The sequence below is a fragment of the Acinetobacter sp. LCT-H3 genome (assembly GCF_001866125.1).
Lineage (GTDB): Bacteria > Pseudomonadota > Gammaproteobacteria > Pseudomonadales > Moraxellaceae > Acinetobacter > Acinetobacter schindleri.
Genome location: NZ_MODX01000002.1, coordinates 1 through 57,671, shown reverse-complemented (window position 1 = coordinate 57,671; position 57,671 = coordinate 1). Strand labels below are relative to the sequence as shown.

At 43.9% G+C, this 57,671-nt stretch carries 53 protein-coding genes, 1 other RNA gene and 1 pseudogene (1 of these 55 running past the window's edge); 27 read left to right on the top strand and 28 right to left on the bottom strand.

Going from position 1 to position 57,671, the window contains the following annotated elements; all coding sequences use genetic code 11:
- The 9 genes from BK820_RS01765 to BK820_RS01720 all read right to left on the bottom strand — a co-directional run.
- A protein-coding gene (locus BK820_RS01765; RefSeq protein ID WP_071319924.1) for a cytochrome ubiquinol oxidase subunit I crosses the window boundary here: on the bottom strand, positions 1 to 398 show its beginning. It extends 1,042 nt beyond the left edge of the window; 398 of the gene's 1,440 nt are visible here — the first part of the coding sequence; it begins with the start codon at positions 396 to 398; its stop codon lies beyond the left edge, outside the window.
- 267 nt (positions 399 to 665) lie between these two features.
- Entirely contained in the window at positions 666 to 1,082 is a 417-nt protein-coding gene (locus BK820_RS01755; RefSeq protein ID WP_071319922.1) for a DUF2946 domain-containing protein, read from the bottom strand.
- Positions 1,083 to 1,576: 494 nt separating this feature from the next.
- Positions 1,577 to 2,227, bottom strand: coding sequence for a dethiobiotin synthase (bioD, locus tag BK820_RS01750; protein ID WP_071319921.1), 651 nt, complete (start codon positions 2,225 to 2,227; stop codon positions 1,577 to 1,579).
- Entirely contained in the window at positions 2,224 to 2,976 is a 753-nt protein-coding gene (gene bioC, locus BK820_RS01745; RefSeq protein WP_071319920.1) for a malonyl-ACP O-methyltransferase BioC, read from the bottom strand. Before bioC ends, bioD begins: the two co-directional genes overlap by 4 nt.
- Positions 2,973 to 4,142, bottom strand: coding sequence for an 8-amino-7-oxononanoate synthase (locus BK820_RS01740; RefSeq protein WP_071319919.1), 1,170 nt, complete (start codon positions 4,140 to 4,142; stop codon positions 2,973 to 2,975). The genes bioC and BK820_RS01740 overlap by 4 nt, the downstream gene beginning before the upstream one ends.
- Entirely contained in the window at positions 4,139 to 5,419 is a 1,281-nt protein-coding gene (gene bioA, locus BK820_RS01735) for an adenosylmethionine--8-amino-7-oxononanoate transaminase (protein WP_071319918.1), read from the bottom strand. Before bioA ends, BK820_RS01740 begins: the two co-directional genes overlap by 4 nt.
- An 87-nt stretch (positions 5,420 to 5,506) precedes the next feature.
- Complete coding sequence (locus BK820_RS01730; protein ID WP_071319917.1) at positions 5,507 to 6,229, bottom strand: alpha/beta hydrolase family protein; 723 nt, start codon at positions 6,227 to 6,229, stop codon at positions 5,507 to 5,509.
- Positions 6,230 to 6,315: 86 nt separating this feature from the next.
- Entirely contained in the window at positions 6,316 to 7,305 is a 990-nt protein-coding gene (gene bioB / locus BK820_RS01725) for a biotin synthase BioB (RefSeq protein ID WP_008305604.1), read from the bottom strand.
- A 505-nt stretch (positions 7,306 to 7,810) separates the two neighbouring features.
- On the bottom strand, positions 7,811 to 8,293 hold the full coding sequence (locus tag BK820_RS01720; RefSeq protein ID WP_071319916.1) for a VOC family protein: 483 nt from the start codon (positions 8,291 to 8,293) through the stop codon (positions 7,811 to 7,813).
- A 228-nt stretch (positions 8,294 to 8,521) separates the two neighbouring features.
- On the opposite strand from BK820_RS01720, the pseudogene BK820_RS15630 reads away from it, so the two are divergent.
- The 4 genes and pseudogenes from BK820_RS15630 to BK820_RS01705 all read left to right on the top strand — a co-directional run.
- A pseudogene (locus BK820_RS15630) lies at positions 8,522 to 8,678 on the top strand (spinster family MFS transporter); the annotation flags it as partial.
- A gap of 502 nt (positions 8,679 to 9,180) precedes the next feature.
- Complete coding sequence (gene hppD / locus BK820_RS01715) at positions 9,181 to 10,242, top strand: 4-hydroxyphenylpyruvate dioxygenase (protein WP_071319915.1); 1,062 nt, start codon at positions 9,181 to 9,183, stop codon at positions 10,240 to 10,242.
- 172 nt (positions 10,243 to 10,414) lie between these two features.
- Positions 10,415 to 11,815, top strand: coding sequence for an amino acid permease (locus tag BK820_RS01710; protein ID WP_071319914.1), 1,401 nt, complete (start codon positions 10,415 to 10,417; stop codon positions 11,813 to 11,815).
- Positions 11,816 to 11,844: 29 nt separating this feature from the next.
- Positions 11,845 to 13,071 (top strand): amino acid aminotransferase, encoded by a 1,227-nt coding sequence (locus BK820_RS01705; protein WP_071319913.1) that lies wholly within the window; start codon positions 11,845 to 11,847, stop codon positions 13,069 to 13,071.
- 234 nt (positions 13,072 to 13,305) lie between these two features.
- On the opposite strand, the gene BK820_RS01700 is transcribed toward BK820_RS01705, so the two are convergent.
- Positions 13,306 to 14,127, bottom strand: a complete 822-nt coding sequence (locus BK820_RS01700; protein ID WP_071319912.1) for an IclR family transcriptional regulator — start codon at positions 14,125 to 14,127, stop codon at positions 13,306 to 13,308.
- 188 nt (positions 14,128 to 14,315) lie between these two features.
- Between BK820_RS01700 and fahA the strand changes: the two genes are divergently transcribed.
- Genes fahA through BK820_RS01675 form a run of 5 tightly spaced genes read left to right on the top strand, consistent with a single transcriptional unit; the run spans position 14,316 to position 18,229 of the window.
- Positions 14,316 to 15,599, top strand: coding sequence for a fumarylacetoacetase (gene fahA, locus BK820_RS01695; RefSeq protein ID WP_071319911.1), 1,284 nt, complete (start codon positions 14,316 to 14,318; stop codon positions 15,597 to 15,599).
- A gap of 20 nt (positions 15,600 to 15,619) precedes the next feature.
- Positions 15,620 to 16,258, top strand: coding sequence for a maleylacetoacetate isomerase (gene maiA, locus BK820_RS01690; protein ID WP_071319992.1), 639 nt, complete (start codon positions 15,620 to 15,622; stop codon positions 16,256 to 16,258).
- A 20-nt stretch (positions 16,259 to 16,278) separates the two neighbouring features.
- Complete coding sequence (locus tag BK820_RS01685; RefSeq protein ID WP_004893350.1) at positions 16,279 to 16,854, top strand: VOC family protein; 576 nt, start codon at positions 16,279 to 16,281, stop codon at positions 16,852 to 16,854.
- Positions 16,855 to 16,877: 23 nt separating this feature from the next.
- A complete protein-coding gene (locus BK820_RS01680) occupies positions 16,878 to 17,579 on the top strand; it encodes a CoA transferase subunit A (RefSeq protein WP_071319910.1) in 702 nt (233 codons plus the stop codon).
- 2 nt (positions 17,580 to 17,581) lie between these two features.
- Complete coding sequence (locus BK820_RS01675; protein ID WP_071319909.1) at positions 17,582 to 18,229, top strand: CoA transferase subunit B; 648 nt, start codon at positions 17,582 to 17,584, stop codon at positions 18,227 to 18,229.
- 417 nt (positions 18,230 to 18,646) lie between these two features.
- Here BK820_RS01675 and ssrA read toward each other — a convergent pair.
- Positions 18,647 to 19,007: a transfer-messenger RNA gene (gene ssrA / locus BK820_RS01670) on the bottom strand.
- A 130-nt stretch (positions 19,008 to 19,137) separates the two neighbouring features.
- Between ssrA and glpK the strand changes: the two genes are divergently transcribed.
- Entirely contained in the window at positions 19,138 to 20,622 is a 1,485-nt protein-coding gene (gene glpK, locus BK820_RS01665; RefSeq protein ID WP_071319908.1) for a glycerol kinase GlpK, read from the top strand.
- A 50-nt stretch (positions 20,623 to 20,672) separates the two neighbouring features.
- On the opposite strand, the gene BK820_RS01660 is transcribed toward glpK, so the two are convergent.
- Positions 20,673 to 21,164 (bottom strand): thioesterase family protein, encoded by a 492-nt coding sequence (locus BK820_RS01660; RefSeq protein WP_071319907.1) that lies wholly within the window; start codon positions 21,162 to 21,164, stop codon positions 20,673 to 20,675.
- A gap of 107 nt (positions 21,165 to 21,271) precedes the next feature.
- Here BK820_RS01660 and hemB point away from each other — a divergent pair, with 107 nt between their 5' ends.
- A complete protein-coding gene (gene hemB, locus BK820_RS01655; RefSeq protein ID WP_071319906.1) occupies positions 21,272 to 22,285 on the top strand; it encodes a porphobilinogen synthase in 1,014 nt (337 codons plus the stop codon).
- Between the two features lie 76 nt (positions 22,286 to 22,361).
- A complete protein-coding gene (gene thiO, locus BK820_RS01650) occupies positions 22,362 to 23,483 on the top strand; it encodes a glycine oxidase ThiO (protein ID WP_071319905.1) in 1,122 nt (373 codons plus the stop codon).
- Here the strand turns inward: thiO and BK820_RS01645 are convergent.
- A complete protein-coding gene (locus BK820_RS01645; RefSeq protein ID WP_071319904.1) occupies positions 23,463 to 24,374 on the bottom strand; it encodes a TIGR01777 family oxidoreductase in 912 nt (303 codons plus the stop codon). The two genes, thiO and BK820_RS01645, sit on opposite strands and share 21 nt — an antisense overlap.
- A gap of 180 nt (positions 24,375 to 24,554) precedes the next feature.
- Entirely contained in the window at positions 24,555 to 25,010 is a 456-nt protein-coding gene (locus tag BK820_RS01640; RefSeq protein ID WP_071319991.1) for an ABZJ_00895 family protein, read from the bottom strand.
- Between the two features lie 519 nt (positions 25,011 to 25,529).
- Between BK820_RS01640 and BK820_RS01635 the strand changes: the two genes are divergently transcribed.
- The 3 genes from BK820_RS01635 to BK820_RS01625 are packed head-to-tail and all read left to right on the top strand — an operon-like array spanning position 25,530 to position 31,507.
- Entirely contained in the window at positions 25,530 to 26,780 is a 1,251-nt protein-coding gene (locus BK820_RS01635; protein WP_071319903.1) for an exonuclease SbcCD subunit D, read from the top strand.
- 9 nt (positions 26,781 to 26,789) lie between these two features.
- Positions 26,790 to 30,395 carry an SbcC/MukB-like Walker B domain-containing protein gene (locus BK820_RS01630; protein ID WP_071319902.1) on the top strand — a complete coding sequence of 1,202 codons (3,606 nt, stop codon included), beginning with the start codon at positions 26,790 to 26,792 and terminating at the stop codon, positions 30,393 to 30,395.
- Positions 30,396 to 30,400: 5 nt separating this feature from the next.
- Positions 30,401 to 31,507, top strand: a complete 1,107-nt coding sequence (locus BK820_RS01625) for an acyltransferase family protein (protein WP_071319901.1) — start codon at positions 30,401 to 30,403, stop codon at positions 31,505 to 31,507.
- Between the two features lie 47 nt (positions 31,508 to 31,554).
- On the opposite strand, the gene BK820_RS01620 is transcribed toward BK820_RS01625, so the two are convergent.
- The gene (locus tag BK820_RS01620; protein WP_071319900.1) at positions 31,555 to 32,241 is read right to left on the bottom strand and encodes a YggS family pyridoxal phosphate-dependent enzyme; all 687 of its coding nucleotides are present in this window, start codon (positions 32,239 to 32,241) and stop codon (positions 31,555 to 31,557) included.
- A 123-nt stretch (positions 32,242 to 32,364) separates the two neighbouring features.
- On the opposite strand from BK820_RS01620, the gene BK820_RS01615 reads away from it, so the two are divergent.
- Positions 32,365 to 33,402, top strand: a complete 1,038-nt coding sequence (locus BK820_RS01615; RefSeq protein WP_004811122.1) for a type IV pilus twitching motility protein PilT — start codon at positions 32,365 to 32,367, stop codon at positions 33,400 to 33,402.
- Positions 33,403 to 33,434: 32 nt separating this feature from the next.
- A complete protein-coding gene (locus BK820_RS01610; RefSeq protein ID WP_048881346.1) occupies positions 33,435 to 34,556 on the top strand; it encodes a PilT/PilU family type 4a pilus ATPase in 1,122 nt (373 codons plus the stop codon).
- A 76-nt stretch (positions 34,557 to 34,632) separates the two neighbouring features.
- Here BK820_RS01610 and fur read toward each other — a convergent pair whose 3' ends face one another.
- Positions 34,633 to 35,070: a ferric iron uptake transcriptional regulator gene (gene fur, locus BK820_RS01605; protein ID WP_004811125.1), complete on the bottom strand. Its 438-nt coding sequence runs from the start codon at positions 35,068 to 35,070 to the stop codon at positions 34,633 to 34,635.
- 112 nt (positions 35,071 to 35,182) lie between these two features.
- Here fur and BK820_RS01600 point away from each other — a divergent pair, with 112 nt between their 5' ends.
- Positions 35,183 to 35,581 (top strand): outer membrane protein assembly factor BamE, encoded by a 399-nt coding sequence (locus BK820_RS01600; RefSeq protein ID WP_004811126.1) that lies wholly within the window; start codon positions 35,183 to 35,185, stop codon positions 35,579 to 35,581.
- A 109-nt stretch (positions 35,582 to 35,690) separates the two neighbouring features.
- Here the strand turns inward: BK820_RS01600 and BK820_RS01595 are convergent, their stop codons facing one another.
- The 9 genes from BK820_RS01595 to BK820_RS01555 all read right to left on the bottom strand — a co-directional run bounded on the left by BK820_RS01595 (position 35,691) and on the right by BK820_RS01555 (position 44,991).
- Positions 35,691 to 36,017: an RnfH family protein gene (locus tag BK820_RS01595; RefSeq protein ID WP_004811128.1), complete on the bottom strand. Its 327-nt coding sequence runs from the start codon at positions 36,015 to 36,017 to the stop codon at positions 35,691 to 35,693.
- Entirely contained in the window at positions 36,017 to 37,096 is a 1,080-nt protein-coding gene (locus BK820_RS01590; RefSeq protein ID WP_071319899.1) for an SLC5/6 family protein, read from the bottom strand. Before BK820_RS01590 ends, BK820_RS01595 begins: the two co-directional genes overlap by 1 nt.
- A gap of 139 nt (positions 37,097 to 37,235) precedes the next feature.
- Positions 37,236 to 37,691, bottom strand: a complete 456-nt coding sequence (locus BK820_RS01585) for a bacteriohemerythrin (protein ID WP_004893331.1) — start codon at positions 37,689 to 37,691, stop codon at positions 37,236 to 37,238.
- A gap of 275 nt (positions 37,692 to 37,966) precedes the next feature.
- Complete coding sequence (locus tag BK820_RS01580) at positions 37,967 to 38,815, bottom strand: class II glutamine amidotransferase (RefSeq protein ID WP_071319898.1); 849 nt, start codon at positions 38,813 to 38,815, stop codon at positions 37,967 to 37,969.
- Between the two features lie 279 nt (positions 38,816 to 39,094).
- The gene (argB, locus tag BK820_RS01575) at positions 39,095 to 40,003 is read right to left on the bottom strand and encodes an acetylglutamate kinase (protein ID WP_004893327.1); all 909 of its coding nucleotides are present in this window, start codon (positions 40,001 to 40,003) and stop codon (positions 39,095 to 39,097) included.
- Between the two features lie 10 nt (positions 40,004 to 40,013).
- Entirely contained in the window at positions 40,014 to 41,432 is a 1,419-nt protein-coding gene (locus BK820_RS01570) for a phosphomannomutase/phosphoglucomutase (protein ID WP_071319897.1), read from the bottom strand.
- 232 nt (positions 41,433 to 41,664) lie between these two features.
- A complete protein-coding gene (dut, locus tag BK820_RS01565; RefSeq protein WP_008305534.1) occupies positions 41,665 to 42,117 on the bottom strand; it encodes a dUTP diphosphatase in 453 nt (150 codons plus the stop codon).
- Between the two features lie 46 nt (positions 42,118 to 42,163).
- The gene (locus BK820_RS01560) at positions 42,164 to 44,203 is read right to left on the bottom strand and encodes a UvrD-helicase domain-containing protein (protein ID WP_004893324.1); all 2,040 of its coding nucleotides are present in this window, start codon (positions 44,201 to 44,203) and stop codon (positions 42,164 to 42,166) included.
- Between the two features lie 134 nt (positions 44,204 to 44,337).
- Positions 44,338 to 44,991 (bottom strand): YiaD family glycine zipper/OmpA-like lipoprotein, encoded by a 654-nt coding sequence (locus BK820_RS01555; protein WP_071319896.1) that lies wholly within the window; start codon positions 44,989 to 44,991, stop codon positions 44,338 to 44,340.
- 250 nt (positions 44,992 to 45,241) lie between these two features.
- Here BK820_RS01555 and yihG point away from each other — a divergent pair, with 250 nt between their 5' ends.
- From yihG to BK820_RS01525, 6 genes are all read left to right on the top strand, one after another.
- A complete protein-coding gene (yihG, locus tag BK820_RS01550) occupies positions 45,242 to 46,165 on the top strand; it encodes a 1-acylglycerol-3-phosphate O-acyltransferase, YihG family (protein WP_071319895.1) in 924 nt (307 codons plus the stop codon).
- Between the two features lie 19 nt (positions 46,166 to 46,184).
- Positions 46,185 to 47,252, top strand: a complete 1,068-nt coding sequence (locus BK820_RS01545; RefSeq protein WP_071319894.1) for a hypothetical protein — start codon at positions 46,185 to 46,187, stop codon at positions 47,250 to 47,252.
- Between the two features lie 157 nt (positions 47,253 to 47,409).
- The gene (gene minC, locus BK820_RS01540; protein WP_071319893.1) at positions 47,410 to 48,129 is read left to right on the top strand and encodes a septum site-determining protein MinC; all 720 of its coding nucleotides are present in this window, start codon (positions 47,410 to 47,412) and stop codon (positions 48,127 to 48,129) included.
- 65 nt (positions 48,130 to 48,194) lie between these two features.
- The gene (gene minD / locus BK820_RS01535; protein ID WP_004811150.1) at positions 48,195 to 49,007 is read left to right on the top strand and encodes a septum site-determining protein MinD; all 813 of its coding nucleotides are present in this window, start codon (positions 48,195 to 48,197) and stop codon (positions 49,005 to 49,007) included.
- 2 nt (positions 49,008 to 49,009) lie between these two features.
- Positions 49,010 to 49,282, top strand: a complete 273-nt coding sequence (gene minE / locus BK820_RS01530; protein ID WP_071319892.1) for a cell division topological specificity factor MinE — start codon at positions 49,010 to 49,012, stop codon at positions 49,280 to 49,282.
- Positions 49,283 to 49,589: 307 nt separating this feature from the next.
- Positions 49,590 to 49,877, top strand: a complete 288-nt coding sequence (locus BK820_RS01525) for a PA4642 family protein (protein WP_004893317.1) — start codon at positions 49,590 to 49,592, stop codon at positions 49,875 to 49,877.
- A gap of 64 nt (positions 49,878 to 49,941) precedes the next feature.
- Here BK820_RS01525 and BK820_RS01520 read toward each other — a convergent pair whose 3' ends face one another.
- Positions 49,942 to 53,085, bottom strand: a complete 3,144-nt coding sequence (locus tag BK820_RS01520; protein WP_071319891.1) for a DNA translocase FtsK — start codon at positions 53,083 to 53,085, stop codon at positions 49,942 to 49,944.
- 261 nt (positions 53,086 to 53,346) lie between these two features.
- Between BK820_RS01520 and trxB the strand changes: the two genes are divergently transcribed.
- The 3 genes from trxB (at position 53,347) to BK820_RS01505 (ending at position 55,961) form a co-directional block, all read left to right on the top strand.
- Positions 53,347 to 54,309 carry a thioredoxin-disulfide reductase gene (trxB, locus tag BK820_RS01515; protein WP_004811157.1) on the top strand — a complete coding sequence of 321 codons (963 nt, stop codon included), beginning with the start codon at positions 53,347 to 53,349 and terminating at the stop codon, positions 54,307 to 54,309.
- Between the two features lie 83 nt (positions 54,310 to 54,392).
- A complete protein-coding gene (aat, locus tag BK820_RS01510; RefSeq protein ID WP_071319990.1) occupies positions 54,393 to 55,124 on the top strand; it encodes a leucyl/phenylalanyl-tRNA--protein transferase in 732 nt (243 codons plus the stop codon).
- A gap of 21 nt (positions 55,125 to 55,145) precedes the next feature.
- The gene (locus tag BK820_RS01505; RefSeq protein WP_071319890.1) at positions 55,146 to 55,961 is read left to right on the top strand and encodes an arginyltransferase; all 816 of its coding nucleotides are present in this window, start codon (positions 55,146 to 55,148) and stop codon (positions 55,959 to 55,961) included.
- A 33-nt stretch (positions 55,962 to 55,994) separates the two neighbouring features.
- Here the strand turns inward: BK820_RS01505 and rimI are convergent, their stop codons facing one another.
- Positions 55,995 to 56,453: a ribosomal protein S18-alanine N-acetyltransferase gene (gene rimI, locus BK820_RS01500; protein ID WP_071319889.1), complete on the bottom strand. Its 459-nt coding sequence runs from the start codon at positions 56,451 to 56,453 to the stop codon at positions 55,995 to 55,997.
- Between the two features lie 104 nt (positions 56,454 to 56,557).
- Positions 56,558 to 57,439 (bottom strand): metal-dependent hydrolase, encoded by an 882-nt coding sequence (locus BK820_RS01495; RefSeq protein ID WP_071319888.1) that lies wholly within the window; start codon positions 57,437 to 57,439, stop codon positions 56,558 to 56,560.
- Positions 57,440 to 57,671 lie beyond the last annotated feature (232 nt).

Genomic DNA, 57,671 nt, shown 5'->3' with positions numbered 1-57,671 from the left:
GTAGCAAAAAAATGGGTTTTCGGACCGACCCGATCCCAGCCAAAGAGCATGATACCGAGGAAACCGGCTTCCAGGAAAAAAGCTGTCAAGACTTCATAAGCCAGCAGTGGTCCAGTGACACTTCCAGCCACTCTGGAAAATTCACTCCAGTTGGTGCCGAACTGATAACTCATGACCACACCAGAGACCACCCCCATACCGAAGGCTAATGCAAAAATTTTGATCCAGAATTTAAACAGATCCCGGTAAACTGGATCTTGGGTTTTGAGCCAGCGCCATTCCAGAACGGCCAGAAAGCTGGCCAAACCGATGGAAATCGCAGGGAAAATAATATGAAAGGAGACAGTAAAGGCAAATTGGATACGTGCCAGTTCCAGCGCAGTTAAACCTAAATCCATGTCATCACCTTATTGTAGAAGTTGTTGGTGAAAGAAATTCAGCTTAAACAGCTGAAATGGCTTCATTATTTTGTAGTTTAGGCCGTATACGATTTTCATAATGTTGCAAATCTGTAGGACTTTAATATCTGCATCCTGCCCTTTTTCCAGGCTAAGCGGCTTCGCTCCGCCATGGGTCAGCCATGCGAAATTTGTGATGTTCATGTTATTTCACTCTTTAAAACGGTTTAGATAGCGGCAAGGTCATGCCTTACCGGACTTGGCGTATTAAAGCGTGACAGGAGGTGCCCTGCCTTGCGGTAGCAAATACAGCCGTTGCAGGGAAAAATAGACATGTCGGTAAGCCGATTTATAGAAACTCAGCTTGACCTGAATCCGGTCAATGACCTCATCAATACCAAAATTAAACGACAGAACAATGTCCCCATATACGGTACAGTACTGGCATTGATGGTTATGTTCATTATGGTCATGATGATGGCCAGATTCGGCCCCCAGATGGTCAATCAACGCATGATAGCTTGCGTGTACATGCTGATGCTGCTTCGGTGAGAGAAGACTATGTGTAATAGAGAGACAGACCGGGGCAATATGGTATTGCTCCGGTAATAGCGGCTGTAAATATACGGCAAACTGTAATAGCAGCGTTGCACATGCCAACAGTAATCCACTACGTTTCAGCAAAACATTCTCTCGAATTGACCGAAGTAAAGAAATATTGAGGCTGAGCTTAGATCAAAATCCAAGCATTATACTCAACTTTAATATTATAACCTTATAATATATATATTTATTATGAAAGCCTTATTTTCATTCTTAATTTTTATAAATTTTTGAATATAAGAAATTAATTTTCATGTTCCAGAGCTTATTCATTTCAGGAAAAGTACAACCGCATACTTTGAACAGGAATGCGCCGAGCCACAAAAATAATATCTAAATTGAGAATCTCATCTTGTTACAGTAGCAGGATCAGACAGAGAGCTACGCTTCAACTTAAAATATTTTCCGGCAGAAAAAAGTTTAGCTGAATGACCACCCTGTCTGGATCAGGCAGGCTTTTGTTGCAGTACGCTATAAATTTCACATTCTCGACAGCTCAAGTCAGGTCAACAGAAACTGTTCCGGATGAATTTTCTTTATTGCATAGCACCATACGACCAGGCTAAAACAGAGATTCAGATTTCCTGAAATACCGGAATATCCAGCCACTGTGCATTTGGAAAATCCTTTTGCAAACATTGCTGCAGATACTGAATAGTATCCTGTGCAATGACTTCATCCTGAGCATCATCGGCATGGTTAAATGCCAGCGCATACAGCTCAATCTTACGCTGTTTGAGCAGTTCCAGACTGAGCAGAGTGTGGTTGATACTGCCAAGACGACCTGAGGTTACCAGAATGACAGGAAGCTGCTGTGCGGCAATATAGTCTACGGTGAGCAGGTCTTCTGTCAGTGGTACCATCAGGCCACCTGCTCCTTCCAGCAGAACACGGTCAAACTGTCCGGCCAGTTGCTGTGTGGCCTGTTCAATTTTTTGAAAGTCTACTGGACGCTGGTCCAAACGTGCTGCCAGATGGGGTGATGCCGGATAGCTATAAATTTCCGGCATAGTCAGCTTTTGCTGATCTTCTGGCAGCAAGCCACAGCCCATGATCTTGCGATGCTGTTCGATATCTTCAGACAGATCAGTGTTGCCAGTCTGGATCAACTTCTGGGTAATAGTACGAATGCCCTGCGCATTCCAGATTTTGGCCAGAAAACCGGTGGCATAGGTCTTGCCAATACCGGTATCTATACCGCTGACAAAATAGATGTTTGCGTTCATGGGTGCTTCCGTGCAATGAGATAAATCGGGTGATAGGTCAAAGGATACTTCTGGCTATCTGATAGCTGGAATTGTTGATATTGCTCATAAAAAAGCTGTAAGGAAGATTTGCTCCAGCGGAAACCATCTGCCGTTGCTTGTACGCCGGTGGCCTTGATATGTTTCAGTACCTGGCGAGGATGTTCAAACTCCAGAATCAGGCGCTGTTCCTCCTGCATCAGGACCTCATAACCACAAGATTCCAGCAGTTCAACCATTTGTGGAAGTGAGCGATATTTCAGCCCCTGTCCAGTCAATACTTTAATTTCTTTTAAATTGTCCTGTGCATAGCTGGCAAAGCAGAACCAGCCAGACGGATTTAAAGCCTGATGAATTTTCACAAATAAAGCGTCCAGATGCTGCACCCATTGCAAGGCAGAACAGGACACCACCAGATCCAGCGATTGTGGAAGTGGCAAAGTTTCGATATTGCCAATTCCCCAGTAAATCCGGCCATCTTCCTCAAAATGCTGTTTAACTTCTGGATAAAGGTCATTTAAAAACAACTGGTCGAAACTGTAATGCTGCATCAGCTGGCGGGTAAACAGACCTGAACCACAGCCAATTTCCAGGATACGCTGTAAATTTACCGCAATATGCGCTTGCATATACTGGACCAGTTCCATTGCTACCCGACGCTGGGCAATAGCATGCTGTTCATAGCTGGACTGTGCCTGAGCAAAGCGCTGCGCGACCTGATCAGTTTTCATCGTGGTAACTCCTGCAGAGCATCCTGCAACTGTTGCAGCTGTACCAGACTGACCTGCTGATGTAAACAGATTCGCAATCTGGAAGTGTTTTTAGGTACAGTCGGTGGACGTACTGGCAGGACATAAAAACCCTTTTGCTGTAAATATTCTGCTGCAGCGACGGTTTTGGCTGCATCGCCAATAATTACCGGTACAATTTGAGAACTGGATGGACAAGCATAACCCAAGGCCTGAATGCCCTGATGACAGCGACTAGCCAGACTGGCAAGCTGTTGGCGCTCTTCCTGCATTTCTTGCATTTTCTGGAAAATAAAATGCGTCCAAGCCATACAGATTGGGGGCTGTGCAGTACTAAAAATTAGCGGACGCATGCTGTTGATCAGATATTCACGAACGAGCGGATGACAGACCAGATAGCCACCAACTGAAGCCAGTGCTTTGCCAAAAGTCCCGACCAGCAGGTCAATCTGGTCTATGACCTGATACTGCTCGGCACAACCCAGCCCGCGTTCACCACGCACACCAATAGCATGGGCTTCATCCACATACAGCACGACCTTATCAAATTGCTGTTTGAGTGCCACCAATGCACCGAGATCCGTTTCATCACCATCCATACTAAAAATGGATTCAGTGACGACAATGATGCGCTGAATATTTTCATCTGCCTGACACTTTACTAAAAGCTGTTGTAGATGTTCCAGATCATTATGCCGGTAGCGTACATAATTGGCATTGGATAAACGGATACCATCAATGATGCTGGCATGTACCAGCTTGTCGGCAATAATAATGGTCTTGCTATCCGCCAATGCTGGCAGAATCCCGATATTCATATGATAGCCGCTATTAAACAGCAGCACCGAACGACCAAAAGCCTGCGCCATGCTGGTCTCTAGCTGTTCATAGGCCGGGAAATTTCCAGTCAGCAGGCGCGAAGAACTGGCACTCATCTGTCGTTCAGCAAGTGGTATCAGGTCAAAAAATTCTTCCCGTAGCGGCAGATTAGCCGCCAGACCAAGATAGTCATTGGATGCCAGATTCAGCATCTCCATCCCATTCAGCTGAAGATAAGGCTGGCTGGAAATCCCCTGCTTAAACTGGCGGTACTGGCCCTGCTGTTTCAAATTATCCAGTTGCTGCTGAAAATGTTCCAGATGCTTCATACTGTTGTTCCCATTGCCTGAATCATCTCGCACATATGCACCAGTAAAGTTTTAAGTTGTTCAGCAGAAATCACAAATGGTGGCATCACATAGACCAACCGACCAAAGGGACGAATCCATACGCCACGGCGTACACATTCTGCCTGGAAGCTAGCCAGATCAACAGGTTGCTGTAACTCCACGACTCCAATCGCGCCAAGTACGCGGATATCCGCAACCTGCGGCAAGGCATTTAATGGCTGTAAATGGTCTTTTAATACTTGTTCAATCTGTTGCACTCTTGCCTGCCAGTCCTGTGACAATAAAAGCTGGGTGCTTTTGAGTGCTACTGCACAGGCCAGTGGATTCGCCATAAAGGTCGGGCCATGCATAAATACGCCTGCTTCACCACTGGAAATGGTTTCTGCGACATGCGCAGTCGTCATTGTGGCTGACAAGGTCATATAACCGCCAGTCAGCGCCTTGCCCAGACACATAATATCTGGGCTAATACCCGCATGTTCACAGGCAAACAGTTTGCCACTCCGGCCAAAACCAGTCGCGATTTCATCCAGAATTAAGAGGATATTGTAACGATCACACAGCTGACGTACCTGGCGCAGGTATTCCGGATGATACAGGCGCATGCCACCTGCTCCCTGCACAATCGGTTCAATGATCATGGCTGCAATCTGTTCATGCTTTTCTGCTAACAATTGTTCCAGTGGCTGGATATCATCAGCTTGCCATTCCCCATCAAAGCGGCTTTGTGGTGCCGGAACAAAATAACGGTTTGGCAGACTGGAACCAAAAATCTGGTGCATGCCAGTGACCGGATCACAGACTGACATGGCATTCCAGGTATCGCCATGATAGCCGGAGCGAGTAGTCACAAAATTGCTTTTCTGCACCTGACCACGGGCATGCCAGTATTGCACCGCCATTTTCAAAGCCACTTCCACAGCAACCGAACCGGAATCGGCATAGAAAATCCGATCCAGTGGCTCTGGAGTAATCTCAATCAGCAATTTAGCCAGATCAATCGCTGGCTGATGGGTCAGGCCACCAAACATCACATGTGACATGGATTGCAACTGGGTCTGCACCGCCTGATTCAGCTCTGGATGGTTATAACCATGAATCGTGCACCACCAGGACGACATCCCATCAATCAGCTGTGTGCCATCTTCTAGTTCAATTACAGCACCATGTGCCGCCCTCACCTTGTAACAAGGTAAAGGATGACTCATGGAAGTATAGGGATGCCAGATATGCTGCTGATCAAAAGAATCGTGCACGGAAAATAACCTAAACAATAGCGCTGTCCTGATCTTAACGGTTTAATTCTGAAATGAACATCTAGCGAACCTTCGAAGATTTTTTGATTAAGGAAGTTTTTGTAAAAATTGCAAGATTGGCTCAATGACCAAACTGGTATCGAACAGGATAGCATCGTGCGCAGCTGAAATTTTTACCAAGTTCAGATGATCTACATTGAAATGTGCAATATTTTGTATAACTTTGTAGGGAACTAACATATCGTTCTCAGAATTTATAAATAGCATCTTGCCAGGATAGCTTTTTAAGATATCTACCAAATTTAATTGTTCTAAAAGATAGAGATGAGTCTGCTGATAGGATAAATCAATATTTACCAATTGCTCTTGTAAATGTTTTGCCCGTTCTCGTGGTGCTACTGAACCCAAAGTGACCAGTGCACAGAAGCGTTTTAGAGCCTGTTGAGGTTGTAACATCACCACATGTTTAAATTGTTCATACTGCACTTTGGGCATAGCATGAGGCCAGTTTTCTTGTGCCACAAAGCAAGGGTTTGACATACAGGCAATGGCAGGCTTGGCGACTTGTATCTGCTGATAGATTGCATGAGCCAATAACAAGGCGAGTTGTCCACCAAGTGACCAGCCAATCAGTACATCTTTATCAGCTGCAGCCTGTACCTTTTCTGCCAGTACTGCTGCATTATTCGGGTCAAATATATCCCAGACTTCGATCTGATGCTGTGGTGTTAACTGCTGTTGTAGCTGCTGTACAAATTCGTTCAATACCTGAGTCCCCAGTCCCCAGCCGCTGATGAGCAGAATTTTCATCAATCCTGTTCCCTATTTTTGTCATCTATTCAATAAAAAAGGGACCCATCTCTTTCGAAATGATCCCTGATATACAGCTGCAAAATTTAAGCAGGCTGCATGGCATCCATAGCAAGCTCGCGGCCAGTTTTCTTCGGTGCTTCCGCTTTTAGCCCCAGTTTGGCAAACAGGGCTTTGTCCTTGCCTTCACCACTATTCGGTGCAGTCAGTAATTTATCACCTGAGAACAGTGAGTTAGCACCTGCCATGAATGCCAGGGCCTGATCAGAATCAGATAGAGATTCACGGCCTGCCGACAGACGGATATAGCTTTTTGGCATGATGATACGTGCTACGGCAATCGTCCGGATCCAGTCAATCACATCCAGTTTTTCTACATCGGCGAGCGGTGTTCCTTCGATTGGCACCAGCATATTAATTGGTACCGATTCCGGATGAATTGGCATCGTCGCCAGTTCAAATAATAATCCCACACGGTCCTGTTTACCTTCACCTAACCCGACAATCCCGCCACTACATACATTAATTCCAGCTGAACGGACATGGTCTAAAGTATTTAAGCGATCGTCAAAAGTTCGGGTGCTAATGACATTCGCGTAATATTCACGCGAAGTGTCGAGGTTATGATTGTAATAATCCAGTCCAGCATCTTTTAAACGTTCTGCCTGAGAGGCATTCAACATACCTAAGGTCATGCAGGTTTCCATACCCAGCTTTTTTACTTCCTGGATCAATTCCAGCACATAAGGCATATCGCGCTCATGCGGATTCCGCCATGCTGCGCCCATACAGAAACGGGTCGATCCTGATTCTTTCGCCTGCTTTGCTTCAGCAATGGCTTTTTGTACCTCTACTCTTTTTTCAATTTCCAGATCTGTATCGTAATGGGCAGACTGGGAACAGTATTTACAGTCTTCCGGACAACGACCGGTTTTAATAGAGAGTAAGGTGCTGACCTGTACGGTATTGGCATCAAAATGCTCACGATGAATTTGCTGTGCCTGAAATAGCAGATCCATCAGTGGTTGATCATAAAGTGCCTGAATCTCGTCACGCGTCCAGTCATTGCGAATCATAGTCTCAACATCAATGTTAAAAAGGAATGCAGAAATAATACGCGGTTTTTTAAAAAATGGTTTAGCCTTTTCTATCAAAATTTGAAGGAATGACGCTAATTTATAAGCTGAGCTTTTCAATCAATTACAATTTTATGCTGCAAGATTTTATGATTTAAGCTGCTTTAATCCTTATTATTTATATATAAAACTTATAAATAAAATTCTCAATTTCTGTCTTGATAAAGATTAATAATGAGTTTGTAACTTACTCACTACCAAGCTCCTAAAAGCCAGTAAAACCAAGCTCATAGTAGAAAATTTAGAGTCCTTGGCTCTAAAAATCCAAAGGCTTTTTTATAAAAGTATTGTTTAACTCAAGCTGACAATTCATTAAAGTTTAAATCTGAGTCGGTACAAATAAAAAGCGCGAGATTTTTAAAATTTAGCTCAATCTATGTCTATTCATAAAGTGACTCGCTTCATCGGAAACATCAGATATACAAGCTGTATCAGTCCACATGACTTAACCACGAATCGCTGCCTGAATTATTGCTACATCAATTTTCTTCATTTTAAGCATGGCATCAAATGCCCTTTTTGCTACTGCAGGATCTGAACTGTAAGATGCTTCAAGTAAAGCCATGGGGATAATCTGCCAGGAAACTCCCCATTTATCCTTACACCAGCCGCATTCACTTTCTTGCCCACTATTGTTCACAATCGCATTCCAGTATCGGTCCGTTTCTTCCTGATCTTGTGTGGCCACTTGAAAGGAAAAAGCTTCATTATGCTTAAATTCTGGCCCACCATTTAAACCAATACATGGAATACCCAATACCGTAAAATTGACTGTAATGACATCTCCCTTTTTTCCTGACGGATAATCTCCAGGGGCAAGGACTATTGCTCCTACTGAGGAATCTGGGAAGGTTTCTGCATAAAACCGTGCAGCCTCTTCAGCATCGTGATCGTACCAAAGGCAGATGGTATTTTTTGCAATATTCATGATCTCACCTCTGCGTAGATAAGAGATAACGCATTTGTGCATTCTATATTCGACCTAAGCTGGCAAAAGGCCAGTTTCTTTGTTGTGTTTTTATTCTTCGAATTGTAATAGCAGGTACTTCTTGATCTGCTGCAGATTTTATAAAGTGCTTTGCAGCTGTTCCAAGCCACTAAAATGTTTATAAAGTTGTCGATGTCCAAGTCGACCATATGCCTTGCTTTTTCATTTGCGCTGATTACAGACCGCTACTTTGAAAATACCTTAATCGGTCGGAAACCCCATTTCTATGACAATGCGGTGACCGGGGTAATTGGTGTTTTTCTACTGTATAAAGGCTGCCTATATCTATCGTGAAAGTATGAAACTGGAAAAACTGATAGATTAAATTCTTTCCAAACAGTAAGACCCTTAACCATTTAAAGGTTTTTTCTCTCTTTGTGGAAAATCAATTTAAAACCAAGTTCTGCATATTTCAATTTTTCAGGTTTTTCCTAAAAACCTGAGCTCAGCAAGCCTTGCAAAATAGCTCGTTTAAGACGACTTAGCCTTACAAAAAGCTACATTTACTGTGCATTAATTTCCTGGAATTATCCAAAAAATATTTTTATGAATAACATTAATTTATGTTATAAATTACCCCATTATTTTACTTTATTATTTATTACGTAATTAAATTACGTATTGAATAATATCTTATATCCAGTATGATGAGGTAAATTCCTTCTTTTTCTTGTATGCATCAGGAAGCGATGCAGTTCAGTAAGTAAAAGAAGTCAGGCAAACGGATTTGTCTACTCAATATAAAATGGCAGTGATACATCCGTGAGTCCTGAACAAGACAGTAAAAGATGAGCAATAGGATTGCTTTTAAATAATGAGGATGTTGTATGAATGAATTAGCCAATCCATTAGAACTGTGCGGATTCGAATTTATTGAATTTGTCTCTGAAGATGGCCAGCTGGATCCTGTTTTTCAAACCATCGGATTCACCAAAGTGGCGAAGCATAAATCGAAAAATGTTTACTTATGGCGCCAAGGCAATATTAATATCATTCTGAATTATCAGCCTGAATCATATGCAGCATATTTTTATAAAGAGCATGGCCCTTCTGCCTGTGCAATGGGATTCCGTACCAAAAATGCTGCGAAAGCCTTTCAAAAAGCAATTGAAATAGGTGCGGAGCCAATTTACAACAAAATCGGCCCAATGGAGCTGAACATTCCGGCGATTAAAGGCATTGGCGGTTCTCCAATCTTCCTGGTGGATTGTGACATTTACCAGAATGATTTTATTTTCTTTGATAACGTTCCATCCCGTCCACTGGGTACAGGTTTAAATGAAATCGATCATTTAACCCATAATGTGTATAAAGGCCGTATGCAGTACTGGTCAGATTTCTATGAAAAGATTTTCAATTTTCAGGAAATCCGCTATTTCGATATTAAAGGTGAATACACTGGCCTGACTTCTAAAGCCCTGACAGCGCCCGACGGTAAGATCCGTATTCCACTGAATGAAGATTCAGACAAAGGTAATGGTCAGATTGCTGAATTCTTAAATGAATTTAATGGTGAAGGCATTCAGCATATTGCCTTTATTTGTGATGATCTTCTGGAAACCTGGGACAAGCTTAAAGCCTTAGGTACCAAGTTTATGACACCGCCGCCAAGCACCTATTATGAAATGCTGGATGAGCGCTTGCCAAATCATGGTGAACCGGCAGATGAACTGCAAAAACGCGGCATCCTGCTAGATGGCAATACCAAAGACGGTAATAAACGCCTGCTGTTACAGATTTTCTCTGAAAATATGATTGGTCCGGTGTTCTTTGAGTTTATCCAGCGCAAAGATGACAATGGCTTCGGTGAAGGGAACTTTAAGGCCTTATTTGAATCCATTGAACGTGATCAGATCAAACGTGGCGTTCTGGACATCTCGAAAGCCTGATCTCTGTTTAAAATATACCGATGCCTATAGTGTCATATGCATCGGTATTACTGCCTCTGCTTCAACATATACGCTTATATAAAACTTAAGATTCTGCACCGATGACGGTATAAAAATAATAAAGCCCATCATCACTGTTCAGTACTTAATCTCACATGGATGATGAATAAAAATGCAGCATATTGAACAAGGAAACCTGAAAAAGGGTTTAAGTAACCGGCATATTCAACTTATTGCACTGGGTGGTTCCATTGGTACCGGCCTGTTTCTCGGCATCTCACAAACCATCAAGCTGGCCGGGCCTTCCGTTATTCTGGGTTATGCCATTGCAGGCTTGATTGCTTTTCTAATGATGCGCCAGTTGGGTGAAATGATTGTACATGAACCTGTCAGCGGTTCTTTTAGCCATTTCGCTTATAAATACTGGGGCAAGTTTGCCGGATTTATGTCTGGCTGGAATTATTGGGTACTGAATATTCTGGTGTGTATGGCCGAATTAAGTGCCGTCGGTCTTTATATCCATTACTGGTGGCCAGAAATTCCGACCTGGGTCTCTGCCCTCGGCTTCTTCATTTTCATCAATATCATTAATTTGCTTCACGTGAAATTATTCGGTGAAATGGAGTTCTGGCTGGCGATCATTAAAGTTGGTGCAATTATTGCCATGATTGCGTTCGGCAGTTACCTGCTTGCCAGTGGTAGCGGCCATAGCCAGTCCAGTCTGGAAAATTTATGGCAACTCGGCGGCTTCTTCCCGAATGGAATCATGGGCCTGATTATGGCGATGGCCATGATCATGTTTGCTTTTGGCGGCATTGAACTGGTCGGCATTGCAGCAGCAGAAACTGATAATCCGAAAAAGACTTTGCCTAAAGCAGTCAATCAAATTGTCTACCGTGTCCTGTTATTTTATATCCTGAGTCTGGTAGTGATTTTATCACTTTACCCTTGGAACATGATGGCGCAAGGCGGCAGTCCTTTCGTGCTGATTTTTGATTCTCTCGGCAGTCAGACAGTTGCCGGAGTTTTGAATTTCGTGGTGTTAACCGCGGCGGTTTCGGTATATAACAGTACTAATTACTGTACCAGCCGTATGCTGTTAGGTTTAGCCCAGCAAGGTAATGCGCCGAAGTTCTTAAGCAAGATTAATCAGCGTGGCATCCCTGTGAATGCGGTGATGGTTTCAGCGTTTTTCACCTTGATGTGCGTTTTATTAAATTATCTGGTGCCGGAAAAAGCCTTTAGCATGTTGATGATGCTGGTGGTTGCTGCCATCGTGATTAACTGGCTTGTTATTTCCTATACTCATTTGAAATTCAAGACCTCCATGAATCGTACGCAGACTAGAACCAATTTTCCAAGTGTGGCTTATCCATTCACCAACTATTTATGTATCGCATTTATGGGCGGTATTCTGCTGATTATGAGCAGCACCCCGGACATGCGCGTTGCTGTCATCATGATTCCGGTCTGGATTGGTATTCTCTCGGTTGCCTACTTCTTTAAGCGCAAACAGGAATCTCAGACTGCAATGTTAGACAACAGCAAAATTAGCTCTTTACCAGAAGCGTAATCGCTTATTGATTAGATTAGGATAGATTCATGTTTCAACATATTGATACTTATGCCGGCGATCCGATTCTCTCTTTAATGGAAGAATTCAACAAAGATCAGCGTAATAACAAAGTTAACTTAAGCATCGGCCTGTATTACAACGAAGATAATATCGTGCCGCAGCTAGACTCAGTGCAAAAAGCCTATACTTACCTGACCCCTGACTATAATAAAGTTCGTGTTTACTTGCCGATGGATGGTCTGAACAGCTTTAACCAGGCTGCACAGGAATTAATTTTTGGAACTTCCAGCCCTGCCCGCGAGCAAGGCCGTGTAGTCACGATTCAGACCTTGGGCGGCTCAGGTGCGCTAAAAGTCGGCGCTGACTTTTTGAAAAAATATTTTCCAGAATCTGAAATCTGGGTGAGCCAGCCGACTTGGGAAAACCATATTGCCATCTTTAATGGCGCTGGTATTCAGACCCATTTCTATCCTTATTATGACGCAGAGACCAACGCCGTTAATGTCCCGGCGATGCTGGATTGCTTAAAACAGCTGCCCGCTCAAAGTATTGTGTTATTACATCCATGTTGTCATAACCCGACCGGGGCCGACTTACAGCCGCATGAGTGGGATCAAGTCATTGAAGTTTTAAAAGCCCAATCTTTAATTCCTTTCCTGGATATGGCGTATCAAGGTTTTGGTCAAGGGTTGGAACAGGATGCTTATGCCATCCGTGCACTCGATCAGGCCGGTATGAATTTTATCGTCAGCCATTCATTTTCCAAAATCTTCTCTTTATACGGAGAACGTATTGGTAGCTTAAGTTTCGTCTGTGATGATTCCACCAGTGCGCAAAATGTTTTAGGGCAGTTAAAAGCTACAGTTCGCCGGATTTATTCAAGTCCAGCGGCCAATGGCGCTCTATTGGTCAGTCAGGTGTTAAATGATCCTGAACTGTTTAAGCAATGGCAAACTGAAGTTGAAGAAATGCGCCAGCGTATTTCACGCATGCGTGGCTTACTCAAAGCAAAATTATCCGAGGCGCTACCGGAGCTGGATTTTACTTACCTGACCCAGCAGCAAGGCATGTTTAGTTATACCGGCCTCACTGCTGATCAGGTGGATCTGTTAAAACAGCATCACGGGATTTATCTGGTTCGTAGTGGCCGGATGTGTACGGCGGGCCTGAACCTAAGCAATATTGATTATGTTGCCGAGTCGATGGCAGCTGTGATTAAAATGCAAAGTGAAGCTGAACCGTTGATTGCTTAGAAATAATTAAGTTGTTAGAAGCCTTCTAATTCTAATATTGGAAGGCTTTTTTATGGATCTTGCTTTATTCTTTTTTTAAATTAAAAGCGAGTGATCATCTTGGTTTTGTGTTGCAAAAATAAAATCATTTTTAATCCTATTTAGCGATCAAAATCTTGATAAAAAAAGATCCAGTACCTCAATCAGGTCTGGATCTATGAAATGATTATAAGTGATATGCAATCAGTGAAAGTGTTAGACAGCGACCTCTGGATTAAACAAGGCATCAATCTGTTGCTGAATCCCGAGCAGATAATCAATAGCCTGTTGCATCTGGTCTGCTGGCAACTGGTCTTCGGTGCCAATACAGGTAATAACATGATCAAGCTGTCGACTGAAGTTATATACTGGAATCGCCACCGCATGGATGCCTGCCATCATATCGCCGGTTACTGAAGCATAGCCCTGCTGTAGAATTTTCTCTTTAAGTTGCAAGAATTCTTCCCAGTTCGCAGGATATTGACCTGCTTTAGCACTACTTGCCCACTCTTTTTCCAGCAAAGGCTTGATGATGTGTTCTGGCTGAAGGCAGGCATGTAAACGGCCAGTTGCTGACTTTAGCAAAGGCATACGCGAGCCGACCCGGGTAATAATATTAAATACATGATTGGATTCAAGCGACTGAACCACGACAGCACCATCAGCAAACCATTTACTGACATGAATACTGCAATTTAAATGCTGCTGAATCTGCGCAATATATTTTTGGGTTAATACCAGCATATCGGTACGTTTTAAGGCATTGACGCCAAATGCGTGAGCACGCTCACCCAGGCCATAACGCCCGTCACTGAGCTGCTGGGCATAACCTTTACGTATCAGACTCACCACATAACGATGCACTTTTGCAGGATGCATGGACAGGACTTCTGACAGCTCTTTTAACATCATTGGTGCATTATGTTCAGTCAATGCATCGAGCACAGTTAATCCTACTTCTAGAGACTGCACCCCTCCCTGTAATTTTTCTTCCTCAACGTTCATCGTTTCATCCTGCATATACGCATTAATTTTCATGGTTCTATCAAGCCATTGTACTACTGAAATCAGAAATCTTGCTCAGCCAAATCTGATTCCAGATTCAGATCATAGCGGCATTTTAACAAATTTACATTATTCATAATCAAATTATTTATTGCGTAATTTAAAAATATAAGTATGATTCTGTATAGCACTTAAATTTTCCACGGAAAGGATCCATATTTATGACGACGCGTTTAAAGTCATTTGTCGACATCGCTCCTGATTCAGATTTCCCTTTAGAAAACCTGCCTTATGGTATTTTCAGTGATAAGCAGAATGCTCAACCACGTGCCGGAGTTGCACTTGGAGAATGGGTGGTTGACCTGGCAGCATTGGAAGCAAAGGGTTATTTAAAGCTGGAACAAGGCCAGCAATTTTTTAACCAGCCGACTCTGAATGCCTTTATTGAGTCGGGTAAAGCCAACTGGTCTAAAGTACGAGCAGAGTTACAAGCATTATTGTCAGCCGATCATGCCGAATTGCGTGACAATCAGGAACTCCGTGATCAGGTTTTCTTTAAACAGTCAGATGTCAAAATGCATCTGCCGGTGTATATCCCGGGTTATACCGATTTCTATTCATCTAAAGAGCATGCCACCAATGTTGGCTGTATGTTCCGTGATCCGAAAAATGCACTGTTAGCCAACTGGTCAGAACTTCCGGTTGGTTATAACGGTCGTGCCAGCTCCGTAATTGTTAGCGGTACAGAAATCGTGCGTCCATCCGGACAGATCAAATTACCGGATTCTGAACGTCCAGTCTTTTCTGCATGCCGCAAACTCGACTTCGAACTGGAAACCGGTTTTATTATTGGCAAGCCAAATCATCTAGGTAAGCCAATTGCAATTGAAAATGCCTGGGACCATATTTTTGGTATGGTGCTATTTAATGACTGGTCGGCGCGCGATTTGCAGCAATGGGAATATGTGCCCCTAGGTCCATTCAATGCCAAAACTTTCGCTTCTTCGATCTCGCCATGGGTCGTCACTTTGGAAGCACTTGAACCGTTTAAAACCAGTTCACCAGTTCAAGATCCCAAACCTCTGACTTATCTGCGTGAAGACAACAGTAGCAATAGCTATGACATCAATCTGTCTGTCGAGATCCAGCCTGAACATTCAGATCAAGCAGATGTGATCTGTAAGACCAATTTTAAATATATGTACTGGTCAATGGCACAGCAGCTAGCTCATCACACCATAGCAGGCTGTAATGTACAGGTTGGTGATCTGATGGGTTCAGGCACGATTTCCGGCTCTACGCCAGACTCTTATGGTTCATTACTGGAAATTACCTGGAATGCCACCAAGCCACTTACCTTGTCGAATGGTGAACAGCGCACTTTCATTCAGGACGGCGACACCGTAATCATGAAAGGCCATTGTGAAAAAGATGGCCTTCGTATCGGTTTCGGTGCTGTGAGCGGCAAAATTCTGCCAGCGCTTGATTTCGGTTTTAGTGAATAAGCTGGAGTGAAATCATGATCATTAAACTATATACCTATTTTCGCAGTTCAGCCGCTTACCGGGTTCGTATTGCGCTCCACCTGAAAGGACTCGAAGCAGAACATATTCCGGTTCATCTGGTGAACAATGGTGGCGAACAGCATAGTGAAACGTTTCGTCAGGTCAATCCGAGTGAGCTGGTCCCTGCCTTAATCGAAGATGATTTCACGCTGACTCAGTCGCTCAGCATGATTGAATATCTGGAAGAAAAATTTCCAGAAACTCCCCTGTTGCCCAAGAATTTGCAACAGCGTGCGCTGATTCGGGCCTTCAGTCTGAATATTACTTGTGACATTCATCCATTAAATAACCTGCGTGTACTTCAATATCTCAGTAAAACCCTGAATGCCAGCGATGAACAGAAAACCGAATGGTACAGACACTGGGTCATTACGGGCTTAAAAGCGCTTGAAGCTCAATTAACGCATTCAAATGGCCAATTCTGTTTTGGAAATCAGCCAAGCCTTGCAGATTGCTGTCTGATTCCACAAGTGTATAACGCCAAACGTTTCAACATCGATCTTTCTGATTTTCCGAAAATTGAATCGATTTATGAACATTGCAATTCACTAGATGCATTTCAAAAAGCTGCACCTGAAGCGCAGCCTGATGCAGCATAAGAATATATAAGGATATAAGTATGACCATTCAAATTGAAAAAATCCACCATGTCGCCTACCGCTGTAAAGATGCCAAAGAAACCGTAGAGTGGTACAAAAAAAATCTGAATATGGACTTTATTCTGGCTTTTGCCGAGGATCATGTGCCATCTACCAAGGCTTTCGACCCGTATATGCATCTGTTTCTGGACGCAGGTAATGGCAATGTCCTGGCCTTCTTTGAACTGCCAACCCAACCGGAAATGGGCCGTGATGAAAATACCCCGAAATGGGTACAGCACATTGCCTTAAAAGTGAAGGATCGTCAGGCATTAGTTCAGGCCAAAGAACATTTGGAAGCCAATGGCGTAGATGTACTGGGCATTACCAATCATGGCATTTTCCATTCGATTTACTTCTTCGATCCAAATGGTCATCGTCTGGAACTGGCTTATGATGATGAAAAAGCACACCAGAAAATTGCCATGATTACCGAAGCAATGAAGTATGACATGCTGGAACAATGGAGCAAAACCAAACGCGCACCTTCACATACACACTTCTTGCATGCGGATGAATTAGACCAGAGCGCTCGCGAAGCCAAGATGGATGCTTAAATTTTTAAAGGAAGGGATTTCTGATGAATAAAGTCGTTGCGAATGCTCAGGAAGCTTTAGCGGATATCGTGGCAGATCATCAAATACTGGCGGTCGGTGGATTTGGTTTATGCGGCATTCCTGAAGCACTCATAGAAGCCTTAAAAAATACCGGTGTCACTGGCCTCACCTGTATTTCTAATAATGCAGGGGTGGATGACTTTGGTTTGGGTAAATTGCTACAGACCAAGCAGATCAAAAAGATGATTTCTTCTTACGTCGGTGAGAACAAGGAATTTGAACGCCAATATCTAAATGGTGAACTGGAAGTAGAACTGACTCCTCAAGGTACACTGGCAGAAAAACTGCGTGCGGGCGGTGCTGGAATTCCTGCTTTCTACACTCAAACAGGTGTAGGTACTTTGGTTGCCGAAGGCAAAGAAGTCCGTGAGTTTGATGGCAAAAAGTTTATTCTGGAAAAGTCATTAACCGCAGATGTGGCATTGGTTAAAGCCTATAAAGCGGATAAGGCTGGCAATTTGGTCTTTCGTAAAACCGCCCGTAATTTCAATCCTGAATGTGCTATGGCCGGAAAAATCACTGTGGCTGAAGTTGAACAGGTTGTAGAAATTGGTGAACTTGATCCGGATGATATTCATCTACCTGGAATTTATGTCAATCGAATCATCGTCAATGCTTCACCGGAAAAGCGCATTGAGCAGATGACCTTAAAGGCAGGAGCATAATCATGGCTTGGACTCGAAATGAAATGGCTCAGCGTGCGGCACAGGAACTGGAAGATGGGATCTATGTCAATCTTGGTATCGGTTTACCAACATTGGTGGCCAACCATATTCCGGACGATATCAACGTCTGGCTCCAGTCTGAAAATGGCCTGTTAGGCATTGATGAATTTCCAACTGTAGAAACCGTTGATGCAGATCTAATTAATGCAGGTAAACAGACGGTGACTGTCCGTAAAGGTGCTGCCTTCTTTTCCAGTGCGGATTCCTTTGCCATGATTCGCGGTGGACATGTCAATATTGCGATTCTGGGGGCAATGGAAGTTTCCGAAAAGGGTGATCTGGCAAACTGGATGATTCCAGGCAAGAAAGTCAAAGGTATGGGCGGTGCCATGGATCTGGTAGCCGGTGTGCAGAAAGTCGTAGTCCTAATGGAACACACGGCTAAAGATGGTACCTCGAAAATCGTTCCTCAATGTACTTTGCCGCTAACAGGTAAAGGTGTGGTCAACCGGATTATCAGTGATCTCGGTGTTATGGATATTACTTCAAGAGGAATAGTCTTAATAGAACTGGCCCAAGATGTCACGTTTGAGCAGATTAAAGCTGCGACTGGGGTGAAGATGATTACGGATGCACTTGAAGCTGCCTGATCTGTTTCTACTGAATAATCAAAGCAGAGGAAGCTGCTTTGATTATCTTCTGAAATAGTGCTTTAGCATCGTAATCACACCGAAGATAAAGCATATTTTTCTATAATATTCATACTTTTGCCGTATAATTTTAAAAATCCCAATAAAATCTTATGAATGTAATTCACTTTATTGGATCAAATAAAATTATCTTTATTTCTATTCAAATAAGTTTGCAGAAAAACTATTTTTTTCGGTTTATTGTTTTTTATTAAGCTCAATAAAACTTATAAAATTTAAGATTCAGAATTACTTTCACACTAATTTATATTTAAAGTGATCACTAAAGATAATGATGATAATAAAATTTTAATTAGTAGAAAAAATACTTAATAAAAAAAGCCACTTATATAAGTGGCTTTTTTATAAGAAGAATTTTGGTGGAGGTGGCGGGAGTTGAACCCGCGTCCGCCAACATTACGCTCGAGAATACTACATGCTTAGATATCGTCTATTGGTTTAGCTCTTTGTGACCCGACGAACAGGGTACAAATCGCGATCCTTTAAGATTTAGTACGAAACCCCAAGGCTTGATTTCATACGGACTTGTGTGCGTTCGCTTCAGTCGGGACCCCTAACCACAAGTATTCAGGGATGCGGACAAGCTGCCCTTAGGCAGCTAGAGCGTAAGTTTCGTCGTTTGCGACTATTAAAATGCAAATTTTATTTACGAGAGAAAATGCGCTCTCGGCATGCATCTATGAGTTTCATCATCAGCGTCGAAGCCAAGAACACCCCCAAAGTACGGAGCAATCATAGCATAACTGGTAAAAAATACGATGCATTTTCTACACAAATACACTTTTGAATACGCCTGATTACATAATTGCGCTAATATTTAAAAATTCAAGTCAGTATTTAAAAAAATTATGAGCTATTTATTGGCCCTTGATCAGGGAACGACGTCTAGTCGTGCAATTATTTTTAATGAACATGGACAGGTTCAAGCGACAGCTCAAAAAGAAACACATATTCAAACTCCTCGTTCGGGTTGGGTCGAGCAAGATGCCTTAGAAATTTGGACTACCCAAATTGGTGTGGTTCAGCAAGCGATCGCTTCTACGGGAGTTCTAGCAAAAGACATTAAAGCGATTGGACTTACCAATCAGCGTGAAACCACTGTGGTATGGGACCGTCGCAATGGCAAACCTCTGGCACCGGCGATTATCTGGCAGGACCGCCGCGCGACAGAGTGGTGTAATCAGCTGATTCAGCAAGGCTTGATGGATCAGGTACAACAAACAACCGGTCTACGCATTGACCCCTATTTCAGTGCCGGAAAGCTGGTCTGGTTATTAGAAAATACTGAGGGTTTACGTGCCTTGGCAGAACAGGGACATGTCGCTTTTGGCACCATCGATAGCTGGCTGATCTGGAACCTGACCCAAGGCGCTGAACATGTCATTGAAGCCAGTAATGCTTCCCGTACCATGCTGATGAATCTGCAAACTCAAAGTTGGGATGAAGGCCTACTGGATCTGTTTAATATTCCAGCTGCAGTCCTGCCAAGAATCATCAGCTCCGATTGCCATATTGCAGATACGGCACCTGGTTTATTAGGTGCTACCATTCCTATTACCGGTATTTTGGGCGACCAACAATCTGCCCTGTTTGGCCAATCTTGTTTTGAACCCGGCATGGCAAAAAACACTTATGGAACCGGCTGTTTTATGCTGTTTAATACTGGTCATGATATTCAACCGAGTCAGAACAAGCTGCTTTCTACACTTGCCTGGCAAGCACAGGGTCACACGACCTACGCACTGGAAGGCAGTATCTTTATGGCGGGTGCGGTGGTGCAATGGTTACGGGATGGTCTGGGGATTATTCAAAAAAGTTCAGATGTAGAAAAACTGGCCTGTAAAGTTCCAGATACAGACGGCGTAGTTTTGGTACCTGCCTTTACTGGTCTCGGTGCACCGCACTGGGACAGTGAAGCACGTGCTTTACTTTGGGGGATGTCACGCGGTACCAATAAGTCCCATATTGCACGTGCTGCTTTAGAATCTATAGCCTTCCAAGTATCCGATATTCTAACTGCAATGCAATCTGATATTGCTCATCCTTTAAAAGAACTCCGTGTCGATGGTGGCGCAAGTTCAAATGATATGTTGATGCAGTTCCAGGCTGATCTGCTGAATGTTCCTGTGCTACGTCCAAAAATGCTGGAATCCACCGCTTGGGGTGCTGCGGCGATGGCGGGCTTAAAATCAGGCGTATTTTCCAGCCTGGATGAGATTGCCCAGTCCTGGCAACTGGATCAGGCCTTTGAACCAAAAATGCAAAATGATGAACGTGAAGCTCACTTGGCCAAATGGCAAAATGCCTTAAAACGGGCCAAATCAGATTTATAAGCCATAAAAAACCGCTGAATATTCAGCGGTTTTTTTCATTATCTCAGCTTCTAGTAAGCATAAGATGCAATCGCAGTCGCAATCGGTTTAGCTTCATCATTAATCAGGGTCATGCGCATGGTACATCCCTTACGCCCCAGACGCAGGGTTTCTGCACGTGCAGTAAAGTATTTGCCACGCCCGGGTGCCAGATAGTCGACACGCATATCCACAGTCGCCAGACGTGAAACTTTTTTGCTGGTTTCTTCCATCTCTTCAGGGCTGGCTTTTTTGTACAGCTCACCCATTGCGGTAATTCCACCAATACTATCCAGAATGGTGGCAGCCACACCACCATGTAAAATCTGGAATGCCACATTGCCAATCAGATCCTTCTGCATTTCCACATATGCTTCAATCTGTCCATCCACAACGCGCATTTGCATACCGCAATATTGGTAGAATGGTGAAGCATTAAAAGCATCACACAACTGGTTGAATAGAACATTCTTATTCGAGCCTAAATCAATATTTCCTGTCCAACTTTTCTCTGCTACCGTCATAGTTTGCTCGAATAACCTTGATTAAATAAAAAAATGTATCCATTTGCCCTAAATGCAAATTAAGGCACTACAATACCCATAGTTTAATATTGATCAATGAGATTTTTATGACCTATACGTTCAATCGTCCCGCGTTTCCTGCAACTCGCATGCGTCGTATTCGTAAAAATGAACACCTGCGCTCAATGGTTCGTGAAACGCACCTCATGGCTGATCATCTCATTTATCCAGTATTTGTTTTACCGGGTCAAAACCAGACTCAAGACGTGCCAAGTATGCCAAATATTCAGCGTCTTTCGGCAGATCTGCTGGTGAAAAAAGCTGAACGCCTGCTTGAGTTAGGTGTCAGCAAACTAGCGCTGTTCCCGGTAACGCCACAAGAAGACAAAAGTCTGACTGCTGAAGCAGCATGGCATGAAGATGGTCTGGTTCAAACCACTGTTCGCCTGCTGAAAAAAGAATTACCAGAAATGGTACTGATTACCGATGGTGCATTGGACCCTTATACCACGCATGGTCAAGATGGCATTATCGATGAAACTGGTTATGTCTTAAATGAGGAAACGGTTGAATGTCTGATTAAACAGGGCTTAAGCCATGCCGAAGCCGGTGCGGATATTTTTGCACCAAGTGACATGATGGATGGCCGTATCGGCGCGATTCGTGAAGCTTTTGAAGCCAATGGTCATATCTATACGTCTATCATGGCCTACTCTGCCAAATATGCCTCCAGCTTCTACGGCCCCTTCCGTGATGCAGTAGGTTCTTCAAGCAACCTGAAAGGCGGCAATAAGTACAATTACCAGATGGATGTCGGCAACCGTGCCGAAGCCCTGCATGAAATCGCCTTGGATATTCAGGAAGGTGCCGACATGGTTATTGTAAAACCAGGCCTTCCTTATCTGGATATCGTACGTGAAGTCAAAGATACTTTTGGCATTCCAACCTTCGTGTATCAGGTTAGCGGTGAATATGCGATGCTGGCGGGTGCAATCCAGAATGGCTGGCTATCTGACAGCGTGATTCTGGAATCATTGATGAGCTGCCGCCGTGCTGGTGCAGATGGCATCTGGACTTACTTTGCGGAAGAAGCTGCAATCAAACTGAAAGAAATGAAATAGTCTGGAATGCCTTTCTTGATTCAAGGAAGGCATTTTTTTGGTTTAAACAAGATTCGAAAATAAGGGTTAAAACCTGATGCATATTGCCATCATCGGTGCAGGGATTAATGGACTCATGACTGCACTGGAGTTGATTGAACAGGGCTGTTCAGTAACGATTCTGGATCAGCAGCAGGCAGGAAAAGCTGCCTCCTGGGCCGGTGGCGGTATTCTTTCCCCGATGTATCCATGGCGTTATCCTCAGGCAGTCAATGCCTTGGCCAAATATGCCAAACCGCTATATCAGGCCTGGAATAACAAATTAAAACCAGTTACTGGCATTGATTTTGAAATTCATGAAACCGGCATGCTGATCTTTGATGAAGAAGATTTCGACATTGGCTATCACTATGCTGAACGACATCATGAGCCGATGCAGCAAGCGCTTTATATCGAGCAGGAACAGATTGAGCAGATCAATCCGCAGGTTTCATCCGAATTTAAACATGCTTTGTACTTCCCCCACATCGCCAATGTACGTAACCCTCGCTTACTCCAATCCATTATTCATTATTTAAAACAGCATCCCTACGTGCGTTGGCTAGAACATACGCCAGTTCGGAAAATAAAAATTGGTAGTGCACAAATTGATGCGGTGCAAACTGAACAGGGTGACTGGATTGCAGCAGATCATTTTGTCTTCAGCACCGGCGCATGGTCAGCACAATGGTCGCTGCAGCTAAAAAGAGATATCCCAGTGCATCCTGTTCAGGGACAGATGGTGTTGTTTAAAACGCCAGAACACTGGCTGCCGACCATGTGTATGAATCAGGTCATGTACCTGATTCCACGTCAGGATGGGCATATTGTCTGTGGTTCCAGCATGCGCGAAGTTGGTTTTAATACCACGCCTGCTGTCGAGATTCGTCAGAAAATTCTGGATGCCAGTTTTGAGATGGTTCCAGAACTGGCAGAATTCCCGATTGTCCAGGAATGGGCTGGCTTACGTCCCGGCTCACCGCAAGGCATTCCTTATATAGGTCAACTGCCAAATTTGAAAAATGGCTGGGCCAATTTCGGCCATTTCCGCAATGGCTTATGCATGGCGCCTGCTTCTGCTATATTGCTCAGACAGCTGATGTTCGGACAGTCGACTTTAGTGGATTCACAAGCCTATGCACCGGATCAGTTACAGCTTTTAACTGCGCTTGCCCAATAGATCCGTGAGTGCTTCCTTGATGCTTGGAAACTCAAATTCAAAGCCAGCATCTTGCAGTGCTTTAGGCTGGACATACTGACCATTTAAAATCAGTTGTGACTGCTCACCCAACATCCACTGCATAATACTGCCAGGCAAAGCGAATAGCGGTTTACGCTTCAGTAGCTCTGCTGCTGTCTGGCTAAAACGCAGCTGGCTGGTTTTCTCAGGCGCAACCACATTAAAGATATGAGCGTTGCTTTTTTCATGCAGCAGAAAATCCATCACGTTAAGCAGATCCTGGATATGCACCCAGGCGAATGGCTGCCGGCCACTCCCGATTCGACCCACCAGATTCATTTTGATTGGCATCAGCATTTGTGGCAAGATGCCACCTCTTCTGCCCAGCACCACACCAAAACGCATAATCTTGGTATTCTGATCAGTATAGGATAAGGCCAGCTGCTCCCACTGCGCACAAAGCTGAGACATGAAAATCTGTTGGGGCGCAGCTTCTTCCGTATACACCTGTTGCCATTGTTCTTGAGGATCAATACCGTAATAACCCACGGCAGATGTAGACAAAATACATTTCGGGAAAATCTGATTCTTTTTTAAAAATTCATAGAGTTGACGGGTCGTGTCTAATCGGCTCTGTAAGAGAATATCTTTACGCTCGGCAGTCCAGCGCTCTGCACCGATATTTTCACCCGCCAGATTAATGACATAATCAATCTGACGGGTACGCAGTTCATCAAAATCATTGATCCAGTGAAAATCTGGATGCATTTCCAAGCGATGGTGTTCACGCGTCAGGCCAATGACATGACAATCTAGTCCAAGAAAGTGTTTGACCGCATATTGGCCAATAAAACCACTAGCTCCGGTAATGAGTACGACAGGCTTATGCATTGTTATTCAGTCGCTGTTTTTCTTAGGTCCCAAACATTGTACTGAACTGGCCAATCTTTGCAGTTATCAAAAAATACCATTCATCGTAATGACTTACAGCAAAAGATATCAAGCCTGAATATTAAGGGGTTTCAGGCTTTTTTTTTAGACTAAAGTTCTAGTCACTTATGTGCAAATAATTTACTGAGAGCTACCAAACATTTTGTTGGCCATGCGCTGAGCCTGATTTCCATAGAACCAGTAAGTCAGCAGATACAATGGAATCGCAATCAACAGGAACATGATCACCACGACACTCATAAACTGCGGTTGTTGAAGATACAGTATGAAATCCTGCCAGGCATTCGGATTGGACCGGGTTGCGACCAGAATTCCCAATAATAAAAATGCCAGGTTATACCCCCAGAAAATCAGGCTGAATCCTAAAGTGATTTTTTTACGTTCGGCTTGTGTCGGTGCCCGACGGTTCTGACGAAGAAATTTAAATAATACCCAGATCATGGCCACCAGATACGGCACCATGGTCAGCACAGCCCCCATTCCCATCGGTATTAGGGCTGCAATCACGCCGCAAATACAGGTCATCACAAAACATATTAAAAAAAACCAGAGAAAATAGCGTTTTAGCGGCGCCATAGCCATCACTCACACAAAAGGATGCAGTCAGTATAAAAAAAAATGAGTTTTTTTTCATTGTATTGTCAACCGATCCTGTAAAGCTGACGTTATATAGGGTACAAGGTCACCAAATTTGTACCGGCATCCACAAATCTGTTTGATCTTTGCTAAAGCAATAAGACTCGTGTGCAGCAGAAAGTTTTGAATAGCAGCCAAAATTTTCTTAAACAGCATACTTTGACCGACGATTTCACCATCACTCGAATCGTCGGTCTTTATTTTTTGGTCTTCTAAATTTTTATTCCTTATTGCTCCAGTTTAAACATAGATAAAAAACAAGAAATTAAATTGCCTTATTAGGGTCAGATAAAAAGTAGTTGCCCAACCCGATACTGGTTTTCTCAGATCGAGCTCACTATACTGATATTTTTCATCCAGACCAAAACGATCATTCCTGCTTCGGAAGTAAGATTTTTGCTGGTTTCATCCATGCTTTTACCCACTTAGGGTGTTTAAACTTTTATAGGCTCAGGGGACATGGCAGTTCATTTTCTACATACATCAGATTGGCATTTGGGGCAATTTTTCCATAATCATGATCGTGAATTTGAACATCGCCAATTTTTGAGCTGGTTGCTGGAACAAATTAAACAAAAACAGCCAAATGCCCTGCTAATTGCAGGCGATATCTTTGATGTCATCAATCCGTCCTCCAGCGCTCAGAAACAGCTTTATCAATTTTTAACCAGTGCCCATGCACTGGCACCGCACATGCAAACCCTGATGATTGCCGGTAACCATGATTCAGGTTATCGCATCGAGCAGGTTGAGCCTTTTCTTGCCAAATTCAATGCACGTGCAGTCGGTGTCATCAGCCGCAAGGAAAATAACCAGCTGGATCTGGATCGTCTGATAGTGCCGATTTATAGCCCTGAACAGAAAATTGTAGCCTGGTGCCTGGCCTTGCCTTATCTGCGTAGTGCCGAAATTACCGGACTGAATGAACATACCACCAACAGTCAAAACGCGATTAGCTATCTGCATCAACAACTGATCGCTGAAGCCAAGGCACGTAAACAGCCAGATCAGGCGCTGATTCTGATGTCACATGCGCATATGCAAGGCGGAGAAACTTCGGATTCAGAACGTCCGATTGTAGTGGGACATGAAGAAGCCTTATCGACGGCGCTTTTTGAAGATGGTATTGATTATGTCGCGTTAGGGCATTTGCATAAGCCACAGAAAGTCGGTCAGGAACATATCCGCTATAGTGGCTCGCCTATTCCTTTGTCTTTTAGTGAATTGAATTATAAACATCAGGTTGTAGAGGTACGAATTGACCCGATGCAGTCAGATGAACAACGCTTTCAATATGAGCCTCTAATCATTCCACGCACTGTAGATCTGCTCCGGATTCGTGCCGACCTCAATGATCTGATTGACCAAGTCAAGGCCTTGCCGAATGGTGAAATTGATCAGCTGTTTGCACGCCATTTCCTGGAAATTGAATACACTACCACTGCGCCTCCCCCAGTAGATCTCAGACAGCAGATTGAACAGGCTTTGCCGCCAAACCGTTACCGACTGCTACGTATTTCCCGGATTTATCAGCAAGTAGCGGACTCAAGCACGCACATTTCTAAAATTGATCTGGCGCCTCCGACCCCGGAATCCCTGTTCGGTAACCTCTGGGAAAAGATGGGTTATGATCCGGATGACTCGGTAAAGCGTGATTTCCTGCAGCTGCTACATGAAGCCCAGCAAGATATTGATGTGCAGCAGCCATAAGGAAATGCCATGAAAATTTTACGTTTGAGTTTAAACAATCTGGCTTCTCTGGCAGGCACTCATGATATTCGCTTTGATGATAGCCCGTTGGCACATGCCGGCCTGATCGCCATTACCGGTAAAACTGGTGCAGGTAAATCTACCCTGCTGGATGCCATGTGTCTGGCACTGTATAACGAAATTCCACGTTTAAAAGGTGCAACTGGCAGTCTTAAAGATACGGGTGGACAGGATGTTTCCATCAAAGATTCTAAAAATATTCTGCGTCGTGGCACAACCACCGGCTTTAGTGAACTGGAATTTATTGCGCTGGATAGCAAGCGCTATCTTGCCCGTTGGGAAATCCGCCGTGCCCGCAATAAAATTGATGGCAATCTAAAAGTCGACCGTTATATCAAATGCCTTGATGATGACACCACGCTCACCCAAAAAATATCCGAAGTCACGCCACTTATTGAAAAACTGATTGGACTCAGCTTTGAGCAGTTTACCCGTGCTGTCCTGCTTGCCCAGTCTGAAGTGGGAGCCTTCTTAAAAGCCAAAGATCATGAACGTGCAGACCTGCTGGAATATTTGACCAATTCACAAATTTTCAGTGTAGTCAGTCAAAAAGCAGCACAAAAATTCAGTGAAGTAAAAAATAAGCGCAGTGATCTGGAAAAGCTGATTGGACATATTGAAACCCTATCCGAAGAAGATATTAACGCCTTAAAACAGCAACAGACGGCGCTGTCTTTACAATTACAGAATCTTCAGCAATCTGAAAAACTGCTAGAAAATGAGAAAAAATGGCATCTGGACCGACATAAGCTGTATGCCGAAGTCCATGCAAAAAAAGAAGTGTATGATGTCCAGTTGGATGCCATAAATAAATCTGCAGGACAGCAACAATTACTGGAACAGCTGGATGAATTCCAGTCTATCCGTGATCAATTTATTCAGCATTCCCGTTTAGAACCGAAAAAAATTCAGATTCAGCAACAACAGGCACAATTCACCCTTGAGTTTGAAACGCTAAAAAAACGCTTTACTGAAGAAGAAACCAAACTAGTAGCCTTGGAGCAACAGCAGCAGAAATTTCAGCAGCATTTAGACCAGATCAAGCCACATCTGGAAGCAGGTTTAAAGCTGGATCATGCTATCCATACGGTATCTGAACAGTATAAAAAACTGAATACGGAGCAAAATCAGTTTCAAACTACTCACCTACACCCCCTAGAACAGCAGTTAGCACAGCAGCAATTGGCCTTAAGTCATGCTCAGGCTAAACAGCAGCAGATTACTCAGCAGTTAACCCAGTCAGAATTTTTAAGTGTTTTTGATCAGGAGCCGCAAAGTACCCTGCAACGTATGCAGGACTATTTACAGCAGTATCAGCAACTATTGCAAAAAAATCCTGAAAGCCTAAATCAGCCTTTGTCTGCACTGGAAAAAACCGTTACCGAATTATCTGCCAAGCTCAACCACTGGATCCAGCAACATCAAAGTATTGAACAGTTAGACCAGCAACTTAAATCTGTTCAGCAGACCCTCCAACAGCATTATACCGAACAGCTTCAGCTTGATGGGCTAAAGCAACGCTTACGACAGACTCTGCAACAATCTCAAGAGTCAGAGCAGCTACAAACCTCTATAAATACCCAGCAACAGCAGCTGAAATTACTGCAAAATGCCGAACAGACTTTGCAGCAACAGATTCAATCTGAACAACAGGCTTATGAACAGCTAGAGCGGATTTTAGCTCAGCAGCGTTTATTGCATACACAAAGCGTGCAGGAACTGCGTGCCCAATTAAAACCTGATGAACCCTGTATGGTATGCGGCGGTCATGAACATCCTTTTACTCAAGGACAACATGAGCTACTGGACAAAAGCTTATGTCAGCTACAGGAACAGCAATTACAGCAAGCCAGACAACAGCTCGATCAGCTAAGTCAGACCCAGCAGCAGAAACAGATTGAAATCTCAAAGCTGCAAACTGTGATTGAACAGCAACAGCAGCGTTTGCAAGCACTCCAGCAGCAAATTCAGCAGCAACAGATTGAATATACAACGCAGCTGGCGAATTTAGGGGTTATTACTGAGAATGAAAATGACTTAAATCGTTTAACCCAACTTTTAAAAGACCACATTAATAATATTGTGAAGCAGACTGAACAGTTGCAACAACAGGAACAGCAGTTACAGCAGCTATTACAGCAATGGCGTCAGCAACAACAACACTTACATCAACTGCAATTGGTTCTGCAACAGCGGACCCAATTGGACCAGCTTATTCAACCCCTAATCAATGTATTGCCTGAGAACTTTGCATCTCAGGATCCGATAAAATGGTTATCCACTCTACAACAACAGTTACAACAACGCATGCAGCATTTAAATGTGCAAAAGCAACTGGAATCTGAGCTGCAAGCACAGCAACAAGCAGTTGATAAAACCCAATATCAGCTGCAAGTTGAACAGCAGAATTTTGCGCAACGCCACCAGTCTTTAGAGCAACTTATCCAGCAAGGTAAGGACTTACGCCAGCAACTAGCTGAATTGACCGGGCAACATGCAGGACAAGTATATCGGGTAGCTGCAGAGTGGCAGACGACTTTGGATCAGCAAACCAAAGCTTTGCAACAGCAACTAGACATCCAGCGACAACAAACCAGTCAGGCAGAAAAACAGCTGCATCAGGCCAATCTTAAGTTGCAGGATTTTATAACCCAACAAAAGCAGATTGATCAGCAACTTGAGCAATATCAGCAGAGTATTCAGGCTTGGCAGCAGAACCATCCACAGGTGACTACGACGCAAATTGAACAATGGCTGGGTATTGATCTCATCAGCCATCAACGTATCCGCCAGGATTTATCCAATCAAAAACAGGCACTGGAAAATGCCAAAACCGCATGGCAGTTACTCGAAGAACAATATCAGGCACATTTAAAACTGCAGCCTGAACATGAATTTGAAGAGATTGAACAAAAACTGGCTGCACTGATACAGGAAAAGACAGCACAACAAGAAACACTGAATGAAACCGATGCCAAACTGCGTATGAATGCCAACAACCAGAGTATGTATGCCAGATACCAGCATCAGATTGAACAGATTAAGGCTGAGGAATATCGTTGGGGTCGGATTTATGACCTGATTGGACATAAAGAAGGCACCAAATTCCAGAAAATTGCCCAGGAACATCATCTGGATATTCTGGTTGAATATGCCAATCAGCAACTCCAGCCTTTGGCTCCACGCTATCAGCTGCACCGTATTCCGAACAGTCTGAGTCTGGCGATTATTGACCTGGATATGAACAGTGAGGTCCGCCCTGTACTTTCGCTGTCCGGTGGGGAAACTTTCCTGGTATCACTCGCCTTAGCCTTGGCCATTGCCAATATGGCGTCTGGCTCGATGAAGCTGGAATCGCTATTTATTGATGAAGGTTTTGGAACGCTTGACCCAGCGTCCTTACATATGGTGATGAATGCTCTCGATCATCTGCAAAGCCAGGGCCGTAAAGTGGTGCTGATCTCACATATCCAGGAAATGCATGAACGGATTCCAGTCCAGATTCAGGTTAAACCCATTGGCTCTGGTGCCAGCACCATTCAGATTATAGGCTAGCGCTCATGAATATGACTTCACGCAGATTTTCAGCTGAATTCAGTTTACAACTAGAAAGCTTGCGTGGAGTGAGTGCAATTGTGGTGCTATTTAGTCACTGCTTTCAGGCTTTTATCGCCCCTTTTGATTTAACACTCTATTCCTGGGTTCGGCTGCTTGGTCAGGCCGCGGTGATGATGTTCTTTGCTTTAAGTGGCTATCTGATCGGAACCTCTATACAGAATAATATCCAGCAAAATAGCCAGTTTAATCTGTCTCACTATATCCGGCATCGCTGCCGTAGAATTTTACCGCCCTTCCTGTTTGCCCTCGCTCTGACCTTAACTTTATATATTCTGGCACCTTACTTCTTTAGCTCTCATACACATCAGTTTCAAAACAGTTTTGGCATGATGATTCGTACCACCTATAGTCTGGAGTGGGACAATTTTCTGGGTTCACTGTTCTTTTTAAATGGCTTTGTGACGCCCACGCTATCTGCCAATGCGCCACTATGGAGTTTAAGTTTTGAGGTCTGGTTTTATGTGCTGGCGGGCTTTTTGCCTTTTTTAAAACATTCTGTTATTGCCAAACTCAGTTTTGCTTTAGTGTTAATTACACTTACCGCACTTAATCCCCAATTTCTGATTTATTTGCTTGTATGGCTGACAGCCTTTGCCAGTTCATTTGGTCATATTCAACAGTATGTCTTAAATCATTTGAATTCACTCAAACTGGGATGCCTAAGCTTGGCTTTTTTCATTGCCTGTAGAGACGCCTATCACTTTCATATGATCGATCAGGCTAAAATTTATCGTGGTAACTATTTTGTGCCATTTAACACGTTGATAGGACTGGCTTTTGTCTGCTGGCTGATTCAACTGCAACAAAAACTCAGTTATTATCAACCAGTCTGGGTAAAGTCCGCGAGTTTTTCTTATACCCTCTATGTGACTCATTTTCCTTTACTACTGTTTATTTTGGGCTGCTTTCCACAAAGCCGTGCTTATGGGCTAGGGGGTGCTGTTCTGGCCCTAGTTGCGACTATGCTGGTTTTAGTTCTACTGGCTAGCTTAATGGCAAAATTACTCGAACCACAACAAAGAAAAGCGTTATCCCGCTCAATGCAATAACACTTTTCTTAACAATTCTAAAAACCTGTCTAAAAAATATAGATCCGTTAATTCTTTTTAGGACGTGCCCCAAACAAGGCGGTGCCGACCCGCACCATGGTTGAACCTGCCGCAATCGCTTCGGTCATATCCCCTGACATCCCCATGCTTAAAGTATCCCAATCCTCAGCTTTGGCATGTTGCATTTTAACCGTTTCGAATAAATCCTTGGCATCGGCAAAAGCCGCTGTATTGTCCGGCGCTGGAATCACCATCAGCCCACGTAAACGTAAATTGGGCAGCTGACTAATCTGTGCGACCAGATCTGCGACTTCATCTGGCTGACAGCCATCTTTAGTATCCTGCCCGTCGATATTCACCTGAAGACAAATATTTAGGGGTACTTGATCATCTTCGCGCTGATTAGACAGACGTTCAGCAATGATCAGACGATCTACCCCATGTACCCAGTCAAACTTCTCTGCCAGATGCTTGGTCTTGTTCCGCTGAACATGCCCAATAAAATGCCATTCAATCTCCAGATCCTGCAACTTTTCAATCTTATCCAGCGCTTCCTGCAAATAGTTTTCACCAAAACTGCGCTGTCCGGCTGCATACATTTCCGCCAAGATTTCCGCTGGATGTGTCTTTGAAACAGCCAGCAGCTGCACGGTCTGTTCATCACGACCAGCCTGCTGACATGCAGTGTGAATTTGGGCCAATACCTGATCTCGTGCGAGTTGCAACATTTTCATTGACGGAGTTCTCATTTCGTTCATATTTTTTTCCCTTGCCCCCCAACTAAGTGTTGGTTAAGCTGTGGGAAAGCCTTATTATTCTATCAAAATAAATAACATTTAAATGCCTTTGGGGACTTTATGGACATTACAGAATTATTAGCATTTTCTGCTAAAAATGGCGCGTCAGATTTACACTTATCTGCGGGGATGCCACCACTGATTCGTGTTGATGGTGAAGTTCGTCGTATTAACCTGCCTGCCCTAGAACATAAAGAAGTGCACAAGCTGGTTTACGATATCATGAACGATAAACAGCGCCGTGACTATGAAGAAAATCTAGAAACTGACTTTTCCTTTGAAGTTCCTGGCGTTGCCCGTTTCCGTGTCAACGCATTTAACCAGAACCGTGGTGCCGGTGCCGTATTCCGTACCATTCCTTCTAAAGTTTTAACCATTGAAGATCTGGGCATGGGGCAGATTTTTAAAGATATTTGTGACTATCCGCGTGGTCTGGTACTGGTCACTGGTCCAACCGGTTCAGGTAAATCAACGACACTGGCAGCGATGCTGGACTATATCAATGATAACCGTTATGACCATATTCTGACCGTCGAAGATCCAATTGAATTTGTACACCAATCCAAAAAGTGTCTGATCAACCAGCGTGAAGTGCATCGTGACACGCATGGTTTCAATGAAGCATTACGTTCTGCATTACGTGAAGACCCGGATATTATCCTGGTGGGTGAGATGCGTGACCTTGAAACCATCCGTCTGGCACTCACTGCTGCTGAAACCGGTCACCTGGTGTTTGGCACCCTGCATACAACTTCCGCTGCTAAAACTATTGACCGTGTAATCGACGTATTCCCGGCCGAAGAAAAAGACATGGTTCGTGCCATGCTGTCTGAATCATTACAAGCAGTCGTTTCACAAACCCTGCTCAAGAAAAATGGTGGTGGTCGTGTCGCTGCACATGAAATCATGATCGGTATTCCGGCCATCCGTAACCTGATCCGTGAAAACAAAGTTGCTCAAATGTACTCTGCCATTCAGACCGGTGCCAACTATGGTATGACTACGCTGGATCAGAGCCTGAAAACACTGGTATCTAAAGGCGTGATCAGCCCACAAGTTGCGCGTACTGCTGCTAAACAGCCTGAATCTTTCCTATAAAAAAATGTTTTTGATTTTCTCGGGGACGAAGTATGGATTTTAACGGCTTACTCGACTATATGGTGGCGCAAAAGGCATCGGATCTGTTCATTACTGCAGATGTCGAACCTTCAATTAAAGTGAATGGCTCAATTGTACCGATTGGATCAGTCAAATTACCTGGACCAGCAGTAGGCCAGATTCTGCATTCAATTATGACGGAAAAACAGCGCAAAGAATTTGCCGATACACGTGAGTGTAACTTTGCGATTACCAATCCCAGCAAATCAGCACGTTTCCGTGTCAGTGCATTTCAGCAGCGTGATCAGCCGGGTATGGTTCTGCGTCGTATTGAAACCGTCATTCCTACTATGGATGATTTAAAGTTACCGCCAATTCTGAAAGAACTGGCGATGACCAAACGCGGTATTATCATCTTTGTGGGCGCAACGGGTACCGGTAAATCGACTTCCCTCGCCTCTTTGATTGGTTATCGTAATGAAAATTCCAAAGGTCATATCATTACCATCGAAGACCCGATCGAATTTGTGCACCAGCATAAGGGGTGTATCATCACCCAGCGTGAAGTCGGGATCGACACAGATTCATTTGAAATCGCCCTGAAAAATACCCTGCGTCAGGCACCAGACGTGATTCTGATCGGTGAGATCCGTTCCCGTGAAACCATGGACTATGCCATTGCCTTTGCGGAAACCGGTCACCTGGTATTTGCCACCCTGCACGCCAATAACGCCAACCAGGCCATTGACCGGATTATTCACTTCTTTGAAGCAGACCGTCATAACCAGCTGTTTATGGACTTGTCTTTAAATCTCAAAGCGATGGTGGCACAGCAGCTAATCCCAACCATTGATGGCACAGGCCGTCGTGCCGCAATTGAGATTCTGATCAACTCACCTTTAGTTTCAGATTTGATCCGTAAAGGTGATGTGCATGAAATTAAAGACTTGATGAAGCGTTCACGTGAACTTGGAATGCAGACTTTTGACCAGGCACTGTATGACCTGTACAAGGCCAAACAGATCAGCTACAAGGATGCGCTGAAACATGCCGACTCTCCAAACGATCTGCGTCTGCAAATCAAGCTATCCGAAGAAGGTGGTGCACATCTGATGAATGCCGGCAGCAATATTACCTTTGATGGGCAATCTTAAGATTAAGTCATCATCCTCATATAAAAAAAACAGGCTTCCTTTGAAGCCTGTTTTTTATATCCAAGAACATCTGGCATTATTTTTTACGATAAGCGTCCTGACATTCAGGTTCATCGCAGTAACCATACAGATTCAGTGAGTGGCCTGTTAATTCAAAGCCGAATTTTTTCGCAACTTCGTGCTGTTCATGTTCAATCACGTCATTGGTGAATTCAACAACTTTATTGCAGTTTTGACATACCAGGTGATCATGGTGATCATCCTGCATAATTTCAAATACAGAATGATTATTTTCAAAGTGGTGACGCTGAATAATGCCCGCTGCTTCAAACTGTGTTAACACACGATATACAGTTGCAAGACCCACATCTTCCCCTTGATCGAGTAAAGTCTTGTAGATATCTTCCGCGCTTAAATGGTGCTGACGTGAGTTTTCTAATAGTTCTAATATTTTAATTCTAGGCAGGGTAACTTTCAGTCCAGCTTTGCGTAAATCTTGATTTGAAATAGGCATGTAAAAAGGTCTCTCAACAAAATTAAAGTTGGAATATGCAACAAAGTTTAGATGCAGTATGATCTATCCTTGGATCAAATGCATCATAATTAATTTGGGATAGTGTAGCAAAATGCAAAAAATCATGTTGACGTTATTCGTCACTTCATTGCTCGTCGGCTGTTCGACCTTAGGTGTGTACAAAGTTGATATTCCTCAAGGAACACCTTTAACTCAAGCACAAGCCTCTAAAATCCAGGTGGGAATGAGCCACCAACAGGTCCGCTTCCTACTTGGCAGCCCAACAGTGACAGATCCTTTAAATCCATTACGCTGGGACTACATCTACAATTATACCCCAGGAACCTATGCTAAAAAAGCCAACATTCCTGCTGCACGTGGTCAGCACTTAAAAATCTACTTCAATCCAAACGGTATTGTAGAGCGCATTGAAGGTCTAGAAACCATTCCAGCGTCACAACCCGGTTTACCTGGTTCAAAAGAAGCGATTCTGACAGCGCCACCACTATAATCGCTTTTCCATAAAAAAACCCCTGTATTTCTAGGGGTTTTTCTAATTAACTGCATAGGTTTATCAAATTACTGGCATTTTGCCGATTTTATGACGCATTTGATCAACCTCAAGATTGCCACAGCTTGGACCGATTACCTTTATTATAACGTCCTACAGGATTTTGCGCTGCACGTTTACGGCGAATATCCTTAGGATTAATGATCAACGCACGGTAAATTTCTATACGGTCCCCAGCATTCAAAAGCTGTGCATGATCCTGCAAGCGCACGCCAAATATTCCCAGATTCAAAGGTTCAGGCAATTCCACCTGATCGCGGATGCCGCTTGCAGCAATTGCATCCAGTGCAGTCATGCCCTGCTGAAACGGTACTGCAATATGAAACTGTTGCTCAGGGGCAGCATACGCCACCCAAATCAACGCTGACTGATTCATCAGAACCACTGCCCTAACACTGCAATAATGGCCACAACAATCGACACTGGTAATACCACCCGAACTGCAATACGCCAGATATTATAGAACGCCTCTGAACTGAAATTCATTGATTTACGAAGATGACTGATCTTCATGATCCAACCAGCAAACAAGGCATAGATCAGGCTGATCACCAGCCCCCAAAGGATCAGCAGGTTATTAAATACCGGTGTGATATTTGGAATCAACCAGACCAGTGTTGCCACCGCCACAATTACCCATTGAATGATGACATTTATCTGACGCTGTTGCAGCTGTTCACGCGCCATCTGTAACATCAGTGCAGCCGCAGCTACAATTGCAGCGATCAAGGCAAATGCAGGTACTTCAGCTTTTACCGCGAAGAAACCAAAAGCAATTACTGCAAGCAGTTGTGCAATCCAGATCGGTAATACTGTTTTGGTCGCTACATCCTGCTGTTTGACAGCAGCCAAACTAGACTGCCAGTACAAGCCCATGCCTAACCCGCTGGCTACCAGTGCCAGTACTGTTGCGTTACCCCATTCAGAGAATTGTACCGGAGTTACCTGCCATTCAGGCAGTGCTGTACCCATGACATTGGCAAGGACCAAGGATGCAATCACGCCTACAGTGGTAATTCCCACCAGAATTAGACGTGGAACTAAAGACAACAGCAAAGCCGCAATCACCAATCCAGCCAGGATGGCCGGTTGCTGCACTTCAAGATTGGCAATCGATACCACGTTAGAGGCATGATTCAGCATTGCACCTGCAAGAAATGGAATAAACACCACAGCCAGCCAGCCGACAATACGCCAACGCTGCGAACTGTCTGCCTCACGGGTCAGGCTCGACAATGCCTGTAATGCGGTGGTCTTGGAACGTTTCGCTAAAGCAATTTCCAGATAACAGACTGGAAGCGCCAGGATCAGCATTGTCGCTAACCACAACATCCAGAAATCAAGCTGACGATCAATCTGAATACCTGTTATTGGTGCGAGGGTCGCAATAATAAGAAAAGATAAACAAAAAGCCATCAGAGGCGATAACCATTTTGACATAGCATTGTCCTGCATGATGCATTCCTATAAAAATCTAGCGCTATTTTGCCTTGCATAGCGGTGAAAATCAAAAACAAAAAGCAAACCACCCGAAGATGATTTGCTGCGCAAAATAATCATTAGACTTTAATTTTTGTTATAGGGAAAAATTGCTTTATGAGAAGAAACGAGCGAACCAGTTTTTGCCCTTTTTCTTTTCTTTTTCTTTGATCAGGCCGATCATGTTTTCCTTCACCGCACCCACATAATCCGCGTCATCATGCTGAATATGGTTGATCAGCCATTTAGATAATACTTCATGCAATTCAGCTTCAATCGAATGTCCCATTTCAAAACGGTCACGATACGACTCAATTTTTTTAATGAACAGATCATGCACGCGTTTATGCGGTACACGATATTTATAACCCGCCTCTTCTTGAAGTGATTCTTCAAAAGTGAAATGCGATTGTGTGTAATCGATAATATTTTCTAGAATTTGCTTGACACGCGCACGATTTGTATTGACATCAATTTCGTCGATTTCATTAATGTAATCGAGAATTCGTTTATGCTGATCGTCAATCACATCGATACCAGTATTGTATTCTGGAACCCATTTCATTTTCATTACGACCACCTATAAATATTGAGGATTTATCACATAAATTGAAGCATATAGGGTATTGGTTTAAATAAAAATGAAGTGAATTAGTCGGCTTTAGTGGTAAAATTGTATTTTTATATTTAAGTATTTGTTATATATATTTAAAATTAATTTATTCTGAGCAAAAAGATCAGATATTAATTAACCAATAAGAGTTATAAGCTATTATTAATCTTTGATTTTTACATGAATATTAAACAAAAAAGACAGCATTTTCACTGTCTTTATTAGCTTCGAGATCAGTACTGATCTGCACGTGTTACCCGTTTGAGCGAAGGGTCCAGTCGCTCACGTTCCAGACGCTCTACGTGGGTCAGTTGAGAACGCACTTTTGCTCCATGCTGGAACAGAATCATCTCGCCGGGTTGGAAAGCCGTCCATTCCTCATTCTGGGTCAAGGGTTCCGTGGTAATCACAGCGACACGATCCTCGGGTGTGGTTACCTGACTAAAATCGACTTCTACCTCAATATCAATGAGTTGTGCAGGCTTAAATGGATATTCACGCACCAGCCAATGTAGCTTGGTAATGGCATAGGTAAACAGCGCCTGACCATTGGACAAACAAAAATTAAAAGTACCATGCTCGGCGATGGATGGCGAAATCTCGGTCAGCATATCAAAGATCTGATCCTGTTTTGGCTCATGATAACCAAAGCGCTTTACTAACTGATCAAGCAGATAACAGAAAGCACGTTCACTGTCGGTATTACCGACTGGCGTAAAACGGCCTGAGAGCTCTGGAAAAAAATTATGCAGGTCACCATTATGCGCGAAGATCCACTGACGTCCCCACAACTCGCGACTAAAAGGATGCGAATTTTCCAGATTAATTTTACCCTGAGTCGCCTTACGGATATGTGCGATCACATTACGTGATTTGATTGGGTAATTGCGGATCAGCTCGGCAATCGGTGATTCAACCGCAGACTGGTTGTCGACAAATAAACGGCAGGCTTTATCTTCAAAGAAAGCAATTCCAAAACCATCGGCATGATCTGAAGTAATCCCTGCGCGCTGTGAAAAGCCTCGAAATGAAAAGGTAATATCTGTTGGTGTCGCACAATTCATTCCAAGCAGCTGGCACATAATCTTCATTCAGGTATCGGAGTATTTATGCAGTTATTGTGCATGAGTCCCTGGGGCTTTTCAAATCTTGATCCATGCAATCTTATGCGCCAAAAATGCTAAAGAATGTTTTTTTATGCTTTATTTTAAAAAAGAGATAAATCTGGTTCAAGCTGTTTTTCAAGACAACAGGGTTCTGCTCAAGAAAAATTATGATGATTTCAGAAGACAAGAGCTAAAAATAAAAGACATAAAAAAGAGTCCCGATTGAGACTCTTTTTTATCATTGAATCATTTAAATTAATGATGGGCTGACTTTACACGGTTGGTAATAAGGGTACCAACACCATGATCAGTGAAAATTTCTAGCAGGCTGGCATGCGGTACACGGCCATCCACAATATGCGCACTGATGACACCACCTTTCACGGCATCGAGTGCACAACCCACTTTCGGAATCATTCCGCCATAGATCACACCTGTTTCAATCAGGCGATCAACTTCCTGAGTGGTCAGGCCAGTCAGCAGATTTTTATTTTCGTCTAGCACACCGCTAATATTGGTCAGCAGAATCAGTTTTTCTGCACCCAAGGCTTCAGCCACTTTACCTGCAACCAGATCGGCATTGATATTGTAAGTATTGCCTTCCTCATCCACACCCAGCGGTGCAATCACAGGAATAAAATCGCTATTGGTAAACATTTCCAGTACATCAGTTTTGACACCAACCACTTCACCTACCAGACCCAAATCAATTTTCTGGATCGAGCCATCTTCTGCTGTTTTTTCCATCAGCAGTTTTTGTGCACGGATCAGGTTACCGTCTTTACCGGTCAGACCAATGGCACGTCCACCATGTTTGTTGATCAGATTAACGATCGATTTGTTTACGCTCCCGCCAAGCACCATTTCAACGATTTCCATGGTTGCAGGATCAGTAACACGCATGCCATCAATACGTTCAGATTCACGGCCCAGCTGTTTCAGCATAGAATCGACTTGAGGACCGCCACCATGTACCACGATCGGATTCAGACCTACAGTTTTCAGTAACACGATGTCACGAGCAAATGAACTTTCCAGCTCAGGATCGGTCATTGCGTTACCGCCATATTTCACCACTAGGGTTTTACCCGCAAAGCGTTGAATATACGGCAAAGCTTCAGTCAGAATTTGTGCTTTGTCGATGCCTGTCTGTTGATTTGGCATTCGCCTCTCCTTATTGAGCATCTAAAATGTCTTGGGCGATCGCTGGATAGCGGTCACGTAATATCGAAACGAACAGGTAACGAATTTCATTCAGGCGGCTCTGATTTTCCGCATCAAAACGCACTGTGAAGTATTCACCTGTATTGGATGCTCGAATGATGCCAAAACCATCATCAAAATCAAGACGTATACCGTCAATTTTACTAATTTGCGCGTTTAATTTACGTGATTGTGCTTCAACAAAGTCAAGTAATTCTAGTGGCTTAATCTGATGCGTCGAAACATACAGGTCCTCAGTACCCGTACGTTTTGGATAACGTGCCAGTGCTTCTGCCAGTGTCTGTCCAGTTTGATCCAGATACTCCATGACTCTGAGTGCCGCATAAACACCATCATCATAACCGCCGCCACGTCCATCATTGAAGACATAGTGTCCGGCATATTCACCACCGAAAATCGCCTGTCCTTGAGAATTCGCCAGATACTTCCGCAGGAAAGAACTTCCTGTGCGGATCATGACCGGCTTAGCGCCCAGCGCTTGTACCGTATTACGAACCAGGGTAGAACATTTCACATCAAAGACAAATTCTTTATCAACCGTATCTTTCAGACAAATTTCCGCACATAGGCATAACAACTGATCAGCCGTAATAACCTGCCCATCTGCATCGATGAGTACCAGTCGATCACCATCACCATCCAAGGCAATTCCGAGGTCGGCTCTCGTCTCTAAAACTTTTGCTTTTAACAGCTGTAAATGAGCTTCCTGTGAGGGATCCGGCGCATGATCGGGAAAATGACCGTTCGCTTCAGTTCTGATTGTCGTCAGATCACAACCAAGCTTGTTCAATACCAGAGCCGCACAACGCCCCGCTGAACCATTCAACCCATCCAGTACGACCCGATAACGACGTTTCAGTTGAATATCATTGAGAATGGACTGCTGATATTTGAGACAATATTCTGGAATAATCTCATGTTCAATCCAGTCTACCTGCTGCAGCTCATCTGAATAATATTTTTGAGCTTCCAGCCCTACCGCCTGAATCATTTCAGGACATGGGGGCTGATTATTAATCAACCACTTGATGCCATTATCTTCTCGTGGATTATGGCTTGCAGTAATCATGATACCGTTGCCACCAAATTCACGTGACGTGTAATACAGCATCGGACTAGAACAGCAGCCAATAATGTGCGCTTCAATCGCATACAGGCTTAAGGTGCGCTGGATAATATGGGAATAGGTCGGACTGGATAGCCTTGCATCATAACCAATCGCGACACGTGTCTGTCCCGCAGACTGATACTGCTGGGCCAGGCCATGTGCAATGGCATTTACCATGCTGACATTGAGTAAACTAACCTTACCGCGAATGTCATAAGCACGAAAGATTTGCATGGGGAATGGATGATGCATAAATCCCATAGATCGTAATTTCACTGCTAAATAGGAGAATATAAGTTCAGAAATCAGGTGTCATCACCATGATGTGAAACTTTAGTTTTTGTTCTAGGACCCTGTACTTTTAGCTGATTTCAGATAAATAATCAATTTAAAAAATATAACGAATGGATAAATGCCAGCTAAAAAATGGGATAAATCTTATTCTATCAACCATTAAAAAAGCCCACATTTTATTGAATGTAGGCTTTTTGAATTAGTTCTTGCCAGTATGACCGAAGCCACCTGCACCACGCTCAGTGGCTTCGAATTCATTCACAATATCGAATTGTGCTTGCACCACTGGGACGAGGACATACTGCGCCAGACGCTCACCTGGTTCCAGGCTAAATGCAGTCTGGCTACGATTCCATACCGAAACCATGAGTTCACCTTGGTAATCTGAATCGATCAGACCTACCAGATTACCCAATACGATGCCATGTTTATGACCCAGACCAGAACGTGGCAGGATCAGGCCCGCAAATGCAGGATCTTCAATATAAATAGCCAGACCAGTTTTCACGAGTACTGTTTGACCTGGTTCAATTACTGTAGTTTCGTTTACACATGCACGAAGGTCGAGTCCTGCAGAACCTGTAGTTGCATAATTTGGCATTGGCCATTCATTGCCAAGGCGTGCATCAAGGACTTTCACCTGTACTTTCATCATTTTATTCCTGTAGAAAAATATCAATAGATTAATTACTTAAATTTTAACGCTTAATCAGTGCGCGTAAATTATCCAGATAATGCTGTGCCTGCTGTTTCGGATCAATATTGCCAGCCAGCTTTTTCTTACGGCCTAACCATTCCAGTTCATCTTCTGGCAATTCATCCAGGAATCGGCTTGGCGTCATCTGCTTCATCTGACCACCAGCCTTACGCTGCTCAGCCAAGGTAATCGTCAAGCCCTGACGCGCACGGGTAATGCCCACATACATCAGACGACGTTCTTCCTCAACCGTTTCTGCCGCGATCGAGTTTTTGTGTGGCAGAATCTCTTCTTCCAGGCCAATCAGATAAACATAAGGGAATTCCAGACCTTTAGATGCATGTAGCGTCAACAGATTCACCTTATCTGTATCTTCTGCTTCCTGCTGCTGTTCCAGCATATCCAGCAGCACCATCTTACGGATCACGCTTTCGATATTCTTTTCATCCACATCTTCAGCACGGTTAATCAGGCTCTGAATACTGCTATACAGCACTTCAATATTGTCGAGCTTGGTTTTTTCCTGTGCCGGAGTTGCGGCTGATTCCTTGATGTAGTCGATATAGCCGGCTTCTACCATCATCTGGCGGATAATCGGTACTGGCTCATCATCATCCAGCAGATTGCGGGTAAAGTTATTGATGAAGTCGGCAAACTCAGCCAGCTGAGTGGTGGCTTTCTTTGGCATTGCCATGGTCAGACGCTGGTCAGCTGCCGCGGCCAAAAGCGACAGATTGTTTTCTTGCGCAAACAGACCCAATTTTTCCAACGTCACTGGTCCGATGGCACGTTTCGGTGTATTGATAATACGCAGGAAGGCACTGTCATCTTCTGGATTAATGATCAGACGCAGGTAACTCATGACATCTTTGATTTCGGCGCGCGCGAAGAAAGACTGACCACCAGAGAGCTTGTAAGGAATCTGCATCTGACGCAGCTGGGTTTCCAGAATACGTGCCTGGAAATTCCCGCGGTACAAAATTGCGTAGTCTTTCCAGTTTTTACCATTCATCAGCTTGTGCGTGATGAGATCTTTGACTACGCGTTCGGCTTCATCATCATCATTACGGCAAGTGATGACACGAATCACTTCACCATGGCCTTTGTCTGACCAGAGTTTTTTATCGAAGATATGCGGGTTGTTGCCAATAACGGTATTCGCCGCTTTTAGGATACGACTGGTCGAACGGTAGTTCTGTTCCAGCTTGATGACTTTCAGATTCGGGAAATCCTGCTGTAATAGCGCCATGTTTTCCGGTTTAGCCCCACGCCAGGCATAGATTGACTGGTCATCATCACCTACTGCAGTAAACTGGCCCATTACGCCGACCAGTAACTTCACCAGAATATACTGGGCGGTGTTGGTATCCTGATATTCATCCACCAACAAATAACGCACACGGTTCTGCCATTTATCACGCACTTCGGCGTTTTCCTGTAACAAACGCGTTGGCATCACAATCAGGTCATCGAAATCAACGGCGTTATAGGCACGCAAGTTACGTTCATACAATTGATACAAATGTGCAAACTGGACATCTTCCTGAGTTTCACACGTGGTATGAGCCTGCTCGGGTGGAATCAGATCGTTTTTCCAGTCGGAAATCATCTTCATCGCTTTTGCGATCAATTCCTTGCTTTCTGCCCCGGACAAGTTATCGCGATGCATCAGGTCCATCAGAATACGTTTACAGTCATCCGCATCCAGAATCGAGAAATTATTTTTCAGCGGTGTATGTTTTAGCTCTAAACGTAATAGATTCAGACCAAAGGTATGGAACGTCGATACTGATAAGCCTTTACCTTCCTCACGTGTGAGTAACTTACTTACTCGCTCTTTCATTTCACGTGCGGCTTTGTTGGTAAAGGTCATGGCCGTAATACGATGTGCCGGAATGCCGCAATGCTTGACCAAGTAGGCGATTTTTCTTGTGATTACTGAAGTCTTACCTGAACCCGCACCGGCAAGCACTAACAAGGGTCCTTGAGTATATTTCATGGCTTCAAGTTGCTTGTCATTTAACTGACTGGCGAGTGACATAGTGCTTCCTCTTCTAGATTCGGCTCCGATTATAGTCGGCTCAAGCTCAGTTGCCTAATTGAAAATTCATTTTCCTGCGTCATACTTCAGACATAAAAAAACCACCCGAAGGTGGTCTTTTCTGCATTCAGATCTTACTGAACAGCATATACCGCGATTTCAACACGACGGTTTTGTTCTTTACCTGCTGCAGTTGTGTTGTCTGCGATTGGGTTCGCTGAACCTAAACCTTGAGCATTAATACGTGTACGTGCAATACCTTGGCCTGCCAAGTAATTTGCTACAGAGTTCGCACGTGCTTGAGACAATGGCAAGTTAATTGAATCGTTACCAGTGCTGTCTGTATAACCAGTCACAAGAATACCGCTCTTGTTATCTTCAGTTAGAACTTGTGCAACTTTGTTCAATGTTGCATAGAAGTTTGGTTTGATATTTGACTTGTTGGTATCAAATGTAATCGCACCTGGCATTACCAGGTTGATTGAACCGTCTGGATTACGGTTTACATCTACACCAGTACCCGCAGTCGCTTGACGTAATTTTTTCTCTTTATTGTCAAGGTAAACACCCGATGCACCACCAAGTACTGCACCGATTGCCGCTGCACGGTTGTTTTGACGGCTAGTGTTTGCATTGCCTTTAGAAATACCATAACCTGCCGCAGCACCAATTACTGTACCCAAAGCTGTTTTGTCGTACTCAACACCACCGAGGTTATTACCAGTAGTTTGACAACCTGTAAGTGCTACCGCCCCTGCTACTGCTGCTGTAACTAACAATGCACGCATCGCATGCCTCCTTAACTTGTTTTGTTGTATTTGAAGAATAATGGTCAATAATTCAATCAATAACCATATCTGATTTGTTAATAATAAATCTTTTCGTAACTATTTGTAATGTTTATGTGTAACCAAAACGGTTAACTTCATCACATTTTCTCCATAGTTCTCATTCGGTACTTTTCTATTTCAGATTGAAAACGTATATTGTTAATAATATGAAAAAATTTAGTCGATTTTCAGCTTAGGACAGGGTTATATGTCGTCGGAAAGTAAAAAACAGCCTATATTAAAAAAAATTGCACGTGGCCTGACTGTGACTTCAGTAATGACGGGAAGCACCTTTTTCCATGGACCGCCAGTACTGGCCCTCGGTCTGACCAAACTAGTCAAAAAGTCATCCAAAATTGATGAAACCAATATCAAGATTACCAACAGCTGGCTTGGTGTAAACAACTGGCTAATCGAGAATGTCCTTAAAAATACCCAATGGACCATTACCATTGATGAATCTCTGGATCTGAATATGCAGGGCCGCTACCTGATGAGCTGTAATCATCAGAGCTGGGTCGATACTACCGTCAATCAATACTTCGGCTTAACCCGTATGCCATTAACTCGATTCTTTACCAAATGGGAGCTGATCTTTATTCCATTCGTCGGACAGGCATTTAAGATTCTTGGTTTTCCGATGATGAAGCGTCATACAAAGGAACAGATTGCTAAAAATCCGGCACTCAAAGATCGCGATATGGATGAAGCACGTAAATCCTGCCAGCAATTGCTGAGTCAGCCATTTACCCTGCTCAACTATCTGGAAGGTACGCGTTTTACCCAAGAGAAACATGACCAGCAACAGTCTCCCTTTAAACATTTGCTCAAACCGAAGGCCGGCGGTCTGGCCCTGGCGCTGAATATTCTGGGTGACCGTATTGATGCCTTTGTGGACATGACTATCGTTTATCCGGATGGCATACCAGGTTATGGTGAATTCTGGCTAGGCGAAGTACCCCGTATTGCGGTAGATTTAAGAAAGATTGATATTCCGAACTGGGTACTGGGCGGTAATTATGAAGAAGATGCTGAATACCGCGAGCGTTTCCAGCAATGGGTTCATCAAATTTGGACTGAGAAAGATCAGTTGATTGAAAAAATGAAGCAGGATCTGGCTCAAGCAGCCTGATGTACTGATCTGAGAGATTATGAAACCAACTCCCCCGAAAACCAGCTCCAGCGCCTTTAAGTTTTTCCGTGAAGGTACCTGGGGCTGGAAGGTCGCCTTGGCCTACGACATCTTTATGATGGTGTTAATCGTCATCAACCTGTTCTGCCTGAGTGCCAATGCCATTTTAATGAGCGACTTCGGACAATGGTTATTCGATTTTATACGTCTGCCTGAAATCCTGCAATTCTATAAGGCTGAACTGCGTCCCTGGGTGATCATTACTGAAGGCTGGTTTACGACTTTCCTGATTGGAGAGTTATTGGTGCGCTGGTTAATTGCCATAGTCTTGCGTCATCATGCCCGCTGGTGGTTCTTTCCGTTTATTCACTGGTATGAAATTCTCGCGATCGTGCCACAACTGCGTTTCCTGCGTCTGCTCCGCGCAGTAGCTATCGGCTACAACCTGCATAGCCATGGTTTCAAGGTGATTCCGTCTCGCTGGTATAAGCGTGGCAACTTCTACTACAACCTGGTTATGGAAGAATTGACCAGCCGTATTGTAGTGACCGTACTGGGCGGAATTAAACGCGAACTGACCACCAGTACCACGCACCGTCAACTAATTGATGACCTGGTCGAGCATCACCGTCAATTATTTGCGATTGCCTTGGCAGATATCCTGCAAGAAACCCTAGGCAAGGAATTACAGGCACAACGTTATATGATTTCCAAAAACGTCGGTCAGGTGGTGAATAAAGCCATTGAAGATACGCCAGAGCTGACCCGGCTGTTACGCCTAATCCCGATTGTAGGCAGTCGCATGGAACAGCAGATTCAGAGTATCGGACAACGTCTGGGAGAAAATATTACCCAAGGATTGATCGATCCGTTTACACATACTGATTACAGTAAAGATAATCCAACTTTTGCCATGATTTCTGAAAAGATCAGTCAGATCCAAATTGAACAAAATCCAAACATCGACAAACTGGTGGAGTCGGCTGTTTTTGAAACACTTGAAGCGATCCGCAAACAGGTCAAAATTAAACAGTGGCAGCAGATTCTGGAAGAAAATGAGCAAAATCAGCGTTCAACATACCTCTAATTCAGCATGAATAATGCTATGCTTTTTTATGGCATCTGATCGCATAAAAAAATAACCTGGATCGCTAGAGAATTAACGAAATTTGTTCTAGGATTTGCACTATTTACAACATTACTTCGACATAAAATTTACAAGTCAGAAGTATTAAGGAAGAACTATGGCTGATATACGGATTAGGGGCAGAATGGTCAATGCGATTCGCATTACCCTTGAAACAAATGATCATGATGCGATCCGCCAGCAATTAGCACCAAAATTACAAGCTGCTTTTCCACCGGGCACCCTGGTGGTGATTGAAAGTACTGTCGAGCAGGAACTTATCGCGCTTATCCAGCTGTTGATCAGCATGGATGTACAACCGATGGCGGTGACTGAAGGCCTGCTTGCAGATCAGGCACGTGCAATCCAGTTCCCGGTATTGCCACCTGACCGTCAGCTACAGGAAATCAAGGCAACCAAAGAACAGGTCATTGAAGTCAAACCGGAAGTTGTTAAGTCAGATGCTGGAACAGAAGAAGTTAAGGCAGCACCTGTCATTGCTCATGTGACTTCTTACCATGATGAAATCCTGCGTACTGGCCAGTGCATTGTGCAGCATCATGGCGACATTATTATCAGTGCTGGCATTAACAGCGGTTCAGAAGTGATTGCCTCTGGCAATATTCATGTTTATGGCAGTGCCCGTGGTCGTGTGATTGCCGGTGCAGGTGGCAATACTGCAGCACGCATTTTCTGTCATGCACTGGAAGCAGAACTGATTTCGATTGCAGGTACCTATTGTGTTGCAGACGACATTCCACCGCATGTGGTGAAAAAGCCTGTGCATATTTACTTGAATGATCAACTAGAGCTTGTATTTGAAGCTCTAGAATTTTAATGTATAAATAAACACCAAAACCCTATGTTAAATAGGGAATTTAAACCATAACAGGAGTGGATTCGGTGGCGAAAATTGTTGTCGTAACGTCAGGCAAAGGTGGTGTAGGTAAAACTACAACAAGTGCATCTTTTGCAACAGGTTTAGCCCTACGTGGCCACAAAACTGTTGTTATCGACTTTGACGTGGGTTTACGTAACCTTGACTTGATCATGGGTTGTGAACGCCGCGTTGTTTATGATTTTGTGAATGTTTTAAATAACGAAGCGCGATTACAACAAGCGCTTATTCGCGATAAGGATATTGAGAACTTATATATTCTGCCAGCGTCTCAAACACGTGATAAAGATGCCCTCACTGATGAAGGTGTTGCACGTGTAATGGATGAACTGTCGCAGGAATTTGACTACATTATTTGTGACTCACCTGCGGGGATCGAACGTGGTGCCATCATGGCCATGTACCATGCTGATGAAGCCATCATTGTCACTAACCCTGAAATTTCTTCAGTACGTGACTCTGACCGTATCATTGGTATGCTCGACAGCAAGACTAAAAAAGTAGAACAAAATGAAGGCCGCATCCGTAAACATCTGTGTATCACACGTTTCAATCCTGAACGCGCGGATAAACAGGAAATGTTGACCATTGATGACATTTCTAAAGATATTTTACGTGTGCCAACTCTGGGTGTAATTCCTGAGTGTCCAAGTGTCCTGCAAGCATCGAACGAAGGCAAGCCAGTTATCAACTTTACTGCTTCTGCTGCAGGTCAGGCTTATGATGACCTGGTTGCACGCTTCCTGGGTGAAGAGCGTCCTTACCGTCATATTGAAGTGAAACCAAAGGGCTGGTTAGCTCGATTATTTGGAGCATAAGCATGGCTGGATTCTGGAGTAAGCTTTTTAGCAGTGAAGATAAACCGTCTAGCGCACAAACCGCGAAAGACCGTTTAAAGGTAATTGTTGCATCTGAACAGGGTCTGGGACGTCGTTTAAGCCAGGACAAGATTGACATGATGAAGAAAGAAATCATGCAGGTGGTCAATCGTTATGTTCGCGGTGTAGATGAACAGCATATTCAAATGCAGGTCCGTTCTGAAGCGAATATTGAAATGCTTGAAATGAATATCAATTTACCTGAAGAACGATAATTTGATTTTTGATTAGTCAATTAAATTGATTCAAGGCAAAATATGAGACTGAACAAAGCACTGCTTTGTTCAGTCGCAAGACGAGAAGCTTTGCTTCGAGTGGAGGGGATCTACCAAGTATTTAACTTGTACAACCGAAAAACGAGAAGCGATGCTTCGAGTGGACTGGTGATACAAAGTTTACTTTACCTAACCACAAGATCCGAAGTTTAGCTTCAAGGTAGACAGAGAACATTAAAAATACTTTGTCACTTGCGTACTCAAATTTTGCCTTTTTCATGTCGAAAATTATATCAAGGAGCTTGTGATGGCATTGTCTCAACCGGCAACGTTTAACGAAGAATGGTCAGATGAGCGTGTATTTGCCTATCTCACTCAATTACCTCCTGCAGGCGTAAACGCAGACTTTCATGTGCTCTATCATGCTTATAAACACATGCGTCCTTTTGACTATGAGCGCCTGTTGACTCAATTCGTTGCAGAGGGTCGTGATATCAATGCTACTAACCCTGAAGGTGAACGCATTCATGACGTGATCGCGAAATTCCCGCGTCACAGTGCTGAGTTCCTTGAAGTATTGGCCAAGTTCGCTTAAGACTTTGCTGATGCAATAAAAAAGCCTGCTTCATGCAGGCTTTTTTATTGGTGGAGATGCTGAATTAGATCAGAATCTCACGCTTACCATTCGCGCCCATCGCGCTCACCACACCATTTTCTTCCATCTGGTCGATGATTCGGGCAGCACGGTTATAACCGAGGCTAAACTTACGCTGTAGCGATGATGTAGATGCCTTACGAGTTTCCAGTACGAAAGACACACACTGGTCATACAGTGGATCACGGTCAGAAGCACTATCGCCACCATCTTCAAAGCCACGACTTGTTGGTTCTTCATCAAATGGAGTTAGAATTTCATCAACATAGTTCGGTGCACCACGCTCACGCCAGGCATCACAAATACGGTTAACTTCATCATCGGCAATAAAGGCACCATGCACACGCTCAGGCTCAATCTTACCTGGCCCCAGAAACAGCATGTCACCATGACCAAGCAGGTCTTCTGCACCACCTGCATCCAGAATGGTACGCGAGTCGATTTTCGAGTTTACACGCAGTGCTACACGTGTTGGGATGTTGGCTTTGATCAGACCGGTAATCACATCCACCGATGGGCGTTGAGTTGCCAGTAACAGATGAATCCCCGCAGCACGAGATTTCTGTGCCAGTCGAGTAATCATTTCTTCCGCTTTTTTACCGACCTGCATGATCATATCTGCGAACTCGTCCGCGACAATCACAATCGATGGTAATGGTGTCAAACGTGGTGCACGTTCCCCTGCCACCGATTCACTGGCTTTCCAGGTTGGATCAAACAGATCTTCACCATTGGCAATGGCTTCTTCAACCTTACGGTTGTAGTCGCTTAGCTTACGAATTTTCAGGAAGGACATCAGCTTATAACGACGTTCCATTTCATTGACACACCAGTTCAGTGCACTGACTGCATCTTTCATGTCCGTGACGACAGGCGTCAACAGGTGTGGAATATCGTTATAGTTTGCGAGTTCCAACTGTTTCGGATCAATCAGGATCAGACGTAATTGATCAGGTGTGTACTTGAGCAGCATCGACAAAATCATCGAGTTTACTGCAACCGACTTACCAGAACCGGTTGTACCGGCAACCAGCATATGCGGTGCCTTACCAAGTTCAGTAATCACCGGATTGCCAGAAATATCTTTACCCATCGCCATCGACAGGATGGCACTTGCATCTTCAAATTTCGGCGTTTTAACCAGCTCGATCAGGCGTACCATTTCACGGGTGCTGTTTGGTACTTCAATCCCGATATATGGCTTTCCTGGAATCACTTCAACCACACGCACCGAAGCCATCGACATGGAACGCGCCAGGTCGCGGGAAATATTGGTTACTTTAGAGGCTTTTACACCTGGTGCCAGATCCAGTTCAAAACGAGTGACCACTGGGCCAGGCTGCGCTTCAACCACTTTGGCCTTGACGTTAAATTCTTGTAGTTTGATTTCTAGTAATTCAGACAGACGTGATAATTGCTCTTCGGTGAAATTGACTTTCTTGTTCGGATCAACTTCATCCAGTAGTTCCAGACCTGGTAATGGCGAAAGATCTTTACGGCGTTCAGCCACCATCATGGCGCGTGACAATGGACGACCCATCGAGTCAGTCAGTGGAGCATCAAAATCGAATTCATCTTCTTCTTGAGGAGCGCCTGCAGTTTCATGCCATGCTTCAATAAATTCTTCTTTGGATAATGCCGCTTTCACTGCATCAATAGTATTGTGCTGATTTGTATTTTGTTGAAGAGCTGTCTGAGCAGTCGAGTTGCTTTCAGGTGCAGAAACTTCTATGCCTTGATGCTGAATCGGTGCCTGTAAAAAAGCGGAAGATTGCGCATAGCTGGAAGCACGGGCTGGCTTTTCTGGCTCAATATCCTCGACCAGCAAATCATCCAGATCATCAAAATCAGTTTCTAGCCCCGTGTTACATATTGCGGACGTAGAAACCGGTGGAATACTGATGCCTGTTGCCACAGCTGCAGTCGCTGCCGCACCTTTGGGCAAGTCTTCGACAATTCTTAAGGTTGGCTGTTCAGTAGCTGCTTGCGCAGTAAATGGACTATGCACATCCGTCGCAGTTTTACCCGGCGGTACAGCTGCCAATAGCTCATCAAAGATTTCATCATCATCCCAATCCAGACCTTTTTTCGTCGTCACAGACGGTACAGGTGTTTCAGTTTTGAGATGTGCCTTGATTTCCTGAATTGGAGCAATTGTTGTAGGGGCTGCAGGGGTACGTTGTTGTTCTTCCGCTGCTTTTAATAAAGCATCGATATCCTGTTTATGGCGCTGATCCTCATCAGAATGCAAGGCACGCCAAACTTCGCCCGTGGTAATTACGCGATCTGGATCCTGAATCAGGCGATGCGCTTTTTCCAGCGTTTTTTCAAATTCTTCATCTTCCGGACTAAGTTCAGGTTCAATATGTTTTTTCTGTTGCGCCTTGAATTCACGGTCAGCAATGTCATCAAACAGGCGCTCGGCTACATGGTCACGAACTACGGGATCTATTTCTACAGGCTCATGCTCAGGTACAGGAACCACCGGCGTTGAGATGCTCTTTTTAGCAGGGCTGCTGGCGATATCTTTCTTGGCAACTGCCATAGAGCGATCAAACTCGCCCTCCCCTTCCGGGACATTACGATAAAACAGATCCTGTAAATATGCAGGCGTTGCTTTCAGGCTGCTCCAGGTCTTGTTCCATTTCACGCCAAAGGCCAAGGTAAACAGCATGACCCATAAACCCACCAGAAACACTGCCGCACCGTATATCGTCAATAGCTGTTCAAGACTCTGACCTAATTCATAACCGATAATGCCGCCCGACGAATTATCCAGTGTATCAGCAGGAACTTCCCAGAACAGGAACAGTAAGGCAGAAGTGGTCAGTAACAGGAAGAATTGTGCTGCATAACGGAATGGCCGGTTCAGGAAGCTGTGTGGCCACCACACCTGTACCGCTTCTACGAACAGATATAATGGAATGAGTAAGCTCGCCCAGCCCAGAAAACCAAACAGTAAGTCTGAAATCCATGCACCTGCAACCCCACTGGCATTTGAAACCGTCTGGGTGTCACTGGAAATGTGCATCCACCCCGGGTCAAATGGTGTATAGGTCACTGTTGCAAGAAACAGATAGATCCCAAATGAGACCAAAAATAATGTCATTACTAAGCGCTGTGCATAAGCACTCGACACCGTTGTCATATACTGTCCTGTAGCCAATTCTTCATGAATGTTCTTTTGCTATTATGATTCAAAAAAACGACGCAATAAAATGCCTATTATGCACCTGTTACACGAAAAAAGATGCAGTATTGTGCAACTGCACATAGGTCTTGTTCTTTATCACTTCTATATAGCTCAAATCGATTTGGATGATCAATAATATCGACTTTAATCTCACACCACTGTTATACAGTTTCACGTATAATTCAATAAATTTCTAAATACAAAAAGGATAGCCCGATGAGCGCACGTCACTCAAGACTGATTATTTTAGGTTCCGGCCCTGCTGGCTATAGCGCCGCTGTGTATGCAGCGCGTGCAAACTTAAAACCGACACTCATTGCAGGTCTGCAACTTGGTGGTCAGCTGACAACGACGACTGAAGTGGACAACTGGCCAGGTGATCCTGAAGGCCTGACTGGTCCAGTATTGATGGAACGTATGCAGGCGCATGCGGAACGTTTCGGTACTGAAATCGTGTATGACCATATCAATGAAGTAGATCTGAACGTACGTCCTTTCGTATTAAAAGGTGACATGGAAGAGTTCACTTGTGACGCCTTGATCATTTGTACCGGTGCGACTGCGCAATACCTGGGTCTTGAATCTGAAGCTGCATTTATGGGTCAAGGCGTGAGCGCATGTGCGACCTGTGATGGTTTCTTCTATAAAAACCAGAAAGTCATGGTTGTCGGTGGTGGCAATACTGCGGTAGAAGAAGCGCTTTACCTGTCAAATATCGCATCTCACGTAACTTTGGTACATCGTCGTGACAGCCTGCGTTCTGAAAAAATTCTTCAGGACCATCTGTTTGAAAAAGAGAAAGAAGGCAAAATCAGCATCATCTGGAATCATCAAGTAGATGAAGTTCTGGGTGATGCCAAAGCAGGCGTAACTTCTGTACGTTTGAAATCAACTCAAGATGATTCGACTCAAGAAGTTGAAGTTTCAGGCATGTTCGTTGCGATTGGCCATAAGCCAAACAGCAGCATGTTTGAAGGTCAATTACAGCTTCGTGATGGTTATATCCAGGTGCAAAGCGGTACTGCGGGCAATGCAACGCAAACTTCTATTCCTGGCGTATTTGCTGCGGGTGATATTGCGGATAGCGTATACCGTCAGGCAATTACCTCTGCAGGTTCGGGCTGTATGGCCGCACTGGATGCAGAAAAATATCTCGATGCGATGGGCAAGTTAGACTAAGCAGCGAAAATGAGAAAGCCGTCCATCTTGGGCGGTTTTTTTATGTATGATAAATACTGATGATTCTAAAACCAGGTTCAAGCATGCAACATCTTCCTCCTTCACAGTTCATTTTCCCCAATCCTGTAGAAGTGGATCTTGAAGGAGAAGGACTGATTTGTATTGGCGCCGATCTCACTCCATCTACCCTGTTTGAAGCCTATTCACATGGCCTATTTCCATGGTTCTCCGAAGGTGGTCCAATCTGCTGGTGGAGCCCGGAACCACGTTGCATTATCCGACCACAGGATTATCATCCAAGTAAATCGCTGGTTCGAAATATGAAAAAGTATGATTATAAAATTACTGTGAATCATGCTTTTGAACGGGTTATCCGTTCCTGTTCACTGCCTCGTGCTTATGCCGATGACACCTGGATTAGCGAAGATATTATTCAGGGTTACTGTGATATGTTCGAAGCCGGTTATGGCTATAGCATTGAAGTCTGGGATGAAGAGCAAGTGGTGGGCGGATTATATGGTATCACCATTGGACAGGGCTGTTTTGGTGAATCCATGTTCAGCACCCAGACCGATGTCTCGAAAATGGCCTTTTATACCTTAATGCTGATTGGTCAGGAAAATCAGCTGCCCTGGATTGACTGCCAGTTGGTCAATGACCACCTGCTGAGCCTTGGTGCCAGTACAATTTCTCGCCAAGCGTATCTTAATTCGTTACAGGATGTGATAAAACGCCCACCTATCAATTGGCAAAAGTATCAGGAGGGTGTATTTTCAAGTAAAACAATAGCGTTAAACGCGCGATTAAATGAATGAAAATAACAGAGGGAATTTGTCATGAACTCCTATCAACCAAAATCCCTACTGAACGATTTACAGTATTATATTACCCCGCCACACGATTGCAGCTATCTGCCCAATAAGTCTGCACGTATGGTTTTTCTCGATCCCTCACATCGCATAGATGTGGTGACACTTTCTGAATTATCCCGTACCGGTTTCCGCCGTAGTGGCGATTTTGTGTATCGTCCTGAATGTCACCTGTGCCGTCAATGCCTTTCCTCTCGTGTACCCGTGCGTGAATTCAGCATGAACAGTTCGCAAAAAAAGGCATGGAAAAGAAATCAGGACTTAAGCCTGCGCATTACTGCACCGCAGCAAGCAAATGATAGCCACTATGCGCTGTATGAACGCTATATCAATGAACGCCACGCCGATGGCGATATGTATCCACCAAGCCGGGATCAGTTTGAAAAGTTTTTGTTGCAAAGCTGTACCGATAGCTTTTTCCTGGAACTCTGGAAAGATAACCGGCTGATTAGTGTATCGACCTGTGATCTGCTCGACGATGGAATTTCTGCGGTTTATACCTTCTTTGATCCGGATGAAAATCGACGTTCACTCGGTGTTTTTGCAATTCTAAAACAGATTGAACATGCTCAGAAATTAGAGCTGCCTTTTATTTATCTGGGTTACTGGGTCCCGCATTCCAGCAAGATGAATTACAAGTCTCAATACCTGCCGCTTGAATTGCTGATTGATGGCCAATGGCGTCGATTAAACCGCTCGCTCAATGCGGCGGAGATTGAACACTTGGGAAACTCCTTGATGACGACCCTACCCTCCGGATGGAATAATCCCATCATCAAGTAAGATGGTCGTCACTAAAAGGAGTGTTAATCTGATTTATTTAAACAGACTGGCAAAGTCGTCCGTACATGCCTTCACCATAATGATGGCATGTTCACGACCACCGCCCGAGTTTGGATAGTAATTCTTGCGCAGGTCAATCTGGTGAAAACCAGCCTTTTCATAAAGACGAATTGCAGCTGTATTTGATTCACGTACTTCTAGGAAAATCTGTACCGGATTATTTTTCAGTAACTGGATAGATTCTTCTAGCAACTGAAAACCAAGACCTTTACCCTGCTGGCTTGGGTCAATTGCCATGAGTAATAAATTGGCTTCATCCAGTACCGGTTGCAAAATACAAAAGCCCACCACTTTACCTGCATATTCAATAATAGTGCTCTGATAAGCACTAACGGCTTCCTCGAACTGGGTTCTGGTCCAAGGATGAGATTGCACTTGTTGCTCAATCTGGGTGACCGCATTTATATCTGCTATTTGCATCAAACGAATCATGTTCGTTCATCTATCAATAAAAATCTCCTGCGCATTATAGAAACTTTATGCTGAAAATCGAGTAAAAAAAAGAGCGATTTCAATCGCCCTATTTTAGTGTCAGATTAAAGACCAAGTTTGCCTTTCCAGTGTGCCAGCAAACTGTGTGTGTCATGGTCATTTGGATGAAAACCCGGCTTGAAGTACATCGCCATTTCACGCCCCATACCAGTAATTACACCTTTGGACGGACTATAACCATATTCGTAAATGTCCTTGAGGGATTCCAGGTTTAACTGACGATCTTCCTTCAGCAGACGCATGACAAAATAGCTTTGTACAAAGAACAAAGTCACCATAGCGATCACCATTGAACTGGTACGTAACAGATATGACTTTAAGCCTTTTCCAAACACGCCTTCAAACACGTCATAGGCCACAGCTTTATGCTCATTTTCTTCAATGGCATGCCACAACCACATGGTTTTCATGGTGTCATCTTTCATCAGTTCCTGAATATGACTATTGGTCAGCAACTGAGAGGCAATAGTCGCAGTAAAATGTTCAAGTGCGGTCGTTGCAGTCAAATCTACCATTTCCTGAGTAATTCCCACAGGCTTGGCTAATTTTGCCATGACTTTACGGGTTGTTTGAATGACTTTATCGGTATAAAGATCCAAGGTATCAACATCATGGCCGTATTTTTGCGCTGAGGCATTGAAGCCGACATGTTCTTGGGTATGCATCGCTTCTTGCCCAATGAAAGCAGAGATTTCTTTTTGCAGTGCTTCATTGTCTTTAAGCTTGGGATGATTACGTACCGCACGCACACTGTCGATAAAGAATTTTTCACCTGCGGGAAACAAGGCAGACAATGCTGTCATAAAATGAGTCAGCCCGGCTGAACCATTCATCCAATATTCTGGAACCTGTTCAAAATCAAAGTTCATTCGACGTACAGGAAAACTTGCACCGGCACGATGAGTAATTTTTACTTCAGCATTCATATAACGCCTCCTGACAGATCTTCTCGACCCGGCCATATTTTTCTATTTTCTTATTGGTATCTTACTCAGTTATCTGCTTGACATCATTGCAGTTAAGGTCAGCTGAATATCACTTTAGGACAGCGCTCTAATTTTGTTAGACAATTTATTTTTCGCTTTAGATAAACAAAAAAAAGCGTCCCAAAGGGACGCTTTTTTTACACAATCAGTGATTATGCAGTAACGCGAGATA

Excerpts from the sequence above, each read along its gene's own strand:
- trxB (WP_004811157.1), top strand. The coding sequence starts at position 53,347 with ATGAGCGCACGTCACTCAAGACTGATTATTTTAGGTTCCGGCCCTGCT.
- BK820_RS01590 (WP_071319899.1), bottom strand. The coding sequence starts at position 37,096 with ATGCAGGACAATGCTATGTCAAAATGGTTATCGCCTCTGATGGCTTTT.
- BK820_RS01730 (WP_071319917.1), bottom strand. The coding sequence starts at position 6,229 with ATGAAAATTCTGCTCATCAGCGGCTGGGGACTGGGGACTCAGGTATTG.
- BK820_RS01495 (WP_071319888.1), bottom strand. The coding sequence starts at position 57,439 with ATGAATGCTGAAGTAAAAATTACTCATCGTGCCGGTGCAAGTTTTCCT.
- thiO (WP_071319905.1), top strand. The coding sequence starts at position 22,362 with ATGCATATTGCCATCATCGGTGCAGGGATTAATGGACTCATGACTGCA.
- yihG (WP_071319895.1), top strand. The coding sequence starts at position 45,242 with ATGTCGTCGGAAAGTAAAAAACAGCCTATATTAAAAAAAATTGCACGT.
- BK820_RS01660 (WP_071319907.1), bottom strand. The coding sequence starts at position 21,164 with ATGACGGTAGCAGAGAAAAGTTGGACAGGAAATATTGATTTAGGCTCG.
- minE (WP_071319892.1), top strand. The coding sequence starts at position 49,010 with ATGGCTGGATTCTGGAGTAAGCTTTTTAGCAGTGAAGATAAACCGTCT.
- BK820_RS01640 (WP_071319991.1), bottom strand. The coding sequence starts at position 25,010 with ATGGCGCCGCTAAAACGCTATTTTCTCTGGTTTTTTTTAATATGTTTT.
- BK820_RS01600 (WP_004811126.1), top strand. The coding sequence starts at position 35,183 with ATGCAAAAAATCATGTTGACGTTATTCGTCACTTCATTGCTCGTCGGC.
- BK820_RS01720 (WP_071319916.1), bottom strand. The coding sequence starts at position 8,293 with ATGAATATTGCAAAAAATACCATCTGCCTTTGGTACGATCACGATGCT.
- BK820_RS01740 (WP_071319919.1), bottom strand. The coding sequence starts at position 4,142 with ATGAAGCATCTGGAACATTTTCAGCAGCAACTGGATAATTTGAAACAG.
- BK820_RS01545 (WP_071319894.1), top strand. The coding sequence starts at position 46,185 with ATGAAACCAACTCCCCCGAAAACCAGCTCCAGCGCCTTTAAGTTTTTC.
- argB (WP_004893327.1), bottom strand. The coding sequence starts at position 40,003 with ATGCCAAATCAACAGACAGGCATCGACAAAGCACAAATTCTGACTGAA.
- BK820_RS01675 (WP_071319909.1), top strand. The coding sequence starts at position 17,582 with ATGGCTTGGACTCGAAATGAAATGGCTCAGCGTGCGGCACAGGAACTG.
- BK820_RS01610 (WP_048881346.1), top strand. The coding sequence starts at position 33,435 with ATGGATTTTAACGGCTTACTCGACTATATGGTGGCGCAAAAGGCATCG.
- BK820_RS01570 (WP_071319897.1), bottom strand. The coding sequence starts at position 41,432 with ATGGGATTTATGCATCATCCATTCCCCATGCAAATCTTTCGTGCTTAT.
- BK820_RS01620 (WP_071319900.1), bottom strand. The coding sequence starts at position 32,241 with ATGAAAATGTTGCAACTCGCACGAGATCAGGTATTGGCCCAAATTCAC.
- dut (WP_008305534.1), bottom strand. The coding sequence starts at position 42,117 with ATGAAAGTACAGGTGAAAGTCCTTGATGCACGCCTTGGCAATGAATGG.
- BK820_RS01505 (WP_071319890.1), top strand. The coding sequence starts at position 55,146 with ATGAACTCCTATCAACCAAAATCCCTACTGAACGATTTACAGTATTAT.
- BK820_RS01625 (WP_071319901.1), top strand. The coding sequence starts at position 30,401 with ATGAATATGACTTCACGCAGATTTTCAGCTGAATTCAGTTTACAACTA.
- fahA (WP_071319911.1), top strand. The coding sequence starts at position 14,316 with ATGACGACGCGTTTAAAGTCATTTGTCGACATCGCTCCTGATTCAGAT.
- BK820_RS01710 (WP_071319914.1), top strand. The coding sequence starts at position 10,415 with ATGCAGCATATTGAACAAGGAAACCTGAAAAAGGGTTTAAGTAACCGG.
- bioB (WP_008305604.1), bottom strand. The coding sequence starts at position 7,305 with ATGATTCGCAATGACTGGACGCGTGACGAGATTCAGGCACTTTATGAT.
- fur (WP_004811125.1), bottom strand. The coding sequence starts at position 35,070 with ATGCCTATTTCAAATCAAGATTTACGCAAAGCTGGACTGAAAGTTACC.
- BK820_RS01585 (WP_004893331.1), bottom strand. The coding sequence starts at position 37,691 with ATGAAAATGAAATGGGTTCCAGAATACAATACTGGTATCGATGTGATT.
- aat (WP_071319990.1), top strand. The coding sequence starts at position 54,393 with ATGCAACATCTTCCTCCTTCACAGTTCATTTTCCCCAATCCTGTAGAA.
- BK820_RS01645 (WP_071319904.1), bottom strand. The coding sequence starts at position 24,374 with ATGCATAAGCCTGTCGTACTCATTACCGGAGCTAGTGGTTTTATTGGC.
- BK820_RS01595 (WP_004811128.1), bottom strand. The coding sequence starts at position 36,017 with ATGAATCAGTCAGCGTTGATTTGGGTGGCGTATGCTGCCCCTGAGCAA.
- hppD (WP_071319915.1), top strand. The coding sequence starts at position 9,181 with ATGAATGAATTAGCCAATCCATTAGAACTGTGCGGATTCGAATTTATT.
- BK820_RS01700 (WP_071319912.1), bottom strand. The coding sequence starts at position 14,127 with ATGAAAATTAATGCGTATATGCAGGATGAAACGATGAACGTTGAGGAA.
- glpK (WP_071319908.1), top strand. The coding sequence starts at position 19,138 with ATGAGCTATTTATTGGCCCTTGATCAGGGAACGACGTCTAGTCGTGCA.
- rimI (WP_071319889.1), bottom strand. The coding sequence starts at position 56,453 with ATGATTCGTTTGATGCAAATAGCAGATATAAATGCGGTCACCCAGATT.
- BK820_RS01520 (WP_071319891.1), bottom strand. The coding sequence starts at position 53,085 with ATGACAACGGTGTCGAGTGCTTATGCACAGCGCTTAGTAATGACATTA.
- bioD (WP_071319921.1), bottom strand. The coding sequence starts at position 2,227 with ATGAACGCAAACATCTATTTTGTCAGCGGTATAGATACCGGTATTGGC.
- BK820_RS01580 (WP_071319898.1), bottom strand. The coding sequence starts at position 38,815 with ATGTGCCAGCTGCTTGGAATGAATTGTGCGACACCAACAGATATTACC.
- BK820_RS01555 (WP_071319896.1), bottom strand. The coding sequence starts at position 44,991 with ATGCGTGCATTGTTAGTTACAGCAGCAGTAGCAGGGGCGGTAGCACTT.
- minC (WP_071319893.1), top strand. The coding sequence starts at position 47,410 with ATGGCTGATATACGGATTAGGGGCAGAATGGTCAATGCGATTCGCATT.
- bioC (WP_071319920.1), bottom strand. The coding sequence starts at position 2,976 with ATGAAAACTGATCAGGTCGCGCAGCGCTTTGCTCAGGCACAGTCCAGC.
- BK820_RS01685 (WP_004893350.1), top strand. The coding sequence starts at position 16,279 with ATGACCATTCAAATTGAAAAAATCCACCATGTCGCCTACCGCTGTAAA.
- hemB (WP_071319906.1), top strand. The coding sequence starts at position 21,272 with ATGACCTATACGTTCAATCGTCCCGCGTTTCCTGCAACTCGCATGCGT.
- BK820_RS01635 (WP_071319903.1), top strand. The coding sequence starts at position 25,530 with ATGGCAGTTCATTTTCTACATACATCAGATTGGCATTTGGGGCAATTT.
- BK820_RS01525 (WP_004893317.1), top strand. The coding sequence starts at position 49,590 with ATGGCATTGTCTCAACCGGCAACGTTTAACGAAGAATGGTCAGATGAG.
- BK820_RS01705 (WP_071319913.1), top strand. The coding sequence starts at position 11,845 with ATGTTTCAACATATTGATACTTATGCCGGCGATCCGATTCTCTCTTTA.
- BK820_RS01680 (WP_071319910.1), top strand. The coding sequence starts at position 16,878 with ATGAATAAAGTCGTTGCGAATGCTCAGGAAGCTTTAGCGGATATCGTG.
- BK820_RS01630 (WP_071319902.1), top strand. The coding sequence starts at position 26,790 with ATGAAAATTTTACGTTTGAGTTTAAACAATCTGGCTTCTCTGGCAGGC.
- BK820_RS01560 (WP_004893324.1), bottom strand. The coding sequence starts at position 44,203 with ATGTCACTCGCCAGTCAGTTAAATGACAAGCAACTTGAAGCCATGAAA.
- BK820_RS01615 (WP_004811122.1), top strand. The coding sequence starts at position 32,365 with ATGGACATTACAGAATTATTAGCATTTTCTGCTAAAAATGGCGCGTCA.